Raw genomic sequence first — 57,671 nt, forward strand, 5'->3', positions numbered from 1 at the left:
GCTTACTTTCTTTGCGGCGGCAAAGAAAGTAAGTGCCGCCCCGCACAGGGGCAACACTAATAGACCACTAACAAAACAAGGAAAGGCACCAAAACCAGAACAAGGAAACCCCAACACCCCAATCAGACAAAAAACCAACCGCCGAGCAGGCAAAGAAACGTTACGTCACCCGCCGCCGCCCCAACCCCCGCACCGCGAGCAAACACAAAACCATAACCGTCAGCGACAAAACGGTAGTCATCGTCCCAAGCGCATAAATGACAGGCGTCGTCACCGACGTGGTAAGCCCTTGCAATTCGAGCGGCAAGGTATTCTGATCCCCAATCGCCTGCGAGGTACGCGCAATCTCATCCCATGAAAGCGTGAACCCAAACATCGCGACGCCGACAACCGAAGGTCCGATGATAGGCAAAACAACATGCCGGAAACTTTGCCACGGCGTGGCGCCGAGATCCCGCGAAGCCTCTTCATAAGCAGGATTAAAGCGGTTGAACACAGCAAACATCACGAGCAAGCCGAACGGCAGCGTCCACGTCAAATGCGCGCCCAGCGCCGACGTGAACAAGCCCATCGACGTCGTATAGGTATCGGCAAACGACTGATACCCCCACGCAGAAGCGAGAAACTTCACACCGTTATCGAGCAACCGGAACGTCAACCCGATCCCCAGCGAAACGATAATGGACGGCATGATGAGACTGGCGACCGACACGTAAAAGACCGCCGTATCCCCGCGAAATCGTCGGCGAAATGCCAATCCGGCCGCCACCGAGAACAGCACGGTCAACACCGTTACGGCCAACGCGAGCCGCACGGATCGCCCAAATGCACCCCAGATATCGACATCGCCCACACCGTCACGCAGCGCGGCAAACCAGTGCAACGACACGCCACGCATCGGAAACGTCAGTCCGCCCTCGGGTCCCTGAAACGAAAGAATGAAAATCGTAATGACCGGTCCATACAGGAACAGCACGAACAAACCAAACAGCAGCGCGAGCCAGTAAAAGCTGGCCGGCCGACGCTCCCGATGTTTGAGGCGAATGGCCTGCATCTTCACAGCTCCTTGCGGATGTCGACCACCCGCGTCAAACCCCACACGATCATCAACACGACAGCCAGCAGAATGATCGCGTTGGCCGCCGCGGCGGGAAATTGCAGGTAGCCGGTCTGCACCTGGATGATCTTGCCGACAGATGCGATCTGCTGGCCACCCATCACGCCGACGGTCAGGAAGTCGCCCATTACGATCGTGATCACGAAGATCGAGCCGATCACAATGCCGGTCTTCGACAGCGGCAACACCACGTCGCGAATCACTTGCCAGCCGCTTGCGCCGGCATCGCGCGCGGCCTCTAGCAACGAACGGTCGATCCGCATCATCGCGTTGAAAATCGGCACGATCATGAAGAACGTGTAGAGGTGCACGAACGCCAGCACGACCGAGAAATTCGAATACAGCAACCATTCGAGTGGCTGGTCGATCAGATGTGCGCCCAGCAGGGCCTGATTGACGAGCCCGTTACGGCCGAGCAATGGCATCCACGAAATCATGCGGATCACGTTCGACGTCCAGAAGGGAATCGTGCAGACGAGGAACAGGATTGTCTGCATGCTCGTCGTGCGTACGTGAAACGCCAGGAAGTAAGCAATCGAAAAACCCAGCAGCAAGGTCACGGTCCATACGATCGCGCAGAACTTGAGCGTCGACCAGTATGTTTTCAAGGTCACGCAGACGTCCGTCATCGACGAACAGCCATTAAAAATCGCCGCGTAGTTTTTGAGCGTGAAAGCCGGGATGATCTGATATTCGTTGAAGTCCCAGAAGCTGACGATCAACGTAATGACCAACGGCACGATGAAAAACAGCAGGAACGTGAGCGAAAGCGGTGTGGCCTGCAGCCATGCCGGCGCACGCCGGTGTTTGACGGGCTCATCCTGCGCGTGAGAGGGAAGGTCGATCGTTGCCATGGGCGGATATCAGTGGAAACACTGCGCTGCGGAATGAGCGCGTCGTCGAAGAACTGCCGGCATGTCATGCACCGGCAGTCCGGCATGCGATTCAGTCGCTCAAGTCACGCTCGAGCCACATTTAAGCCGCGATGAACTCGTTCCACTTCTGAACCATGTAGATGTTCTCGTCCATCACGGCATTCCAGCAGGCAATCGCCCCCATGCGCTGGTTGTACGAGCCGCCGTCACGCACGGTGCCGGCTTTTTCGAGCAACTGGCCATCGGGTGCCTTGATGTCCTGCGCGGCAGCCTTGCCTTCGATCCAGTAGTCCCATTCGTAAGGCTGCATGTGCGTCTTTGCCGTCTCGAGCACACCCGAGTAATAGCCCTGACGCATCAGGTAGGCGCCGGCCCACCCGTCCTGGAACCAGTTGACGAACTCATACGCAGCGTCGAGCTTCTTGCCTTGCAGCGAGCGCGGAAAGCCGAAACCTGACGCCCACGAGCGGTAGCCTTCCTTGAGCGGCTGGAACTTGCAGGCGACACCCATGGTGCGCACCTTGGTCACGGCCGGCGACCACATCGACTGGATCACCACCTCGCCCGAAGCCATCAGGTTCACGCTTTCGTTGAAGTCCTTCCAGAACGCGCGGAACTGGCCGGCGCGCTTGGCTTCAATCAGAATCTTGATGGTCTGGTCGATTTCGGCCTTGGTCATGTTGCCTTTGTCGCCGTACTTCACGTGACCCATCGCCTCGATCGCCATCGCCGAATCCATGATGCCGATCGCGGGAATGTTCAACAGCGCCGCCTTGCCTTTGAATTGCGGATTGAGCAATTCGGCCCAACTGTCGATTGGGCGCTTGATGAGGTCGGGACGGATGCCGAGCGTGTCCGCGTTGTATGTGGTTGGGATCAGCGTCATCCATTCGGTCGGCGTTGCAGAGAACTCGGTGGAGCGCGGGCCGGTCAGGAACATCACCTTCTTCGGCGCGGTGCCCTGATCGCCGATCTTCTTGCCGTTCACTTCACCGCGCGTCAGCACCGGCGTGATCTTGTCGGCGAGCTTGATACGTTTCGCGTCCATGCCCGCGAGCGTGCCGGCCGGAATCAGTTTCTTGAGCGCGAAATATTCGGTGTCGACAATGTCGAACGAGTTGGGCTGCGTGATGATGCGCTTGGCCACGTCGTCAGTCGTCACCGGCACATATTGAATGTCGATGCCCGTGTCTTCCTTGAATTTCTTCGCGATGTCGGCGCTCTGGTTCACCGCCGTGCCGAGGTAGCGCAACGTGATCTTCTCCTGCGCATGCACGTACGGAAAACCGGCAATGCCGGCCGCCGCCACAGCGCCCTTGATGAACGTGCGGCGCGACAGGCCCTTTTCCTTCAGATCGGATGCGGCCGCTGCCGGGCTCTCGTTCGCTTCACTCATTGCCTTCTCCTCAGTTGACGTTCGTTTGGTCTGCGCCTGATGTTCGGTCAGCGCCTGTTTGTCGTTCAGTTGAAACTCGGTTCACGTTTCTCGTTCAGAGACGTTCTTTGCGCCACCGTGTCGCGCAAGGCAGAACACAACCGCGCATCTGCTCAGGCCGCCAGCGGATGCGCATCCTGCTCGTTCCACCAGACCACCACGCGCGCGTCGGGGCCGAGCCGCGCCGGGTCATAATCGCCGTCGCTCACCAGCGAGATCAGTTCAGGTGAACCGTCGAGCGGATCGAGCGTCATGCGTAGATGCGTGCCTTGGTATTCCGCTTCGCGTACCTTGCAGGGCACGCCGCCGATCCGCGCCAAGCCACTGTCACCGGTTGCCGTCTGAACTGGCGTGACGCCGTGCGGCACCACTCGCAGATGATCGGCGCGCACGGTAAACGAGCGGCCATTCGTGTTGAATACGTTGTGACCACCGAGAAAACGCGCGACGAACTCGGTACGCGGACGGTTGAAGACTTCGTGCGGCGTGCCGCTTTGTTCGATGCGCCCGTGGCTCATCACGACCACCAGATCGGCAAGCGCCATCGCTTCTTCCTGCGAGTGCGTGACGTGCACGAACGTGATACCGAGTTCTTTCTGCCAGCGCTTGAGTTCCGCACGCATCTGCACGCGCAGGAAGGGGTCGAGCGCTGAAAGCGGTTCGTCGAGCAACAGGCAGCCCGGTTGATTCAACAACGCCCGAGCGAGCGCAACACGTTGCTGCTGGCCGCCCGAAAGTTGCGCCGGTTTGCGTTCGGCATACGCGGACATCGCGACCAACTCCAACAGCTCACCGGCACGCTTGCGGCGCACATCCTTCGCTATGCCGCGCATCTTCAGGCTGAACGCGACGTTATCGAGCGCGCTCAGATGCGGGAACAGCGCGTAGTTCTGAAAGACCATCGCCGTGCCGCGGGCAGCGGGTTCTTCCCGCGTGACATTGCGTCCCGCGATCAGAATGTCACCCTCGGTGACCGATTCATGCCCGGCGATCATGCGCAGGGTCGAGGTCTTACCGCATCCCGAGGGCCCGAGCAGGCAGCAATACTGGCCGCCGGCAATGCGCAGATCGATGGCGTCGACGGCAAGCGAGTCGCCGTATTGCTTCGACACGTGCACCAGTTCGATATCGGCGGCTGTGGTTTCGAGCACCGTTGAAGCAGGCTGAATCATGGAGTGGATGTCCTCGTGAACGGCGAAGTGCTGACGCACGCAAAACCACACGCGATGCCTCGGCGAAGCCATCCAAATGCAAGACATGTGCCATCTGTCGATTCGTGAGGTCCGGCGATTGCAAACGCGCCGGTGTGCTTAACGTCGACGAATTGGCTCACATATTGCAAACGATCTGCGGCGTCGATCGTCAGCGATCAAAGCGTTTCTTTTTGCGCAATCGCGGTGCGTCTTCGGTCCGTCCCGGGGCATGATCCGGCCAACTCGGTTCATGCGGGGCCCAGCGCGTCGCCTTTCGTCACTCACGGCTTCTTTACATGAACGACACACGGAACATGCCCGCAGCAGAGAATCGCGCCCGTCAACCGATCGCCACCCATGCCCGCTTTGCGTATCGCCCGATCACGGATAGCGACGCGTTCCGCTGGCCCGGCGATAGCGGGCTTGCGGTCTATCTCGGCTTCAATATCGAGCACTTTGCATTCGGCGAGGGACTAGGCGCCGCGCTCGGCCCGATTTCGCCGCAACCGGATGTGCTGAACCATAGCTGGCGCGAGTACGGCAACCGCGTCGGCGCGTGGCGCTGTATCGAACTGTTCGATCAGCTGGAAATGCCTGCGGGCACGCTCATCAATACCGCGCTCTACGACCATTGCCCGGAGTTGATCGCGGCGTGCGTGGCGCGTGGCGACGAACTGATCGGTCACGGGCACACCAACGCGCATCGGCAAAGCGACCTCGACGAAAATGGCGAACGCGAGCTGCTTCTGCATTGCCGCGAACGTATCGCCGAAGCGTCCGGCGCGCCGCCGCAGGGCTGGCTCTCACCGTGGATATCCGAATCGCACCTGACGCCCGACCTGCTGGCCGAGACTGGTTATCGCTATACGCTGAACTGGTGTCACGACGATCGTCCGGTACGCATGGCCACACGCAGCGGACCGTTATGGTCGATTCCGTACCCGCAGGAACTCAACGATCTGCCGATGATGGTGGGCCGCCATATGGACGGACGCGCGTTCGCCGACATGATCGTCGATCAGTTCGACGAGATGCTCGAACAGGCGAATCGCGGCACGCAGCCGCAGGCGCTCGTGATGGGCATCGCACTGCATCCTTATCTGGTGGGGCAGCCTTACAGGCTGCGGCATCTGCGCCGCGCGCTTGAACACATCGCCGCGGCACGAGCGAAAGGCGATGTGTGGATCACGACGCCGGGCGCAATCGCGCATCACATGGACGAACTGGAGCGGGACGGCGTGCTGCGCCCGGAGGCTGCATGAGCACGAGTACGAGCACCAAGCCGAAAACCGCTGCGGCCACCGCCAGAAAAACGCCAAAGGAAGAAGCGGACGTCGACGCCCGCATCTATCAGTCGATCTTCGACGGCGTGCTGAACCATCGTTTAACACCGGGCACGAAGCTGCCGGAGCCCGAGTTGTGTCAACTGTTCGGCGTGGGCCGCGCGGTCGTACGGCGGGTGTTGGAAAAGCTCGCCTACGACGGCATCGTCGTGCTGCGGCCGAACAAGGGCGCGGTAATCGCCGAGCCGACGCCGGAGGAAACGCGCGAGATCTTCGAGGCGCGGCGCTCCGTTGAACGCATGCTGGTCGAGCTGGCCGTACAGCGCGCGAGCGCCCAGGACATCAAGGCCTTGCGCCAGCAACTGGCGAGCGAACATGAGGCGATGCATCGCTTCGACCAGCCTTCGTGGGCCACGCTCGCGAGCGGTTTTCATATGCGCATCGCCGCGCTCGCGGGCAACTCGATCCTGCAAAACTATCTGAAGGAACTGGTTTCGCGCTGCTCGCTCATTGTCGGCGTATATGAGCCGCCGGGGCATGCGCCGTGCGAGCACGCGGAGCATGCGACGATTGTCGATTGCATCGAAGCGCGCGATGCCGCCGGTGCAATGGCCCATATGGAAGCGCACCTTCGCGATATCCAGGAACGAATCGAAACCTCGCGGATGCGCGGCGAGAAAAGCCTGGGCCAGTTGCTCGGCATCACTGGCTATGCCAATGCGTCAGCGCGGGAAACTACGTGAGTGGCGACACGCGGCCGCTTGACACTCAGCTGACTCAAACCCCGAGCGCACGGCCGTCGCTACGTGGATCGTGCGCGCCTGATGCTGCGCCGTCCGGCTCGATGCGGATCACGCCTGGATGGCCGGCCAAAGGACTCTGCGCTGGAATGGCGCTCACTTCATGCCCACGTGCAGCAAGTTCGGCAAACACGTCGGCGCCGACGTCCTCTTCGAGCTTCAACGCATCGCGCGTATCGGAGAATGTCTTGCCAAGCAGAAAGCGCGGACGGGCGAGGGCAGTGAGCGGGTCCATCCCGTAGTCGATCAACCGCGTGAGAATCGCGGCCAGCGTTTGTGGCTGACCGTCGGCGCCTTGCGTGCCGAACAGCAGATGTGGCCGGCCATCCTTCAGATACATGCCGGGGTTGAGCGTGTGGAACGGCCGCTTGCCCGGTTGCACCGCATTGTGATGCCGGGGATTCGTGCTGAATGAAGCGCCGCGGTTGTGCCACAGAATTCCCGTGTCGCCCGCCACTACGCCGCTACCCCAGTCGAAGTAAACCGTTTGCAGAACACTGGCGCTGCGGCCTTCGCTATCCGTCGCGCCGATAAACACCGTGTCGCCCGGGCGAAACACGTGGGGCCATGCGCGCGCTTCACGCAGATTGATCGAGCGTGCATGCGCATCGAGTGCGGTGGGCGACAGCATGTCATCGACGGGCACCCAGTTGAACTCAGGATCGGATACGAAGCGGTCGCGGTCCACGAACGCGCATTTCACCGCTTCCACCAGTAGGTGGTAGTAGTCGGCGCTGCCCTCGGCAATCTGCGCAATATCGAAACGATCGAGCATGCCCATGATCTGCAGGGTCGTCACTCCTTGAGTCGGCGGCCGCATGCTGACCAGTTCGCCGCCACGATAGGCCACACGCAATGGCGCCTCGTCGCGTGCTTGCGTTCGCGCCAGATCGCTCAACGTCAGCGGCGAGCCGGCTTCGCGCAAACCGAGTGCGATCCGCTCTGCAAGCTCGCCCTCATAGAACTCGCGCGCGCCGAAGCGGGCAATCCGCTCCAGGCTCTTCGCCAGCGCGGGTTGCACGAAAGGTTCGGCGATGGCAGGAATGTGGCCGTGTGGCGCGAAAGTTGCCGCAAAGCCGGGCAGGGAACGCAACTCATCCGCGCGTAGTGTTTGCCAGAAATGCTGCGAACGCGTGACGGGAAACCCATTCGCTGCATAGTCGAGCGCGTGATCGAACAGCGATGCCCATGATTGCTGCCCGCCCCATGAGGTCCGGCTGATCTGATAAGCCTGATTCCACGTGTCGACGGTCGCTGCCGTGGTGATCGCAGACGCAGCACCGCGCAAAGGAATCGCGCCGCTGTACGGTGGCAGTTGCTGCGCGGCCTGGCCGATGCCCGACACCGTGCGCAACGTCCCTTGCCGATCGCCGATCACCCAGAAAGCGTCGCCGCCGAGTCCCGTGAAATGCGGATACGTCACGCATAGCGCCGCGCCGATGGCGATCGCGGCTTCGATCGCGTTGCCGCCCGCACGCAGTATGTCGAGGCCCGCGGCGCTGGCAACGGCGTGCGGACTGGTGACCATGCCGCTGGTGCTGCTGGCGAGTTTCAGGTTGTGCATCTATGCTCCGCTACCGAAGGTTCGCCAAGATGTGCTGCGAGTATAGATCGCGCGCGAGGGCAAACAACGCACGATCGCTGCCGCGCGCGCCGACGAGCGACAGCGCAAGCGGACGATCGATTTCGTCAGTGAAGGGCAGCGTAATTTGCGGCAGGCCGCCAATCGCGGCGATCGAGTTCATCGTGAGCGCAGCTTCATAGAAGCGGCCGATTGCGGCGTCCGACGCGTCTTTCGCCAACAGCGCGACGGGCGTGGTCGGCATGAGCAGCACGCGATCGGGTTCGAACGTCGCATCGAGCACGCTGCGTAGTTCGCGCTGAGTGGCGCGCCATTGTGCGGCCTGGTTTCGATCGAGCGTCTGCAGCCGTGCAAAGCGGGTCGCAATGGATGGGCCGAAACGTGGCTGCGCCGAACGGATCCAGTCGCCGAGCGAGGCGTCGATTTCAAGGTCCTGCACGGCCTGATAACACGCAAGCCAGCGAGCTTCGTCCCCGGCGAACAGATCGAGCGACGTGTCCGCGCCTAACGATTCAGCTAGCGCCTCAAGGCGTAAAGCATCGTCGGACTCGTTGCGCGCGCGAGCGGCGAACGCTTCGGCGACACGAACCAGGCGCAACGGCTGACCGGATGAGGAAGCTGCCGAGGCTGCTTCCGGCAGCAGTACGTCGCCCACCGCGGCAAGCACATCGATCGAGCGCGCGAACCAGCCGACCGTGTCGAAGCACGGGGCGAAGGGCAACACGCCCTCGAGCGAGATCGCATCGTGACTCGGCCGCATACCCCACAACCCGCAGAACGCTGCGGGAACGCGCACCGAGCCACCGGTATCGGTGCCTAATGCAAAGTCCACCTCACCGCTGGCGACTGCCGACGCAGAGCCGCTAGACGATCCGCCTGGCAAGGCATGCGGCCAACGCGGATTGAGCGGCGTGCCGTCATGATGGTTGGCGCCTTCGAGGCTATAGGCGAGCTCGTCGGTGATCGTCTTGCCGTCGAGCGTCGCGCCTGCTGCCAGCAGCGCTCCGACACAGGGCGCGTGACGGAGCGCCGGCACATGGCCCGCCCGCCAGTCAGGATTGCCGCCACCGGTCGTCACGCCCGCGACGTCGATCAGATCCTTCACCGCAAAGCGCAGGCCATCGAGCGGCCCGCTCGCCGTCGCAGCGACACGTACGCGTGGGCCAGAGATAAACGCACTCATGCGGCATCCGCCAAGGCATCGACGATGCGCGCCGAATCCGTGACGAAGCCAAAGCACTTCTTCACGTTCCAGACGGCCGCCTCCGTGCAGAACGCCGGCGACGACGTCGCGCAGCAGTCTTCCACCAGCACGCAGCCATAGCCGAGAAAGTTGGCGTCGGTCAGCGAATGCAGCACGCACTGATCGGTGTTCACGCCCGCGAACATCACCGTACGAATGCCGAGGTTGCGCAGGATGCTGTCCAGCGGCGTGTCCCAGAAGCCGCTGATGCGGTACTTGTCCACGCAGATGTCCTCGGGCAGCGGCTTGAGTTCGTCGACCACGGCAGCTGCCCAGGAATCCTTCTCAAGCACATGCGAACCGTTGCTCGCGAGCGGTTCGCCGAGGCCTGTGCCGGTTCCGGTCGGCTTATATAGATGCAACTGGTTCGGCGGCATGTTGGCGAGGTCGGGCCGGTTTCCCCAATTGACCCAGATAACCGGCACGCCGCGGTGACGCAGAGTCGGCAGCAGGCGCTGCAATGGTGCAATCGGCGCGCGGTCCACCGCGAAATCGCCCCCAATCTGGGCAACCCATCCTCCGTTGGTGCAGAAATCATTCTGCATGTCGATGACGACGATCGCCGTGCTGCGCAGGTCGATGCGCACGTTTTGCGGTTCGCACGACAGCGTCGCGACGACCGGTTCGGGCGGGGCCAACGACATGTCGACCAGTTTCTCGCTGGCACTCCAGCGAGAGCGGCCGTCGCGGCCCAACTGGCCGGAAACGCTTGTGCCATATGCGTCGTGTTGTTTCATCGGAGGTTCTCCATCGTGTCTGAATCGCCATAAAAAGGGTGTTGCCCGGACCTCGACGCACAGTGCGTTTGCCGTGTGCAGTCCGTTGTTTCGAGCAGATCGGAACGAAGTCCGGCGCCTGTCAAAAGCACGGCATGGCATCGAAGTTGCATCTGTTTCGTTCATGAATAACCTACTTACCCAAACCAAACGCAAGAGGAATGCCAGAATGCCGATCGCCAAGTTCAAAACCCTCGCCACCTGCGTCGTGGCGCTCGCCGTATCCACCAGCGCGGTTCATGCCTTCGCTGCCGATCCGTTACGGGTCGGCGTGCTGATTCCCGGCTCGAAATCGGACAAGGGCTGGATGGAATCCGGCTACGACGGGCTCGTTGCCGCGCAGAAGGAACTGGGTCCGAAGCTCAAGACGCAGATGATCGAAAACATCAATTACGCCGACATGGAACAGGCGCTGTCCAACCTCGCGTCGAAGAACCAGTTGGTGATCGGTGTGGGCGGGCAGACCCAGGCGTCGGTGCTGAAGATCGCCAAGCGCTTTCCCAACGTGAAGTTCGCGATCGTCGGCGGTAACAAGGGGCAGGACATGCCGCCGAACGTGGCGGGATATGACGTCAAGCAGGCGGAGATCGCTTACGTCGCCGGCGCGGCCGCGGCGATGCTGTCGAAGAACGGCGCGGTCAGCTACGTGGGCGGCATGGAGATTCCGTCAATCGTCAACGCCGGCAAGGAGTTCGGCAACGGCGCGCGCTCCATCAATCCGAAGATCAAGTACTTCGAGAGCTTCACGGGCGATTTCGACAATGTCTCGAAGGCGAAGGAAGCCACGCTGGCGGCCATCTCCCAGGGCGCGGACGTCCACTATCACATTCTCAATCTCGGCTTGCGCGGCATGGAGCAGGCGGCCAACGAAAAGCACACGCATGTGATCGGCAGCTATACCGACCGGTGCGGCACGGACCCGCTGTATATCGCGTATTCGATTACCGGCGTCGGCTATCAGGTGCAGTACGCAATCGACCAGATGGCGGCTGGCACGTGGCAGCCGGGCTATAAGGCGTTCGGCCTGGCAATGGGACCGAAGGCGTCGGGCATGGTTGTCTGCAAGGCGACGCCGGAAATGTCGACGAAAATCAGGCAGATCGAGCAGGACATCGAGAGCGGCAAGATCAAGGTATCGGAAGGCTGATATGGACGCCACTCCAGCTTCTGCCGCTTGCACCACGGCGTTTGCCGGTGAGGGCGCCACGGCTCACGCAAGTCACGACACGCCGCGCACCGCGGTACTGCGCATGGCCGGCATCGGCAAGCGCTTCGGCTCGTTTCAGGCGTTGAGCGACGTGTCGCTCGAACTCTTCGCGGGAGAAGTGCATTGCCTGCTCGGTGAGAACGGCGCCGGCAAATCGACACTCTGCAACGTGGTGTTCGGCGTGCATCAGCCCGACGCGGGATCAATGTGGCTGGATGGCGAGCCGTATCAGCCCCACAGTCCGCGCGACGCTCTTGCGCACGGCATCGCGATGGTGCATCAGCATTTCAGTCTCGTCGAAGACGTGAGCGTGCTCGACAACCTGCTGCTCGGCCAGGTACGCGGCTGGCTCGATCGCAAGCGCGAGGCGCAACGGGTGCGCGCGCTGGTGGCTGATCTGGGGCTCGCGCTTGAACCGGATGCGCGGGTCGCGGATCTGTCGGTCGGCGAAAAACAGCGCGTCGAGATCGTCAAGTGTCTGATCCGTGAGCCTCGGCTTCTCGTGCTGGACGAGCCGACCGCCGTGTTGCTGCCGGCTGAAATCGATGCGTTGCTCGACACCTGTGCGCGGGTTGTCGCGCGCGGTTGCGCGGTTGTACTCGTGACGCACAAGCTGGCGGAGATCCGCCGGATCGCAAGCCGTGCGACGGTGCTGCAAAGCGGCCGCGTGGTCGCTCGTTCGAGCACGCCGTCGGCCGATGTCGATACGCTCGTGCGGGCCATGATTCAACGGCCGGGGAATGAGGGCCATGAAGCGAATCACAACGCAGATCCCGGCGCGAAGCCCGCGCCGCCGAAACCCCGCAGCGCGTCCCCTTACGGCCGGCCACTCGCCGACGAAGCCTTACAGATCGACGGCCTGACGGTGCGCGATGCCGACGGTGTCACGCGTCTCGAAGACTGCACGCTGGTGGTCAACCGCAGCGAGATCGTCGGCATCGCGGGCGTGGAGGGCAACGGTCAGAGCGAACTCGGTGCGGTGCTCGCTGGCTTGCAGCGCGCAAGTGCAGGGCGCTTTTTCGTGCAGGGCAAAGATTGCACACAGGCTGCGCCGCAGACATTGACGAAGGCGGGTGTCGGCGTGGTGCCGGAAGACCGGCACGCGGTCGGCTGCGTGCCCGACATGAGTCTGACCGAAAACCTCTTTCTCAACCGCCTCGACGATTATGCGCGGCACGGTTTCATGCGCCGGCGCGCGATGCGGCGCGACGCCCGCGCGCTGATGCAGCGTTTCGATGTGCGTGCCGCGAGTCCCGACGTCGCGTTTCGCGGCCTTTCGGGCGGCAACCAGCAAAAAGCGGTGCTGGCGCGCGAGCTCACGCTCGAGGGCCTCGCCGTGCTGGTCGCGGCGCAGCCTACGCGAGGTCTCGATGTCGGCGCGGTCGCGGCAGTGTATGAGCACATTCGCGCCGCGCGCGACCAGGGCGTCGGCGTATTGCTGATCTCGTCCGAACTTGACGAACTGATGGCGGTGGCCGACCGCGTCCTCGTCATGTATCGCGGCCGCATCATGGGCACCTGTGTGCCGGATGCGTCGCAAATCAATCTTCAACGCGAGCGCATTGGCGCATGGATGGCAGGCCAGACAGCATGACTCCCACGACCTCTTCGACTTCTTTGTCTCTTGTCTCATGGCACGGTTCGCGGCGCTTGCGAACCGCGGCCGTGCTGGGAGGCGCCGCGCTCTTCGCGGTTGCAGCGGCGCTGGCGCTGATTGCAATCGTTCATGTGCCGCTCGGCGACGCGCTTGCCGCCTTCGCCGACGGTGCGTGGGGCTCGCCTTACGCGATCGGCGCATCGATCAATCGCAGCCTCGTGTTCGCGCTGGTCGGCAGCGGCTTCGTGCTGGCGAACCGCGCGCAACTGACTAACGTCGGCGGTGAAGGGCAGATCGCGATGGGCGGCATCGCCGCCACCGCGGTCAGCCTCTATGGCCACGTCGCGCACTTGCCGTTCGGTCTTTCGTTCATCATGCCGATGCTGGCGGCCGCGCTGGCCGGCGCGGCATGGGGCGCGCTTCCCGGCTGGCTGAAAGCGCGCGCCGGCACCAACGAAGTGATCAGCACCTTGCTGCTGACGTTCATCGCGGTGTGGTTCCTCTACTGGTGCGTGCAATCCGAAACGCTGCTGCGCCAGCCGATGACCAACGCCGCCACGCTGCCCGAGTCGCTGGATATCCCCGATTCGACCAAACTTCCACTGCTGTCGAGTGCCAGCTCCACGGGGCTGCATATCGGTTTGCCGATCACGCTCGTGCTGTGCATCGTGGTGGCGCTGGTACTGGTGTATAGCCGCTTCGGCATGTATCTGCGCGCCGTCGGCCTGAACGCGCTGGCGGCGCGCCGCGCCGGCATGCCGATCACGTCGACAATCGTCGGTGCGCTGGCATTGGCCGGTGCGCTCGGCGGTCTCGCTGGCGCATTGATGCTGCAAGGCGATCAATATTCGCTGAAAGCCGGCTTCTCGTCGGGCTACGGCTTTGACGGTCTCGTGGTCGGTTTGCTCGCGCGTGGCTCGATAACCGGCGTGTGCGCGGCGGCGTTGCTGTTCGGCTTTCTGCGCTCGGGCGGCATCAATATGGAAATGGTCGCATCCGTGCCGTCGGCGCTGGTGCTGGTGGTGCAGGGCGTCGTGATCGTCGCGCTGGCTGGCGGATCGCTGTGGCTCGAGCCGAAAGGAGCACGTTGATGAACGCGGAATTCGTAGCGGTTTTCGTCGGCTCCTCGATCCGGTTTGCCGCCCCGCTGATGCTGGCTTCGACCGGTGAACTGATCAGCGAACGGGCCGGCGTGCTCAACATGAGCGTGGAGGGCATGATGCTGTCGGGCGCGTTTCTCGGCGCGGCGGGTGCATGGGCGACCGGCAATGCGGCGCTGGGTCTCGCGATCGGCATGCTCGGCGTGCTGCCGATCGCGTTGCTGCAAGCGTTCCTGAGCGTGACGTTGCGCGCCAATCAGATCGTGACAGGCATCGGCATCAACATCCTGGCGCTCGGCGCGACGACGCTCGCCTATCGCGAGCTGTTCGGCGAACGTTCGAGCGCGGTGATTCCCGGCCTCGCGCGCTGGTCGCCACCCGGTCTGGGTGCGATTCCGGTCATCGGCGAGCCCGTGTTTCATCAGGTGTGGCTCGTCTATCTCGGCCTCGCGATTCTGCTGGCAACCTCGCTCGTGATGCGGCGGACCGCGCTCGGTGTGGCGCTGCACGCGGTGGGCGCCGCGCCGAGGTCGGTCGATCAGTCGGGGCTCTCGGTGACGCGGCTGCGTTATGGCGCCGTGCTGTTTTCAGGCGTCATGTCGGGCGCTGCGGGTTGTTTCATTTCGATCGGCGACATTCACACCTTTACCGAAGGGATGACTGGTGGCGCCGGCTACCTCGCAATCGCGGCGATCATCTTCGGCAACTGGAAGATCGGCCGCACAGTCGGCGCGTGTTTGCTGTTCGGCGCCGCGAGCGCGTTGCAGTTCCAATTGCCCTTGATCGGTGTGCATGTGCCGACCGCGCTACTGGTGATGCTGCCTTATCTGCTTGCGCTGATCGCGGTGGCGGGGTTGATTGGCCGGCAAACCGCGCCGCTTGCGCTGACCCAGCCGTTCCGGCGTTGAGGCCGCGCTTACAATCCTGTGAAGTCACGCAACCCCTGACGCATCCTTTTGACGCAATCCCGCCACCGCCAAGCTTTCCATCGATATGAAACGTGCTTCCGCCCGATCGACCTCCGCTGCATCGACCGCGCCCACAACCCAGCGTCAGAAGCTCGCTGCGGCGACCCGCCAGCGCATCTTCAAGATTGCGATCGCCGAGTTTTCCGACAAGGGGCTAAGCGGCGCGCGCGTGGAGACGATTGCGAGCCGCTCGAAGGTCAACATCCGGATGATTTACCACTACTTCGGCGGCAAGGAGGCGCTTTATCTGGAGGTGCTCGAGTTCGTGCTGGGACGCCTGCGGGAAGCCGAACTCAAACTCAAGCTCGATGTCGACCAGATCGAGCCGGTCACGGCCATCGTGCAGCTTTACGATTTCATCGAGGGGCACTTCGCGGCCCATCCTGAACTGTCGAAGCTCCTGTCGTTCGAAAATCTGAACCGCGCCCGGGTGATGAAGCGCTCGAGCGCGATTCCGGAAATGTCATCGCCGGTGTTGAGCCTGCTGCGCACGGTGATCGCGCGTGGCGAAGACGACGGCTCGTTGCGCAAGGACATGGACCCGCTTCATCTGTATGTCGCTCTGGTGAGTCTGTGTTCGTTTCACAAGTCGAACGCTTTTACGTTGTCGCGGATTTTCAACACCGACATGCTCGCCACGCAATGGCAGGAAGATCACAAGGCGCAGGCACATGAGATGGTGCGAGCGTTTGTCTCCGCCGGCGCGTCGTAAGCGCCAGGCTCGAATGCAGGGCGCAGGAGCCCCGAGTTGGGGAGCGCTGCACCATGACGCATTGATCGAAAGGCGGCAACGCGGACCGTCTTCGCCGCCGGGAAATCGGCGCGAAACCAAACCTGGTAAGGCTGACAGCATGTTCGGGTGAACCTGAAAGTCACCTGGCATAGCTTCTGCTAATTTGAGTTCAAACTTGTATTCAAGATTGAACTCAAGGAAAAGCCAGTGCCAATTTCGTCTCCCCTGAAGGTCCGTAGTCTCCTCTCGGCTTATGCCGCCAAACGTCTTACGCCGTCTGAAGTCGTGGCGTCGGCGCTTGCTCGTATCGCTGAAATCGACCGGCCGGAAGTCTGGATCCTGCGTGTGCCCGCTGCAGACCTGGAGGCCCGTGCCCACGCGCTCGAAGCGCTCTACGAAGAACAGGGCAGCGCCGTGCTCGAACGGATGCCACTCTTTGGCGTGCCGTTTGCAGTCAAAGACAATATCGACGTTGCTGGCTTGCCGACCACCGCCGCGTGCGAGCCTTTCAGCTATACGCCGGACACCTCGGCATTCGCCGTGCAGCGCCTCATCGACGCCGGCGCGATTCTGATCGGCAAGACCAATCTCGACCAGTTCGCAACCGGCCTCGTCGGCGCGCGTTCGCCTTACGGCGCGGTGCGGAACACCGAGTTTCCCGAGCGCGTCTCGGGCGGCTCGAGTTCAGGCTCGGCGGTTGCGGTGGCCGCGGGTTGCGTGGCCTTTTCGCTCGGTACCGACACGGCCGGCTCAGGGCGCGTGCCGGCTGGATTCAACGGGTTGGTCGGCCTGAAGCCGTCGCTTGGACTCGTCAGCAAGCGCGGTGTCGTGCCGGCGTGCCGCAGCCTCGACACGATCTCGGTGTTCGCGCACGACGTCGACGATGCGTGGCGCGTGTTCAATGAAATCGCGTGTTTCGATCCGCTCGACGGCTACTCGCGCAAGGTCCCAGGGCTCGGTCTCCTGCGTGGCGCGCCGCGGATCGGCGTGCCGGATCATCTCGAGTTCTATGGTGACGCAGCGGCGAATCAGGCCTTCTCGGCCGCACTCGATACGCTCTCTACCCATCTGCATCTCGCGCCCACGCCGATCGACTTCAAGCCGCTCAAACAGGTCTCCGCGCTGCTCTACGACGGCCCCTGGGTGGCGGAAAGGCGCGCCGCGCTCGGTTCATTCTTCGAGACGCATCACAAAGCGGTCCATCCGGTCGTCGCTACGGTGATCGGCAAAGCGGATCGCTACAGTGCCGCTGACGCCTTCAACGGCCAGTACGCGCTCGCCGATCTGAAGCGGCACGCCGAGCAGCTCTTCGAGACGATCGACATCCTGATCGTCCCGACCACGCCGACGCATCCGTTGATCACCGACGTCCAGTCCAATCCTGTGGAGTTGAACAGCCAGCTTGGCTACTACACGAACTTCGTCAACCTGCTCGACCTGTGCGCGTTGGCCGTGCCATGTCAGCGTCGCCACGACGGCTTGCCAGCGGGCGTCACACTGATCGCGCCGAGCGGCGCGGACCGGCGTCTCGCCGAGTTGGGCGCGCGGATCCAGGGGCTGTTCGCTACCGAGGCTGCGGACGTGGCCGGGACGGTGACTGAAAAGAAACCCGCGGCCGCGGCAAACACGATCGCGCCATTGCCGTTTCAGGAGCCGACGGTCGCGCTTGCCGTGGTCGGTGCGCATCTGCGTGGCCAGCCGCTGAACTGGCAGCTTCAGGAAGCCGGCGCGCGTTTTGTCACGGCGACGCAAACCGCCACCGGCTACACGCTATACGCGCTTGCGAACACGCAGCCGCCGAAACCAGGCCTCGTGCGCGTTACCGACCAGCAAGGCGCACCGATCGCCGTGGAAGTCTGGGACATGCCGCTGCGCAGCTTCGGCAAATTTGTCGCCGACGTGCCCGCACCGCTCGGTATCGGCTCCGTGCAACTCGCCAACGGCCTCACGGTGAAGGGCTTCATCTGCGAGCCGTCGGCAGTCAGTAACGGCAGCGGTGCACTAGACATCACCTCGTTTGGCGGCTGGCTCGCTTATCTCGACAGCCTGAATGTCAACTGAGGGCCAACGCTCTTCACCCCCAACCAGGAATTGGACACCATGACCAGTCGCCGCAATTTCATCAAGAGCGCCAGCCTGTTGACGCTCGGCAATATCCTGCCGATTCCATCGGTGTTTGCCGCGCCGAAGACGACGGTCGGCGTGATCTACGTCGGTGCACGCAGCGACTACGGTTACAACCAGGCTCAGGCAACCGCTGCTGCCGTCATCAAGAAGATGCCTGACGTGAAGGTGGTTGAAGAGGAGAACGTGCCTGAAACCATCGCCGTGCAGAAAACCATGGAAGCGATGATCGAACAGGACGGCGCGACGCTGATTTTCGCGACCTCGTTCGGTTACTTCGATCCGCATGTGCTGAAGATGGCGGCCAAATATCCGAAGGTGCGTTTCGCGCATTGCGGCGGTTTGTGGAAGCAGGGCAACCCGTCGAACATCACCAGCTACTTCGGTTATATCGACGAATGTCAGTACCTGAACGGCGTGGTCGCGGGCCACATGACGAAGAGCAAGAAGCTCGGCTTCGTCGCCGCCAAACCGATTCCGCAGGTGCTGCGCAACATCAACTCGTTCACGCTCGGCGCGCAGTCCGTCGATCCTTCGATCACCACGCAGGTGATTTTCACGGGCGACTGGTCGATGCCGGTGAAGGAGGCGGAAGCCACCAACAGTCTCATCGATCAGGGTTGCGATGTGCTGACCTGTCACGTCGACGGTCCGAAGGTCGTCGTCGAAACGGCGGAAAAGCGCGGCGCGATGAGTTGCGGCTACCACGCGAGCCAGGCGGCGCTCGCGCCGAAAGGCTATCTGACCGGCGCGGAATGGGACTGGGCGACGCCGTACAAGCAACTTGTCACGGGTGCACAGGCCGGCACGCCGCAACCGAATGTGTTGCGCGGCGGTTTGAAAGAGGGCTTCGTGAAGATGTCGCCGTACGGCGCGAAAGTCACCGCGCAGGCGAAGCAGAACGCCGACTCGATCAAAGGCAGCATGGTGGCCGGCAATTTCGTGATCTTCAAGGGGCCGATGAAGGACAACAAAGGCGGCACGGCGATCGCCTCCGGTGCGAGCCACATACAGACCGATTACACGCTCGAAAGCATGAACTATCTGGTGGCAGGCGTCGTCGGCCAGATCTGAACCTGGCCTGCGTGATTGTGTGAGTTTGCATGAGCGAAGGAGCCGTGATGCGCCCCAATGCCCCTACCGCGAGAGTGATGCTGTCGCTCTTGCCCGCGCTGCCGACCGCGTTGGCGGTGCTCGGCACGCTGCTGCTGTTCTCGTTGTTCCTGCTGGTGCAGGGGCAGCCGGCGCTCGATGCGATCGGGCTGATTTTTGAGGGCGCTTTCGGCTCGTCGTTCGCGTGGCAGAGCACTTTGCTGCGCGCGTCGCCGTTGATGTTGACCGCGTTGTGCGTCGCGCTACCTGCCCAGGTTGGACTGATCGTGATCGGCGGCGAGGGCGCGCTCGCACTCGGCGGCATGTGCGCGGCGATCGTCCCGCAGATGCTGCCACACGGCACGCCATGGCTGATCGCCACGCCGTTGATGGCGGCGGTCGGCATGCTGGCCGGCGGGTTCTGGATCGGGGCCGTCGGTGCATTGCGGCAGTGGCGTGGCGTCAACGAGACGATCAGCAGCCTGTTGATGTCGTATATCGCGATCGCGCTTTTCAAACATCTGGTGGAAGGGCCGTTGCGAGACCCCGCAAGCCTGAACAAGCCGTCCACCTATCCGGTGCCCGACGCGATGATGGTCGGCTCGATCCCCGGACTCGACACGCACTGGGGACTGTTCTGGGGCGTCGTCGCGTGCATCGCGGCATGGGTGTTCGTGAAGTTCAGCACCAAGGGCTTTGCGATGCGCGTGGTGGGCGGCAGTCATCGCGCGGCGCGTCTGGTCGGCTTGCCGGTCAATCTGCTGGCTCTTGCCGCGTGCGTACTAGGCGGTGCTGCGGCGGGACTCGGCGGCATGTTCGAAGTGGCGGCGGTGCAGGGCAGCGCAAATGCATCTTTGCTCGCGGGTTATGGCTACGCGGGCATCCTCGTCGCGTTCGCCGCACGGCAGAATCCGCTCGCGATCATCGCCTGCGCGCTGATGATCGGCGGCATCGAGGCGAGCGGTTCGCTGCTGCAACGTCGGCTCGATCTCCCCGATGCCACCACGCTCGTCCTGCAAGGTCTGCTGTTCGCCAACCTGCTCGCGTGGGAAGCGCTTGGCGGGCGTCTCGCCGCATGGCGCGTCAAATTGCAGGCCGCCGCGCAGGCCGACCTTCCCGTGCAACTGGAGCAGACCCATGCCTGATATGCACTCGCCCATCGTGATCCTGTTGCTGTCGCTGTTCGCCGGTGCGATCCGCGTCAGCACGCCTTATCTGTTCGTCAGTCTCGGCGAGTGTCTGACCGAGAAGGGTGGACGCGTAAATCTCGGCCTCGAAGGCATCCTCGTGTCAGGCGCGATGAGCGGCTATGCCGGTGCTTTTCTGACCGGATCGCCTTGGGCCGGTGTGCTTGCGGCCGGTTTTGTCGGCTTGCTGCTCGGCTGCCTGCATGGCCTCGTGTGCTCGTTGCCGCGCGTGTCGGACATTGCGTTCGGCATCGCGTTGATGCTGCTCGGCACGGGGCTCGCGTTCTATCTCGGCAAGCCCTTCATCGAACCGCAGGCGCCGATGCTGCCGTTCATCGATCTTGGCACGTGGACCTCGTCGCCCCAATTGCATAACGCGCTGCATATCAACCTGCTGTTCGTGATCGGCGTGGTGTTGTCCTTCGTTCTGCAATGGGGCTTGCGCAATACCCGTTGGGGGATGGTGCTGCGGCTCGTCGGCGATCATGCCGAGACGGCGCGCGCCATGGGCTATCCGCTCACGCGCGTGCGCATCGCCGCGACGGCGGTGGGCGGCGTGTTCGCGGGTATCGGCGGTGCGTATCTTTCGCTGGTTTATCCGGGGAGCTGGAACGAAGGGCTCTCCAGCGGACAAGGACTGATGGCGGTCGCGCTGGTGATCTTCGCGCGCTGGCAGCCTTTGCGTTGCCTGTGGGCCGCGTTGCTGTTCGGTGCGGCCGGCGCGCTCGGGCCGGCGTTGCAGGCGATCGGCGTGACGAGCGGCTACTACCTCTACAACGCGGCGCCGTATGTGCTGACGCTTGCGATCATGATCGTCAATTGCCGTCCGGATCGCACGCTGGCTGGCGCGCCGGGCGAGTTGAGCCTGACTCGCTGAGCTTGCTCCACTGATTTTGCCCTGCCATGCGTGCCTTCAACGACCCCGTCAGGACCTAACAAGGATCTCACCGCCATGAACCGATTCATCGAAGCGAAACCCTACCCGTGGCCCTACGATGGCGACCTGCGCCCGGACAACACGGCACTCGTGATCATCGACATGCAGACGGATTTCTGCGGCCACGGCGGCTATGTCGACAAAATGGGCTACGACCTGTCGCTGACGCGCGCGCCGATCGAGCCGATCAAAAGCGTGCTAAAGCCGATGCGCGAACTGGGCTTCACGATCATTCACACGCGTGAAGGGCATCGCCCGGACCTCTCCGATCTGCCCGCGAACAAACGCTGGCGCAGCCGCCGCGCGGGCACCGACGGCGTAGGCATCGGCGACGACGGCCCCTGCGGCAAGATTCTCGTACGCGGCGAACCGGGCTGGGAAATCATCGACGAACTGAAGCCGCTGCCAGGTGAAATCATCATCGACAAACCCGGCAAGGGCTCCTTCTGCGCGACGGATCTCGAACTGATCCTGCGAACGCGCGGCATCATCAATCTGGTGTTGACCGGTATCACCACCGACGTCTGCGTCCACACGACGATGCGCGAAGCCAACGATCGCGGCTTCGAATGCACGGTGCTGGCCGATTGTTGCGGCGCGACCGACAAGGGCAATCACGACGCCGCGTTGCACATGATCACCATGCAAGGCGGCGTGTTCGGCACGGTGTCGGATTCGCACGCGCTGCTGGCTACGCTACTGGCCACGACGGCTGCGCCAGCAGCGGCGCTCGCCACTCCAGGCAGATAAATCATGACCACGGCGCCGAAGGCATTGGGTGTGGAAGTGCTGAACGCAAGCAAATCGTTCGGCGCGTTTCGCGCATTGGATAGCGTCTCGATCAAGGTCAAAGCCGGCACGATTCACGCGCTGCTCGGCGAGAACGGCGCGGGCAAGAGCACGCTCGTGAAGGGACTGGTCGGCTACGGCGTGCTCGACGGCGGGCAGATCGTCGCCGACGACCGTGAGGTCCACATCGCATCGCCGCGTGATGCACAAGCACTCGGCATCGGCATGGTGTATCAGCATTTCACATTAGCGTCCGGCCTTTCGGTCGAAGAAAACCTGTTGCTCGCACGCGGGCGGATGCCGTGGAAAATCGACTGGAAGAGCGAGCGCGCCGCGCTGGCTGCGTTCATGCAGCGCATGCCGTTCCGCTTGCCGCTCGACGCGCCGGTGGCCATGCTCGCCGCCGGTGAAAAGCAGAAACTCGAGATCCTGAAACAGCTTTATTTGCAGCAACGCTTCCTGATTCTCGACGAACCCACCTCGGTCTTGACACCGCAGGAAGCGGACGAAGTGCTAGGTCTGATGCGCGACCTGACCTCACGAGGCGAGCTGACGGTGCTGATGATCACGCACAAGTTCCGCGAAGTGATGGCCTATGCGGACGACGTCACCGTGTTGCGTAAGGGCAGACAAGTCGGCACGAGCGCGGTTGCCAACACCAGCCGCGATGAACTCGCAGCGTGGATGATGGGCACCGTCGCTACGCATGCGCCGAACGAGGTCTCTTTGAAGGACGAAGCGCCGGTGATGGCCGCGGTGACCGTGGAGCGCCTGCCACGCAAACCCGTCGACGACACGGCACAGGTGCGTCTCGCGTTGCACGACGTTTCAGTCGAAGACGATCGCGGCCACACCGCAGTCAAGCACGCGACGCTGTCCGTGCGCGCGGGCGAAATCCTCGGGCTTGCGGGCGTTTCTGGCAATGGACAAAAGGAGTTGGTGGAAGCGCTGGTCGGTCAACGTCGCGTGAAAGCCGGCGACATGGAGGTGGCGGGCAAGGCCTACCATGCAACGCGCGAAGAAATGACCCAAAGGCGCGTGTTCGCGATTCCCGAGGAGCCGCTAAAGAACGCCTGCGTCGCTGCGATGAGCGTGGCGCAGAACCTCGCGCTGCGCGACTTCGATCGCGAGCCGTTGCGGCGCGGCGGCTGGTGGCTCGACCGGCGCGCGGTGCGTGAGCGCGCCACGCAACTGATCGCCGAGTTCAACGTGCGTCCACCGCTACCCGAACGAACCATCGGCACGCTGTCGGGTGGCAATGTGCAGCGCGCGGTGCTGGCGCGCGAACTCGGACAGCCGGTGGATGTGCTGATCGTCGCGAATCCTGTGTTCGGTCTGGATTTCGCGTCGGTTGCCGATATCCATGCCCGTCTGATGGCTGCACGCGATGCTGGCGCGGCGGTGTTGCTGGTCAGCGAAGACCTCGACGAACTGCTCGAACTGGCCGACCGCATCGTGGTGATCGCGGAGGGCAAACTGGTGTTCGAGACGCCTGCGGCGCGCGCGGACCGGACCGTGCTCGGTCAGCATATGGCAGGGCACGGTGATACCCCGGCACATCCCGCCGTACCCGCAGAAAGAATGAAGGAAGCCATCGGATGACACAGCAAACCCTGTTGACGATCGACGCCCAGCCGGGTCCCTTCACCTTGGCCCCCACGAAAACCGCGTTGGTCGTGATCGACATGCAGCGCGATTTCATCGAACCGGGCGGCTTCGGCGAATCGCTTGGTAACGACGTGTCGCTGCTGGCCGAGATCGTGCCGACCGTCGCGGCATTGCTGGCCTTCGCGCGCGGGCATCAATGGCTCGTGGTGCACACGCGTGAATCGCATGCGGCGGATCTGTCCGACTGCCCGCCGGCAAAACGGCTGAGGGGTGCACCCAACGCCCGCATCGGCGATGCAGGACCGATGGGGCGCATCCTGATTCGCGGCGAACCCGGCAATGCGATCATCGAGCCGCTCGCGCCGCTTGCCGGTGAACTCGTGATCGACAAACCCGGCAAGGGTGCGTTCTACGCCACCCGGCTCGGCGAAGAGCTCGCGATGCGCGGCATCACGCATCTCGTGTTCGCGGGCGTGACCACCGAAGTGTGCGTGCAGACCTCGATGCGTGAAGCCAACGACCGCGGTTACGACAGTCTGCTGATCGAAGACGCAACCGCCAGCTATTTCCCCGCGTTCAAACAGGCGACGCTCGATATGGTGCGCTCGCAAGGCGGTATTGTCGGCTGGACCGCGCCGCTTTCTTCATTGACGAAACTCGACGAGACGATCCCTTCATGGAGATAAATCAACCCGAAGTGGTAGCTCAAGTGCAGGCAGCCTTTATTGAATACGAGCGGGCGCTGGTCGACAACGACGTCGCGGCGATGAACGCGCTTTTCTGGCACACGCCGGAGACGGTCCGTTATGGCATTGCCGAAATTCAGCATGGCGGCGAAGCGATCCGCGCGTGGCGCGAGACCTGCGAGCCAGTGCCGAAGTCGCGCAAACTGCATCGCACGGTGGTAACGACCTTCGGCGCCGACTTCGCCACCGTCAGCACGGAATTCACCAGCGACGCGACACCTTTGATCGGCCGCCAGATGCAGACGTGGGCGCGGTTTGGTTCCGCCGACGGCTGGAAAATCGTCGCGGCGCACGTCAGCCTTATCGCCATGCCATGAAACGCCGATAATAAGAAAAAAGGGGATGTGGCATCAATGAACGACGATACGACGAATCTGCTCGAGACTCCCACGGCGCCTGACACGCCTGCCGTGCCGGCCGCCGCCAATCCGCTCGCCGAGCAGGTGTACCAGCAACTGAAGAACGATATCTTCAGCTTCCGCCTGTTTCCCGGCGACCGGTTTTCCGAAAACGGCATCGCGCAACACTACGGCGTATCGCGCACGCCGATGCGCGACGGCCTGTTTCGTTTGCAACGCGAGGGCTATCTGGAAGTCGGCTTCAGGCGTGGCTGGAAGGTCTCGCCGATCAACTTCGACCAGCTCGATCAGCTCTACGATTTGCGCATCGTGCTGGAAGTGGCGGCCGTCGAACGTGTGGGGGCGGGCGGCGACGTCGCGCATGCGGCCGTGGAAGCGTTAAAAGCGATATGGTGTGTCGAGCCCGAATCGCGTGAGAGCGATCCGGTGAAGATGTTCGGCATGGATGAGAACTTTCACCGTCAACTGGTCGCGGCAACGGGCAACGCGGAGATGCTGCGCGTGCATAACGAGGTGACCGAGCGCATTCGCATCGTGCGTCGGCTGGACTTCCTCAAACCGCACCGCACGAGCGCCACCTACGACGAGCACGCCACCATGCTGAACCTGATCGAACGCAACCGGGTGACGGAAGCGATCATCCTGCTGCGCGCGCATATCACGCAGAGCAAGCTGGAAGTGCGCAAGATCACGCTGTCTATGTTGGCCGCGGCGCGCGATAGCAAGTTGCCGTTTGTGTCCTGAGTGATCTCAGCAAATCGCAATCAGCGCGACGATCAGGCCGAGCGCCTGTTTTCCTCGTCCTGGTAGCATGGGAAGTCGGTGTAACCGACGTGCGTGCCGCCCCAGAACGCCGCGCGATCATACGGGGTGAGTGGGAGCCTCTGTTGCAAACGGCGCGGCAGATCAGGATTCGACGTGAAGTGCCGGCCAAATGCGACCAGGTCGGCATCGCCCTTATGCAGAATTTCTTCCGCGCTATCGCCATTGAAGCCACCGGCGGCAATGATCGGGCCATCGAAAGCGCGGCGCAGCAGAGCGGACGCCACGGGCTTCTGATGCTCGTCGAGCGTTTCGACGCCTTTGACGCGCGGCTCGATAACGTGCAGATAGGCGAGGCCAAACCGGTTCAATTGCTCGGCCGCGTAGGTAAACGTCGCTTCGGGATTCGAGTCTGATATTGAACCCCACTGTCCGCTTGGCGATAAGCGCACGCCTACACGGTTCGCCCCCCACACAGATACGAGCGCGGTAACGACTTCGATCAGGAAGCGCGCGCGTTTTTCGATGGAGCCGCCGTACGCATCCGTACGCTTGTTGGTGCCGTCCTGCAGGAATGTATCGGCCAGGTAGCCATTCGCCGAGTGCAGTTCAACGCCGTCGAGGCCGGCAGCCAATGCGCGCTCGGCGCTCTTCCGGTAATACTCGATCACGGTCTGGATTTCGGCGACATCGATCGCGCGGTGCATCGAGACCGGCACCCAGCCGTTCTGCGTCAACGCTTCGCCTTCGAACGGCACCTCTGACGGCGCGATCGGCGCCACGCCGCCAGTCAGGTCGACGTGCGACTGGCGTCCGTCGTGTCCCAACTGCATGAAGATGCGGCCGCCCTTCGCATGAACGGCGTCGGCGATTCTTCGCCAGCCCGCGATGTGTGAGTCTTCATAGATGCCGGGTGCGCCGAGGTAGCCGCGGCTGTCGTAGGACACGTGCGTCGATTCGGTGATGATCAGGCCACCGTCGGAAGCGCGTTGGTTGTAGTACTCCAGCATCAATTCGCTGGGGCTGTCGTCGCTGTTCGCGCGAAGGCGCGTGGTCGGTGCATGCACCACGCGGTGATTCAACGTGTAAGGGCCGACTTGAAGTGGCGAAAAGAGTCTGGTCATCGTCAATCCTTGGTGAATATCGAATGCAATCGGCGCAGCGCTGGATTAGCGCTGCTGCCGTTGTGAGGTGGCGCGATCCAGCTCGCAGAATTCGCGGTCGGATAAGGTGATCGCGCCAGCCGCCACGTTCTCTTCCAGATGCGCGACGCGGGAGGTCCCCGGTATCGGCAGGATCACTGGACTGCGTTGCAATAGCCACGCGAGTGCGATCTGCGCGACGCTTGCCTGATGGTTGCGCGCAATGGTGTCGAGTAGCGAGCCGGGGCGGGTCAACTCGCCGGCAGCCAGCGGAAACCACGGGATAAAGCCAATGCCGTGAGCCGTGCAGTAATCCAGCACGTCTTCACTACCGCGGTCACCGAGGTTGAAGCGGTTTTGCACGGTCGCCACCTTGAAATGTTTCGAAGCAGCCTTGATGTCGGCCACCGAAACTTCACTCAGGCCGGCGTGACGGATCACGCCGCTGTCGATCAGGTGACGCACGGCGCCAAACTGCTCATCGCGCGCCACCGTGGGGTCGATGCGATGCAACTGCCACAGGCCGATCTGCTCGATACCAAGGCGCTGCAGGCTGCCGTGCGCTTGCTGAATCAGGTACTCAGGCCTGCCGTGCGGAGTCCACTGGTTGGGACCTGTGCGTGCGAATCCCGCCTTGGTTGCGACCAGCATCTCGGCACCATACGGATGCAGCGCTTCGCGGATCAATTCCTCCGAAACGTTCGGCCCATACGAGTCCGCCGTGTCGATGAAATTCACATCGAGTTCGGGCAGACGACGCAGCACGCGAATGGCTTCGGCACGATCGGTGGGCGCGCCCCAGATGCCCGGGCCGGTGATTCGCATTGCGCCAAAGCCGAGCCGGCGGACTTCAGCGTCGCCGCCAATTTTGAAAGTAGGGCGAGGGATAGTCATGTTTCACCTCATGCGGCAGTGACCGCACCGTTTTGCGCCCGAACCAGGTGTTTGCCGATGCTGGCGCTCAGGATCAGCGCCGCGACTTCGCAGAGAGCGGCGGTCCAACCGAGGTTGTTCACCGAGGTGAAACTCAAGGTCAGGGAGCCGAGTGCGGCGCCGAGCGAAAAGCCGAGATACATGAACGAAGCGTTCAGTGACAGGGCAATCGGCGTGCCGCGCAACCCGGCGAGATTGATCAGTCCTGCTTGCTGGGCAGGGTAGAAGGACCAGTGAGCAACGCCCCAGGCTACGACACCGATCAGCACGGGGACCAGCGCCAACGTCACTGGCAGCCAGTGCGCGCTCGCCGACATGAGGGAGAACGCAAGGATCGACACGCTCAGGCACGGGATGATCACGCGGCTCGGACCGAGGCGATCTACTGCCTTGCCGCCAATGAACACGCCGATCGCTGCCGCAACGCCCCAGGTGAACAGCACGTAGCCGATTTGCGCGCCGTGCAACGGCGTGGTCTTCGCAACGAACAGCGCCAGGTACGTATAGACGGTGTACGCGCCCATCGCCCACAGCGTGGTGACGAGCAAGGTCATCAGGATCACCGGCTGACGCGCAACTTGAATACGCTCGCGCAGCGTGGCAACCGGCAATCCTGCGCCGATGCTGCGCGGCAGGCCGAGCAGCAAACCTGCCGTAGCCGCGGCGGACAGGGCGGCGACGCCCGCAAAGGTCATGCGCCAGCCGAGCCGGTCACCGACGAACGCGCCCATTGGCACACCAAAAGCAACCGCGATCGTGATCCCGCCGTTGACGATGGCGAGCGCCGTACCACGCCTCTCCGGGCCGGCAATGGCGCCGGCCAGCGCGTTGGCGCCGGGCACATACAGACCGGCGGCCGCGGCGAGCAGGATGCGCGCCGCCATCAATTCCCAATAGTTCTGGGCGGCCCAGGCGATGACGTTCGCCACGGTGAAGGCAGAGAGCGACAGGATCAGCGTGCGCCGATGGAACGCGCCTGTCAGTGCCGTCAGGACCGGCGAGCTGAGTGCGTAGGCCAAGGCAAACACCGTGACGAGCTGGCCCGTGGCGACAATGCTGGTATGCAGGTCGGTGGCAATGTCGGGCAACAGGCCGGCAATCATGAAGCTTTCGGTGCCGACCGCGAATGTCCCTAACGCGAGCCAGTAAAGCGGCGTCAGGGAAGTTGGCTGGGTGGTGCTGTTCATCGTGTGCTCCGCTTACGCTGTGACAGCGTCCGTGGTTTCGGTGCTGTAGAACGGGTAGTCGGTATAGCCGACGTCGGTGCCGCCGAAGAAGGTGGGGCGGTCATACGGGTTCAGCGGCAACTGAAGCCGCAGGCGTTCGGGCAGATCCGGGTTGGCGATGAAGTCGCGACCAAAGGCGACCAGGTCGGCGTCGCCTGCCTGCAGGACGGCTTCGGCGCTTGCGGCCTTGAAGCCGCCGGCGGCGATGATGACGCCCTTGTAGTGCTTGCGGATCAGTTGTGCGGCGACCGGGTTCGGGTCCTTGCTGTCGTCGTCGACGTTGCCCAGCACGCGCGGCTCGATCAGGTGCAGATAGGCCAGGTTCAGTTTCGCCAGTTCCTGCGCGACGTAGCTGAAGAGTCCTTCCGGATTGCTGTCCGACATATCACCCCACGTGCCGCTCGGGCCAAGGCGCACGGCCACACGGTCGCTGCCCCACACCGAGATGACGGCCCGGGTGGCTTCGATCAGGAAGCGGGCGCGGTTTTCGAACGAGCCGCCGTAGATGTCGGTGCGCTTGTTGCTGCCGTCCTGCAGGAACTGATCGAACAGGTAGCCATTGGCAGCGTGCAGTTCGACACCGTCGAAGCCGGCTTCCTTGCCGCGAATCGCGGCGGTGCGGAAGCTCTCCACCAGTCCGGCGATCTCGGGGATGGTCAGCGCGCGGCTCGGCGTGTTCGGAATCCAGCCCGCTTCGGTGTAGGCAACGCCACCATGCGGCACGGCAGAAGGCGCCACCGGCTCCACGCCGCCTGGTTGCAATTGGCTGTTGGACTGGCGTCCCGCGTGATAGAGCTGCAGGAAGATGCGGCCGCCTTTGGCGTGCACGGCGTCCGTCACCTGCTTCCAGCCGGCGATCTGGCTATCGTCGTAGAGACCCGGCGCGCCAAGGTAGCCGTTGCCATTGGGAGCGGCGATGGTGGCTTCACCGATCAGGAAACCGCCTTCCGACGCGCGCTGCGCATAGTATTCGGCCATCAACGGGCCGGGCTTCGCGCCTTCGTCGGCACGCATGCGGGTGAGCGGTGCCAGCACGACACGATGGGACAACTGGTAGGGACCGACTTTGACTGCGGAATGGAGCTTCGACATGATTTCCTCGAGATTGAGTGGCTGGTGACTTTCAATCGCCAGCGGGCTTTCGACCTTGAGGAGCAGTGTATGGACGGACAGAGATAAGAAAAATAGGCTAAGGTTCCGAATATATCGGACGTAGAAGTCCGCAATTGAGTCGTCACCGGGTTTCGACCGCTCGCCTGCGTCGCCCGGCCGGCGCCAATCGGCCTTGGGCCTCGGGACGCTGCAATGGACAGCCTCAGCGGCATTTCGGTGTTTGTGCAGGTGGCGGAAACGCGCAGTTTTACCGAGGCGGCCCGGCTGCTTGGCGTATCGTCTTCGGCGGTCGGCAAAAGCGTTGCGCGCACCGAGCAGCGCCTCGGCGTGCGGCTCTTTCATCGCAGCACGCGCAGCATCACGCTAACGGCCGAAGGGGCGCTGTTCCTCGAACGATGCCGGCGTATCCTCGGCGAGCTCGAAGCGGCGGAAGCCGAACTGTCCGACGCCGCCGGCAGCCCGCGCGGCAGACTGCGGATCAGCACGCCGCAACTGTCCGAGCTGATCATGCCGGCGCTAGACGGCTTCATGCTGCAATACCCGGACATCGAACTCGACGTCGATCTCTCCGATCGCATGGTGGACATCATCGAAGAAGGCTTCGATGCGGTGATACGCACGGGTGAGCAGCACGATTCGAGGCTGGTGTCGCGGCGCCTCGGTTCCTGCGGCCAGGTGCTGGTCGCTTCGCCTGGTTATCTGGAGAAGCACGGCGTACCCAGGCATCCGTCCGAACTCGTGCAGCATGCCTGTCTGCTACATAAATTCCCCGCCAGCGGCAAACTGGAACGCTGGCCGTTTCAGCTCGCCGCGTCGGAAGCGGAGCCGGAGTTGCCGCAAACCTTTGTCGCCAACACGATTGAAGTGCTGGGCTTTCTGGCGCTTCAGAACAAGGGGCTTGCCTTCCTGCCGACCTTCCTCGTGCGCGATGCGCTGGCGAGCGGCGCGTTACAGATCGTGCTCGACGATTTCATCGACCAGACCGTCACCTTCTGGATTTTGTGGCCGGCGAGCCGCTACGCGTCGCCGAAGCTGCGCGTCTTTATCGACTATGTCAGCCAGAATCTGCGGATCTGATAGCAACGGCAAAGAAACGTCTAAAAGCTGAGCTTTACTCGTACGAGAAAGCCCCGCCGAACTTGTCCATCCGCTCCAGCGCCATGCCCGAACCACGCACCACACAGGTCAACGGCGCTTCAGCGACGAACACCGGCAAGCCCGTTTCTTCCGCGAGCAGGCGGTCGAGATCGCGCAGCAACGCACCGCCGCCCGCGAGCATGATGCCGCGCTCGGCGATGTCGGCGCCCAGTTCCGGCGGTGTCTGTTCCAGCGCGATCTTCACCGCCGAAACGATCTGGTTCAGCGGATCGGTGAGCGCTTCGAGTATCTCGTTGCTGGACACCGTGAAGCTGCGCGGAATGCCTTCGGACATATTGCGGCCCTTGACCTCCATCTCCTTGACTTCGGAGCCCGGAAACGCGGAGCCGATTTCTTTCTTGATCGCCTCGGCGGTCTGCTCGCCGATCAGCATCCCGTAGTTGCGGCGAATGTAGTTGACGATCGCATCGTCGAACTTGTCGCCGCCTACGCGCACCGAACCTTTATAGACGACACCGCCGAGGGAGATCACGCCCACTTCGGTCGTGCCGCCGCCAATATCGACCACCATCGAGCCGGTCGCTTCCGACACAGGCAGGCCGGCGCCGGTCGCCGCCGCCATCGGTTCTTCGATCAGATAGACCTGCGAGGCGCCCGCGCTATGTGCAGCTTCCTTGATCGCACGGCGCTCGACCTGAGTCGACCCGCACGGCACACAGATGATGATGCGCGGCGACGGCGCGAACATCCGCGACTCGTGCGCCATCTGGATGAAGCGCTTGATCATCTGCTGGGTGATGTTGAAGTCGGCGATCACGCCGTCCTTCATCGGGCGGATCGCCTCGATATTGCCCGGCACCTTGCCGAGCATCTGTTTCGCTTCCTTGCCGACGGCCAGAATGATCTTCTTACCGTTCGGGCCGCCTTCCTGACGAATCGAGACCACCGAGGGTTCGTCCAGCACGATGCCCTTGCCACGCATATAGATCAGCGTGTTCGACGTGCCGAGGTCGATTGCCAGGTCGTTGGAAAAATAGCCACGCAAAAAACCGAACATGCAAATTCCTGTCTCGCTGATGCCGGGCGCGTGAGCGCGCCGCTTGGGATGCCGCCCGGAGGCGGCAGGCGACCAGGTGATGGCCGGAGAGAGGGAAGAATAACAGCTTCGGGCGCCGGGCTACTTCGGCGGGCGTGCGCGCAGCAAGTTGTCGGCCTGCCATTTGATGCGGTCGCAGTTGCTTTTGACGCGCACTGCGAATTCCGACGGGGAGTTGAGCTGCAGCGAGCGCATCTGCATCGCATCGCTATCCCCGCGCGCCCAACCGGCCTGCCAGCGCGTATCGAACTGGCTGGCTTCGGTGAGGACCTTTCTGAGTTTCTGCTTGTACTCGACCACGTCCTGCTCGGAACCTCCGCAGAATTCCTTAGCAAAGCGGGCGCGCTGACCCGCGGCTTCCGCGCTGCCGTTGTCGCTCTCTTCGCTCGCTAACGCGGATCGCGGCTGGGCCAGCAGCAGAAGCGACAAAAGCAGCGCCAGTACGGGTGCCAGCGCGAGCAGGGCGTGATAGCGAGATTGGTTTTTATACACGATGCCTCCTTGTGGCCGTCCTCCGGCGCCGCAATGAAGCGCATGTGTGCAGCGATGGAGCGTGCTGCCCCCATATTACCGTGTATAGCTATAGACGCCCGCCCAGTATTACTTACGGCGCATTGGTCAACGCCGGATCCAGATAGGCGCTCACGTTCTGCGACTGCTTGTAGACGGCGTTGCGTACGTTGAACTTGTCCGCGTTCACGCTCGACCCGTACACCGAGTCCAGCCCGTCACCCTTGACGAAGGCCTTCCTCGCCGCCGCCGCGTCGAGCAGGTGCGTGCCTTTCAGCAACGGCAGATACTGGGCCGGCGTCAGGCCGACGCGCGCGGACATGATCTTGACGGCATCCGGTTGCGTCTTCGGATCGTTGATGTAGGCCACGCAGCGATACCAGACCTTGATCACCTTGGCCCAGTCGGCCTTGCGCGACTGCAGACTGACCGGATTGACCGTGATCGCGTCGTAGATCAGGCCCGGCGCGTCGGCTGAGGTAAAGATCGGACGTGAGCCCGGCACGCGCTTGAGTGCTTCGCCCGCGTTCGGTTGCCATGCACCGACCGCGGCGACATCGCCGGACGACGCCAGCACTTGCGGCAACTCGTTCGTCTTGGCGTTGACGAGCGTGATGTCCGATTCCTTGAGCGCATGCTTTTCGAGCGCGGTGTCCAGCAGCAGGTGATCGACCAGACCCATTTCCACACCGACCTTCTTGCCCTTAAGTCCGGCCACCGTGCGAATGGGCGGCTTGGCCACGATCATGTCGTTGCCGCTCGAATAGTCGGTCAGAAGGATCATCACGTTTTTGGCGCCGCTTGCGCCGGTGACGAGCGCATCGCCATTGGTCGCGCCGACCGCGTCGAGTTTGCCGGCGGAGAACGCATCGAGCGAGGCCGAGTAGTCGAACCATTGGAAATTGACATCCACGCCGGCTTCCTTGAACCAGCCTTTGTCGATGGCAACCTGGAACGCGACGAAGCCGGGCCAGTCGCTATAGCCGATGGCAAGGGGCGTGGCTGCTTGTGCAGGCGCGGCGGCAAAGCCGATGGCGACCGCAGCGGCAGCGCCGGCGATCGCGCCACGCACGCGGCGCGACGAGGCAAGGCTGCTCAGTAAAGTGAGGGACGTACGGGCGGATTCGAAGCGTTTCATCGTTTTCTCCAGGAGACCGGTCAATTGCGATTGTTGAGTTGGATCGCGCGGCGACTGCGCGATAAAACAACATGACCGGTTCCCGCGAGAATCCGAATGGTGCGGACACTGCGCGAAAACTGCGGGAGACAAACGCCGGCCACGGAGAGGCACGATAGGCATCGCTATCGCCAATCTCCCGGGCTTTTGTCCCGCCGTGTAGTGCGGCCAGCTCGTTCCCGGATCAAGTCCGAATCGAACGAACGGGTGCACCGGGCTGCTCTCGGACCAGACATTCTCGCGAACCGGAACCCTAGCATCCCTAAGATGCGACGCTGCCGCACCTCTCAGGGGTTAATCTAGCGAGAAATATGCCAGCCGGATTGCGCGATGCGTCGAGATGTTCGTTATGCGAATGCTTCAACGCAGACATGGCGTCAAAAGCTCAATCCAGGGTGGCAAAACGCTGATGCACATAGGCGAGAAACTGTTCGAGGCGTTCCTCGATCGAGGCCGCGAGACTGACCCGTTTGATGCGGCGATCCGCGTCGGAACTCGTCTCCAACAACCAGCCGGCATCGATCAGCTCCTGCACGTAGCGCACCGCAGTGCGGCGGCTCACGCCCGGCATGAACTCGTAGAGGGCCGTCTTGGCGAAGTCATCTTCCGGCTCCACCCACATCCGGCAAAACAGATCGCTGTAGTTGAGGTCGTTCAGCCCCAGGTCGCCGAAATGCGCCGACCACTGCCAGTCCATGTCGAGAATGGCGCGCGCGACGGCTTGCCCCTTGTGACGCGCAAGTTTCTTCTTCATCGATTCACCACGAGGAGGAGGGGTGCACAGTTTAAGTGCTAATCGCGCCGGAAATCGGGCGCGCCAGAATTATGCATGGCGAGGCTGAGATATTTTATTGGCGAAGGAAATTCGTGTGTACCATTGCATGCAATTTTGCATGTAATTGGAGAGGCGATGAAATTCGAACTGTTCAAGACGTTCTGGGGATTCGATGGCGGTCCGCACGATGCGGCGCCACTGGTACGTGCCGCCGGGTTCGACGGTATCGAAGCGCCCGTTCCGGCGGGTGGGGTTGAGCGTGAAGCGTTTGCGCAGGCAATCGCGGATGAGCGTCTCGAGTTCATCGCGGAAATTACGACGGCGGGCAGTTATGTACCGGAACGGTCCGCCACGCCGGCGGACCATCTGCGCGACTTCGAAGAAAAAATCGTATGGGGCAAGCCGCTCAAGCCACGCTTTTTCAATGTGATGGCGGGCTGCGACGCATGGCCGGCCGCCACCCAGGTGGATTTCTTCGCACGCGCAGTGGAGATTGCCGCGAAGCACGAGGTGACCTGCAGCTTCGAGACGCATCGAGGCCGCTCGTTCTACAACCCGTGGATTACCCGCGACGTCGCGCGTGCCGTGCCGGACCTCAAGCTGACTTGCGATTTCAGCCATTGGGTGTCGGTGTGTGAGCGTCTGCTCGACGGTGAATGGGACACGATCCTTGAGCTTGCGCCGCATGCGCATCATCTGCACGGGCGTGTTGGCTATCCGCAAGGTCCGCAGGTGCCGCATCCGGCTGCGCCCGAGTACGCCGACTGCCTCGCCTCGCATCAGCGGATCTGGGAGGCGTTGTGGAGCGCGCAGATCGACAGGGGCTATACGACAACGACCATGACGCCCGAGTTCGGCCCCGATGGCTATCTGCACACCTTGCCGTTTACGAACGCGCCCGTGGCCGATCTGTGGGAGATCAACACGTGGATGGGGCGCGAAGAGCGACGCCACATCGCGGCGTTTCTTGCTGGACGTGAGGCGCGTGGCGGCCTACAAACCGAATCGCAAACGCATTCGCCGACTCAATTTTCCGCCGAACCTCAGCACGCGTAGGCCACGCTCATGAGCCAATCCCACACCCATTTCGACCGCTTGCCCGTTGTCGACGTAAGCGGTCTCTTTAGTGATGACCCGGACCAGCGTCTTGCAACCGCACGCGAACTCGACCGCGCGGCGCGTGACGCGGGCTTTTTCTACGTCACCGGCCATCAGGTCTCGCGCGCACAGCAAGCTGCGCTAATAGATCAGGCCAAGCAGTTCTTCGCCGCTCCCGACGACTGGAAAATGCGCTACTACATCGGCAAATCAACCGCGCATCGTGGCTATGTACCCGAGGGCGAAGAGGTTTTCGCAGGCGGCAAGCGCGACAGGAAGGAGGGCTTCGACACGGGCCGGGAGTTGCCACCCGACGACCCGGATGTCCAGGCCGGCACGCCGATGCTCGGGCCGAATATGTGGCCCGAGCAGCCGGGCTTTCGTGACGCCGTCGGCGGCTATTACGAGGCGGCGTTCGCGCTCGGCCGCGCGTTGTTCCGTGGCTTCTCGCTTGCACTCGGTTTGCCGGAAACGCATTTCGACAGCTATCTGCAGAAGCCCCCGAGTCAACTGCGCCTGCTTCACTATCCCTTCGACCCGTCCGCGGAAGACCGGCCGGGCATCGGCGCGCATACGGACTACGAGTGCTTCACGATCCTGCTGCCGACGGCGCCGGGTCTGGAAGTGATGAACGGCGAAGGCGAGTGGATCGACGCGCCGCCGGTCGACAACGCGTTTGTCGTGAACATCGGCGACATGCTGGAGGCGTGGACGGGCGGCACGTATGTGGCGACGTCACATCGCGTGCGCAAGGTGAGGGAAGAACGCTACTCGTTTCCGCTCTTCTTTGCCTGCGACTATCACACCGTGGTCACGCCACTGCCGCAGTTCGCGACACCCGAGGCGCTGGCGAAATACCAGCCGGTTTCGGCAGGCGATCATCTGTTTGCGCAGACGGCGCAGAGCTTTACCTATTTGAAGCAGCGTCTCGAACGCGGTGAACTGGTATTGCCGGAGGGATCGAAGGGGTTGGCGAGCTTTGGGCAGCAGGCTCGTTATGCGGGCACCGAGCAGGATGTTGTTTAGCGGGAACCCGCATCAGGACTACGGCGCCGCCTCGTCTACGAGCGGCGCCGTTGCTTTTGCAGTTCGATGAAACGCGCCGACATCAGCGTGTAGAGCATGCGGCGAAGCGTGGCAAGCGTGAGCATGGTCGGATGAGGGCCGTGAATAGTGTGACGCTTTATCACGCACACACCGTGCCATCGTGTAAAGCGCCTACCCACCGTCAGACACGTGATCACGCAGCCCAATCATGGTGCCTCACGCATTCAACTGGTGCCGATTCACCCTCGGCCGTGGTGCGTGCGCCATCAGACCAATGAACCTCTGCTTGCCGCATTGCGCCGCCGATACCATTCAATCCCTTGCCACAATGCGCTTTCGGCTTCAGCAATATCACGCTGGCACGCAACTCGCTTAGCTACACATCGAGAGGTGCGAAGTAATTTGCATCATCTTCAGGATCGCTAGGGTTCCGGTCGTACCGCTTTAAAGGCTTCCAGAAGGCTTCAAAGCGCGCACACGATGTCTGGTCCGAGAGCAATCCGGTCTTGCCGTTCACCTTCTTTCAAGGCGTCGGCGAGGCTCCACGGAGGGATAAAAGCCCGGGAGGTCGCGATGTCGGTCAATCGCCCTCTCATGCTTTTTCCCAACCGATACCTGGAGCCTCCATGTCGACGCAAACCTCAGTCGATCTCGCACCGATCCCGCAAGTGTTGTGGGAAACGGTGATTCCTGCCGGCACGCATTGGTCCGGCCTGCTGCGCCGTGGCATGGCGCTGCGCATCGTCGATTCCGAGGGCGGCGCCAATCTGGCCGCCGTGTTCTACCGGCACGACGAGCCGCTCGAACGCTACAACATGGCCGATACCTTGAAGGCGCAGCACACCGCGCATCTGACGCGCGGCCACGTGCTCTATTCGGATATGGGCCGCGTGATGGCGTCGATCACCGCTGATACGCTCGGCTGGCACGATCCGCTAGGCGGTCTCGGCGACGCCGAACTGTTCGCCGACAAATACGGCACAGCCCGCTATCAGCAACATCGCAATGCGATGGTCCGCAACGGCCGCGACTGCCTGTTGCTCGAACTGGCCAAACACGGTCTGGGCACGCGCGATCTCGTCGCCAATATCAATTTTTTCAGCAAGCTCGCAATCGGTGAAGATGGTTCGCTCGACTTCGTAGCGGGACATTCTCCTGCCGGCGCCGCCTTCGATCTACGTTTCGAAATGGACACGCTCGCTGCGTTTTCGAGCGCACCGCATCCGTTGAACCCTTCCTCCGAATACGAACCGAGACCCGTCAAGCTGATCGCGTACCGCGCGTATGCCGCCGACGCCTCCGTACCGGCCGACGATCCTTGCCGCGCCGCGTGCCCTGAGAACGGGCGCGGCTTCGTCAATACCGATCGTCTGTTCGTTTAAGGAGACCCGCGATGCCTATCATCGAAAGCAAACTCGACATCCGTCACGCGGTCTACGACCTCACGCTGCCGTCCGGCGAGCCGTGGCTGCACGAAATCAAACGTGGCCAGTTGTTCCGCATTCTCGACCTGGAAGGCAATCAGGCCGTCGACACGCTGTTCTACAACAGCGCCGATCCGCTCGAACGCTACAGCGCGCAGGACACGATTCGCGCGCAACGCAATCTCTATCTGTCCGCTGGCAGCGTGCTGATGTCGAACCTGGGCAAGCCGATGTTGACCATCGTCGCGGACACCTGCGGGCGTCACGATACGCTCGGCGGAGCCTGCGCCGCCGAAAGCAATACGGTGCGTTACGCGCTCGACAAACGCTATATGCACAGCTGCCGCGACAGTTTCCTGCATGCCATTACGCATTGCACCTGTGGCGTCGGCACGCAGCTGACCAAGCGCGACATCGTTAGCAATATCAACTTTTTCATGAATGTACCGGTGACACCGCTCGGCAAATTGACTTTCGAAGACGGCATTTCCGCGCCGGGCAAATACGTCGAGATGCGCGCCGAGATGGACGTGACCGTACTGATCTCGAACTGTCCGCAGTTGAACAATCCGTGCAACGGCTACAACCCGACGCCCGTGCGGCTGACCATCTGGGACGCCCAATGACATTCGACAAAGTCCTGATTGCCAATCGCGGCGAAATTGCCTGCCGCGTGATTCGCACGCTCAAACGCCTCGGCATTGCGTCGGTTGCGGTCTATTCAGAGGCCGATCGCCACGCCATGCATGCGATGCTCGCCGACGAAGCGGTCTGCATCGGTCCGGCGGTAGCTGCCGCCAGCTATCTGAATAGCACGGCGATTCTCGAGGCGGCGCGTGCGACCGGCGCGAATGCCGTGCATCCCGGCTACGGTTTTCTCTCGGAGAATGCGGTTTTCGCGCAGGCCTGCGAAGACGCAGGCATCCGCTTCATTGGGCCGCGCCCCGCGCAGATGCGTGAATTCGGCCTGAAGCACACGGCACGCGAGCTGGCACGCGCGAACGACGTAGCGCTACTACCCGGCACCGGCTTACTGCCTGATGTAACTACCGCGTTAAACGAGGCCGAATCGGTCGGCTATCCCGTGATGCTGAAAAGCACCGCGGGTGGCGGGGGCATCGGCATGTCGCTGTGCCGCGACGCGGCGCAGTTGGAGAATATGTTCGCGTCGGTCGCTCGGCTTGGCGAGGCCAACTTCGCGAACGCGGGCGTCTACATCGAAAAATTCGTCGAGAACGCGCGCCATATCGAAGTGCAGATTTTCGGCGACGGCCAAGGCGGCGTGATCGCGCTCGGCGAACGCGACTGCTCGGTGCAGCGGCGCAATCAGAAGGTGATCGAGGAGACGCCCGCGCCGGGTTTGACCCAAGCCGAACGCACGGCATTGCACGCAAGCGCCGTGCGCCTCGCGCAGGCTGTGAAGTATGAATCCGCCGGCACAGTCGAGTTCGTATTCGACGCTGACACGCGGCGCTTCTATTTCCTCGAGGTGAACACGCGGCTTCAGGTCGAACATTGCGTCACGGAGGAGGTGACGGGTGTCGACCTGGTCGAGTGGATGATCCGTCAGGCAGAGGGCGCGCTTGCGCCGCTCGACACGCTGGTTCCGACATCCAGCGGTGCGAGCATCCAGGTCCGCCTGTACGCTGAAGATCCGCACAAGCAGTTTCAACCGAGCGCGGGCGTGCTGACCCACGTCGCTTTCGCCGCCGATGCGCGCGTCGATACCTGGGTCGATGCAGGCACAGAGGTCAGCGCGTTCTACGACCCGCTGCTCGCGAAGATCATCGTCAAGGGCGCAACACGCGATGCGGCGCTCGCCGCCATGCGCGCCGCGCTGGCGCAAACGCAGCTTTACGGCATCGAGACGAACCTCGACTATCTGCGCGCGATCGCCGGTTCGGCGACCTTTGCGCGCGGCGAGCAAACCACCGCCTTCCTCACTCGTTTCATGTTCGCACCGCACACCATCGACGTGCTCGACGGCGGCGTGCAGACCACCGTGCAGCAGACGCCGGGACGGGTCGGCTACTGGGACATCGGCGTGCCGCCGTCAGGCCCCATGGACGATCTGTCGTTCCGGCTCGCTAACGAACTGCTCGGCAATCCGACCGATGCGGCCGGACTCGAATGCGCGATGGTCGGTGCGACGCTGCGCTTCAATACCGCGACGCTGTTCGTGCTGGGCGGCGCGCCGCTCGCCGCCACACTCGACGGTCAGCCGGTCACGCTCTGGCAGGTCACGCGGGCGCCGGCGGGTTCGGTGCTCAAGCTCGGCGGCGTGACCGGCGCGGGCATGCGTGCCTGCCTCGCACTTAAGGGTGGCTTGCAGGTGCCGGACTATCTCGGCAGCAAGGCCACCTTCACGCTGGGCCAGTTCGGCGGCCACGCGGGGCGCGCCCTGCGCAAGGGCGACGTGTTGCATCTTGCCGCCGACGCAGGCCGCGGCGAATCGGGCGCGCAACTCGATCCGGAGCGCGTGCCGGTGCTCACGCACGACTGGACTCTCGGTGTGCTCAACGGTCCCCACGGTGCGCCGGACTTCTTCACGCCCGATGACATCGCGATGCTGTACGGCACGCGCTGGACGGTTCACTACAACTCCAGCCGCACAGGGGTCCGCCTGATCGGTCCGAAGCCGCAATGGGCGCGCACGGACGGCGGCGAGGCCGGGCTGCATCCGTCGAATATTCACGACAACGCGTATGCGGTCGGCGCGGTCGATTTCACGGGCGACATGCCGGTGATCCTCGGTCCGGATGGTCCGAGTCTTGGAGGGTTTGTCTGTCCGGTGACCGTGGTGGGCGATGAACTGTGGAAGCTCGGGCAACTGCGGCCGGGGGATACGGTGCGGTTCGAACCGGTGCGTGCGCAAGCATCGCTTACGACGTCGGCAGCACCTGCAGCAACCGCAACAACGATAAACCTCGGCACTCACGACTGCATTCTCTACAGCGATCCATCGGCCGGTGAGGGCACAGGCGTGGTCTACCGCCGCTCCGGCGATCAGAACGTGCTGGTCGAATACGGCCCGCTCATGCTGGACCTGAACCTGCGCTTTCGCGTGCATGCGCTGATGAACTGGCTCGATGCACACCGGCTGCCCGGCATCGTCGATCTCACGCCGGGCATCCGTTCACTGCAAGTGCATTTCGACCCGCGCACGCTATCGCACGACACCTTGCTCGCGCATCTTCAGCAGGCCGAGCGCGAACTGCCCGCCGTCGACGAGATGCGCGTGCCGAACCGCATCGTGCATCTGCCGCTGTCATGGGACGACCCGTCGACGCGGATCGCGATCGAACGCTACATGCAATCGGTACGGCCCGATGCGCCGTGGTGTCCGAGCAATATCGAGTTCATTCGCCGCATCAACGGTCTGGAAAGCATCGACGACGTGAAGCGCATCGTGTTCGACGCGCGTTACCTGGTCATGGGTCTCGGCGACGTCTATCTCGGCGCGCCGGTGGCGACGCCGCTCGATCCGCGTCACCGGCTCGTCACCACCAAATACAACCCGGCGCGCACGTGGACGCCGGAGAATGCCGTGGGAATCGGCGGCGCCTATCTGTGCGTGTATGGCATGGAAGGGCCGGGCGGGTATCAGTTTGTCGGCCGCACCGTGCAGATGTGGAACCGCTACCGCACCACGCGCGAATTCGAAGCCGGCAAGCCGTGGCTCCTGCGGTTTTTCGACGAGATCCGCTTCTATGAAGTCAGCGAAGCCGAGCTGGCCGAGTTGCGCGCCGACTTCATCGCGGGCCGCGCGAGTCTGAAGATCGAGGAATCGGTATTCGATCTCGGCGCGTATAACCGCTTCCTGAAAGACGAAGCCGAATCGATCTCCGCCTTCAAGCGTTTGCAACAGGCGGCGTTCGACGAAGAGCGCGAACGCTGGAATGCCGCGGGGCACGCGGAGTATGTCGGCGAGCCGGGCAGCGACGCGGGTTCGGCCACCGGCTACGGGGCGGACGACGCGCTGGCGGCAGGCCAGCAGAGCGTCGTCGCCGACGTCTCGGGCAGCGTCTGGAAACTGCTCGTCAGCGAAGGCGAACGCGTGAGCGAAGGGCAGGTAGTGGCAATCGTCGAATCGATGAAGATGGAAGTGTCCGTTGCCGTCACCGAAGACGGTGTGATCGAAGCGATCGATTGTGCAGCCGGCGCAGCGGTTGTCGCCGGTCAGCGCCTGATGGTGCTGCGTGCCGACGTGGCGGCCGGGACCACCGAGGAGGCGACGTGCAAATGAAGCAAGCCGACGAACTTTTCGAATCGATGTCGATTGTGGCGCTGCAGTCGCGCCGCAAGTCAGGTGGATCGAGTTCCGATACCGAACGCTGCCCCGGAGAATCCCATGACCGTCATTAACAGAAGCGACTGGTTCGCGGTACGCCGCGAACTCTCCTCACGCGGCAAGTGGCTATTGGGTTTCGGTTCTTTTTTGTTGCCGGTTCTCGTCTGGTGCATCGTCAGCTATGTGCCGTTCGTCTGGCATCCACAGGTACTGGTCGAGAATCCGGGCAGCGTCGACTATTTCCAGCCCGGCATGCGGGTCGACAAGGACGTGTTCGCCGATGAACTGAGCCATGCCCAAGCCGGCCACACGGCGCTGCCGACGGGCGAACCGGTCAACCCGGTGTACCTGCCCGCGCCCCACGAAGTGCTGCGTGCGTTCTACACCGCATTCACGACGCCCCCTGCGTCGCGCGACGGCGTGTGGCTGCATCAAAGCCTGTGGCACAGCATTCAGGTGATCTTCTGGGGCTTTCTGCTGTCGTCGGTGATCGGCGTGCCGATCGGCATCGTCTGCGGGACTTACAGCGCGATTGCGCGGCTGCAGGAGCCGTTTTTCGAGTTCTTCCGCTACTTGCCGGCGCCCGCGTTCGGCGCGTTGATGGTGGCGATCCTCGGCATTTATGACGGTCCGAAGATTGCCATCATCGTGATCGGCACGCTGTTCCAGCAGGTGTTGATTGTGGCGAACACCACGCGCAAGCTGGAGTATGGCCTGTTCGAAGCGGCCATGACGCTCGGCACGAAGAAACTCAAGCTGCTCACGCACGTGGTGATTCCCGGCATCCTGCCCGACCTGTACCGCGACCAGCGCATCCTGCTCGGCTGGGCATGGACGTATCTGATCGTGGCGGAACTGGTCGGCACCAGCTCCGGTATCACCTGGTACATCACGCAACAGGCGCGCTATGAGCATTTCGACAACGTCTACGCGGCGATCATGATGATCGGGATTATCGGACTCGGCACCGATCTCGTGCTGGCCTATGTCGGCCGCAAGCTGTTTCCGTGGGACCGCACGCTCAAGGCGTAGCGGGACCGTTTGCGCCACGGCCCGATGTCAAACATCGCAGCGCACAGCACCTCATTGCACCGCATTCAAGGATTCAATCATGTTAAATCCGCAGCCGATTCCGTCATACCTTATCCAGTCCGACGCGGTGCGTGAGCGTTTCGACCGTCTGAAGTCGCGCGAGGTGATTCTCGAAGTTCGCGATCTCGACAAGCGCTTCGAGAGCGCGCAGGGCGAGTGCACCGCATTGAACGGCATCAACTTCAAAACGCACCGGCGCGAGTTCGTCTGCGTGATCGGACCGTCGGGCTGTGGCAAGTCGACTTTGATCCGCATTCTTGCCGGCCTTGAGCGGCAGACCAGCGGCAGCGTGCTGCTCGACGGCAAGCCGGTAGAGGGGCCCGGCGCCGATCGCGGCATGGTGTTTCAGGGCTACACGCTGTTTCCGTGGCTGACGGTCAAGAAAAACGTCATGTTCGGTTTGAAGATGAACGGCCACAGCACCATGCACGCGGAGCGCGACGCGCTGCAATGGCTCGATCTGGTCGGTTTGACGAAGTTCGCCAACGCGTATCCGCATCAATTGTCTGGCGGGATGAAGCAGCGCGTGGCGATTGCACGTGCGCTCGCGAACCGGCCGCGGATTCTGTTGATGGATGAACCGTTCGGCGCGCTCGACGCACAAACCCGCGCGAAGATGCAGACGCACTTGCTCGATATCTGGCGCAACATCGACGTGACCGTGCTGTTTATTACGCACGATCTGGACGAAGCGATTTTTCTCGCCGACCGCATCCTGGTGCTGAAGGCAAATCCCGGTGAGGTGCAGGAATTGATCGAGGTGCCGGTGCCACGTCCGCGTGACTATTCACAGGCCACGTCGCCAGAATTTCTTGCCACCAAGGCGCGGCTCGAAGCACTGATTCATCCGCCCACGGCCGTCGATGAGGAAGACGATGTCGTCAAGCCGCATATGGTCCGGATGACGGACGTGACGGATAACGTCGAGTAGGAACGAAGCGCGCTTGAGCCGGGAGGGGCTATTCGCCGTTCTGCGGGCAGGTATGGCCGGCCACCGTCCACCGTCCACCGTCCACCGTCCACCGCCAACATTACCAAATCGTAATCATCAGACGCTCCGCTTGCCGGTATGATTTAAGGGTCAAGCACAGCGGAGCACTCTCATGCGAATCCTGGTGATCGAGGATGAGCTTAAAACAGCGGCTTATCTGAAGAAAGGCCTGGAAGAATCCGGCTACGCGGTCGATGTCGCGAACGACGGCCCACAAGGGCTGCTCCTCGCGCAGGAAGAAGAATACGACGTGATCGTGCTCGATGTGATGCTGCCCGGCATGGACGGCTGGACCATCGTCAAGACCTTGCGTAGCACGCGTACCACGCCGGTGCTGTTTCTCACCGCTCGTGACGACGTCGACGACCGCGTGCGCGGCCTCGAACTCGGCGCGGATGACTACCTCGTCAAGCCCTTCGCCTTCGTCGAATTGCTGGCCCGGGTGCGCACGCTGGCGCGTCGGGGGCCGCCGCGCGAAAGCGAACTGATCAAGGTGGGCGATCTGGAAATGGACGTCAATCGCCGGCGCGTGAAACGCGGCGGCGTGCGTATCGATCTCACGCCGCGCGAGTTTTCGCTGCTGCAACTGCTCGCGCGCCGCCAGGGCGAAGTGCTGAGTCGCACGCAGATTGCGTCGTATGTGTGGGATATGAATTTCGACAGCGACACCAATGTCGTCGAAGTCGCGATCCGCCGGTTGCGCACGAAGATCGACGATAACTTTCCGGTCAAGCTGATTCATACGGTGCGCGGCGTCGGCTATGTGCTCGAAGTGAAGGACGCCGCGTGATGCGCGGCCGCTCGCTGGCCGCGACGCTCGCGCTGGCCTTCGGGGTCACCACGCTCGCGGTTTTCGTGCTGGTCGGCAGTTTTCTGTACCTTGCGCTGGACAAGCAGATCAAGGCGCAGGATGACCTCGACATCGTGCTTGCTGCGCGCCATGCAAGGCGGCTCGTCGAAGAGCTCGATGCATCGAACGGCATTCGAGAGCATGGCGACCGGTTGACCAGCATCGTGCTGGGCAATGAAGCGATGTCGATGGAAGTGTTCGGTCCCGATGGGCATATGGCGATCGAGCACAATGCGGGAGAGACGTTTGCGACGCAGGGTGGCGCGGCGAACGGGGCTACCTCGGCAGCGTCAAATGCGCCTGATGATTCCGTTGCGCTCAATTCGGCAAGCGAAACGGGCACGGCGAATGATCTCCATGATCCCGGCGAGACCGCTGAAGCGGGCGGCGTCGAGATGATCGCGGCGCTGCCACCGCTAACGCGCATTGCCGCTACTGCGCGCATCACCGACGTGGATATCGGCAACTGGACCGGCCGCAACGGCGCACCGATCCGCGGCATCCTCGCGGACGCGCGGCTGCACAACGGCGACACGGCGACTGTGCTGATCGCGCGCAATATGAGCGACCGCTGGCGGCTGCTCGACCGCTATCGCGACAAACTCAACCTGGCCGGCGCAGCCGGCGTGATTCTGGCGATGCTGTTGAGCTATCTGTTGATTCGCGCCGCCTTGCGGCCCTTGCGCGATATCGCGGCGAGTGCGGGCCTCGTCACGGTCAATCGCCTGAATACGCGGATCACGGTGGCGCGCGTGCCGAGCGAACTCGAAGCGCTGGTAAACGCGCTCAATGCGATGCTCGAACGCGTCGAGCACGGCTTTCAGCGTCTTTCGCGTTTCACCGCCGACCTCGCGCACGATATGCGCACGCCGATTAGCAACATGCGCGGCGCCGCCGAAGTCGCACTTGCCCGGCCACGCTCCACCGACGAATATGAGGCGCTGCTCGCATCGAGTCTGGAAGAGTGCGACCGGCTCTCGCGAATGATCGAAAACGTGCTGTTTCTTGCGCGTGCTGAGCATCCGCAGTTCGTCAAACATATGCGCGCGTTCGAGGCGGGGCAGGAACTGACGCGGATCGCGGAATACTTCGAGGGCATCGCAGACGATGCGCATGTCAGGGTGCAGGTCACCGGTGCGGCGACGCTGACGGCGGATCTCGAACTGTTTCGTCGCGCCGTCAGCAATCTGCTGGCTAACGCGATCCGCTATACGCCGAGCGGCGGCGAGATCGGGCTCGATGTTCGCGCATCGGCCGACGCCGTGCGCGTCACGGTGTCGAACCAGGGACAACCGATTGCTGCCGAGCACCTCGATCGGATCTTCGACCGTTTCTATCGCGTCGACCCTTCGCGCAGTTCCTTGCCTTCGTCTGGCATGTCGCAAGGGTCCACGGGTTCGACGGGGCTCGGGCTTGCCATCGTCCGCACGATCATGGAGTTGCACGGCGGCACGGTGCATGCGGAGAGCGATGCGCGGAGCACGCGGTTTGTGCTTACGTTCCGGCGGGTTTAGGGGGGCGAAGTGCGAGCTATGACTTGATCTCCACTGCACCACAAAGCACGGCCATTTCAGCACCGCATGACGGCTCCAGAACAAAGAGCGCTTGTTGACCGGCCTGCAATTGCTGAAAGCATTGCTCAACCTTTTCGTTGGTAATCGCTGCGGGCCTGGAATCAACGCGGCCGCCAAGCCACTCCAGCCAATTGCGCACTTCACCAAGCGAGAAGTTGTACCGCGGCGAAATCAGTAACCGTGACACGACATTCTGAGCGGCGAAATCAACCGTGCGCAAGGTGACGACGCCGAGAAACCTTATCGATTCGCGCTCGCCTCCAACACGCCTGAAGCAGAGTTCCAGTTCATGTTCGTCGGGACGGTGTTCGATACAGACGAGTTCTGAGTCGTGGAAGCCTGGAAACTGCTCAACGCGCCTGATATCAGTGTAGGTAGTTTGATTCATAGTCGTTCCTTGAAATCAGGGCATGGGCATTGCCAGGCCCGGCCCGCGTTTGAGGTTCCCCGAAAATGGGTCAATGGTCCAATGATGGGCATGAGGGAGCCCTTGGCCGTGGTCATGATCGTAGTCGATATCGACGACCGGTCTTCCATCGCCGCTGAAGTCATCCATCGCGTTCAGCATGGCGTTGCCGGTGATTGCCTTGCGCGCCGCTTCGATTTCGTTCACGCGGTCCACCATCGCGTTGTACTGGTCGATGTAGTCCCATGCTGCATTCGCGGACAAACCCATCCCTTCCATCACCAACTGGTGGAAGCTCTTTTTGACAACGGGGGGCGGCGCACCGACACCGGCACTACCGACGCTGACCGGGCGTTCGGCAATCACAACCACGCTGCCCCCACGTACCATGTCGTGAAGCACCTGTACAACTTCCAGATCGGAGCCTTTTGCCACTAGCCGGTCATGCCAATGGAAGTTGGCACCGAGAAATTGACGCACGCGTGCGACTAAGCCGACATCGTTCGCCCATATGTCAGGGTATGCCGCAAGCGTGTACTTTCGGCCCGCATCGGCGGCCTCTTGACGTCTCGCCTGCGGCTCGAACCGCAAGTAACGCTCATCTCCTCGATACAACATGTACCGTTGCCTCGAGTCTGTCTTCAATTCCATTGCCATACCAATGTCTCCGCTGGTTGAGCGGAGAACATCGTAAAGATGGGTAACCACGCAAACGTAAAGGTATGTGAACGAGCGCGCCAGTAAGTGTTGCTCGACGCATTACAGGCATTCGGCGGCAGAGAGCCTCATCAGGCCGGAGTTCGCTCGCTACCGCCTACGGTCGCCAAATCATGCGTCGCCGCAGCATCCCCCTCGTTATGCCACGTTCCACCCAGCGCCTTCAACAACAACACACTCGATTCCAACTGCCGTGCCGCAATCTGATCCGCGGTGCGCTCGTTCGTCAGCGCGATCGTCTGCGCGGTCACCACGTCGAGATAACTGACCGCGCCCGCGTTGAAGCGGTTTGTCGTCAGCCGTAGCGACAGATCGGCGGCCGTGGTCGCGCGCTGTTGGCTGGCGGCTTCGTCGGCGAGCGAATGCAAGGCGGACAGATTGTCTTCGACCTGCTGCAAGGCCACCAGCACCGTTTGCCGGTAGTCGGCGACCGTGCCGTCGTATTGCGCCGTCGCGCCATGCAGAGTGGCCGTGCGCCGGCCGCCGTCGAACAGCGTGCCGGCGAGTTGCGATCCGAGCGACCAGAACAGACTCGGTGCGCTCAGCCATGGCGCAAAGAAGGTGCTTTCCAACCCAGCGCTTGCCGACAGCACCAGATCGGGGAAGAAGGCCGCGTGCGCCTCGCCGATCTGTGCATTCGCTGACGCCACGCGCCGTTCGGCGGCGGCAATGTCGGGACGCCGTTCGAGCAGTTGCGAGGGCACGCCGACAGGAATTGCCGGCGGCGTCGCAGCCGAGCCGTTCGGCGGCAGCGTGAAGGTGGAGGCCGGCTCGCCGATCAGCGTGGCAATCGCATGCTGCATCTGCGCGCGCGTCACGTCGATGTCCGTGTCCTGCGTGCGTGTCGCTTCGAGTTGGGTAGTGGCCTGAGCGACCGCCGAGGCATCGATCGCGCCGTCTTTCAGTTGCTGCTGCAGCAGGTTCAAGGCGGCGGCATAGGCGGTCACGCTGTCGTCCAGCAGCTTCTTTTGCGTGTCGAGCGAGCGCAGCGAAAAATAGTCGACGGCGAGGTCGGCGCTCATTGACAGGCGCACGGCTTCGAGATCCGCTTCGCTCGCCTGGGCATCGGCCTTCGCGCCGGTCACGCTATCGCGCACGCGGCCGAACAGATCCGGCTCCCAACTCGCAGACACACCGGCCGAATAGTCGGGAATGGTCTTGCCCGCCAGCGCACGGTCCACGAGATTCTGCGAGGTTCTCGAACGATTCTGGGCGGCACCGGCGGTGATGGTCGGGAAGAAACCGGCACGCTGATAGTCCACCATCGAGCGAGCTTGCTGCACCTGCGCAACCGCCTTGCGCACGGTCTGATTCGAGACGTCGACGCGCGCTTCGAGTTGATTCAGGACCGGATCGTTGAAGATGGTCCACCACGGGCCACGCGGTGCGGCGTCGGCGGGTGCGGCCTGGGCCCAGCCGGGCGCCGCGCCTGCGTATTGCGCGGGGATCTCGGCGGTGGGGCGCTGGTACGGCGGCAAAGTCGAACAGGCGCTCAGCAGTGCGCCGACCAGCGTGACCACAATCGAACGCCGCAACAACGGGCGCGGAAGAGATATCGGAGACATTCGGCTCATCCTTTCGATGACTGGCGCTCAGCTATGCGTGGCCGGCGCGATCTGCACGAGCTGGCCTGTGCTCAGCGAATCGCCGGGGTTATCGATCACGCGGTCGGTCGCCGCGAGGCCCGTGGTGATTTCCACATGCGTGCCGAAATCGCGGCCGATGTGCACCGTCTTGAGCGCCGCACGGCCATTGCCGTCGACCACGGCGACCGTCACGCCGTCGGGGCGGAAGAGCAGGGCGCTCACAGGCAGATCGAGCGCCGGTGTGGTCGACCGCAACTGCAGATGCACCTGCACGTACGCACCTGGCATCAACGCACCATTCTTGTTATCGACGTCGACCTCGACGCGCAGCGTGCGGCTCGACGGATCGATCGAACCGGTTGTGCGCGCCACTTTTGCGGCGATGCGCCTCCCGGGATATTGCTGGGCGGTCAGATATACGCCGGTGTCGGGCGTAACGTAGGGCGCGTCGTTCTGCGGCACGTCGACGAACACACGCAGCACGCCGGTCTGCTGGATATGAAACAGCTCGCCCGACATGCCCGCCGTACCGGGCGTCCCGCCGGCCGTCACGAGTGCACCGACATCGACGTTGCGCGCGGTGATCGTGCCGTCGAACGGAGCCGTGATCTTCTCGTACGACACCAGCTCGGCAAGATGCGCGACATTGGCCTGAGCCGACGCCAGCATCGCGCGGCGCGCTTCCATGTCGCTGACCTTCGTATCGGCGTCCTGCTGCGCGACCGATTGCGTTTTCAGCATCTCCTGCCAGCGCTGCGCGGTGGTCTTCGCGAAGTCGAAGTTGGCCTGCGCGGTGGCTTCGTCGGCACGGGCCTGGCGCAGTTGTGCGTCGAGATCGGGCGCATCGATCGTGGCGAGCGTCTGGCCGCTTTTCACCTGAGCGCCGATGTCGGTGTTCCAGTGCGCGAGGTAGCCGCTCGTGCGCGCATAGATCGACGCTTCGGCGAACGGTGTTACCGCGCCGGGCAGCAGCAGCTCGTTGACGGCCGGCGCCGGGCGTGGCGTGACCACGGATACGCTGAGCACGCTTTGCGCTTGCGTCTGTTGTGTCAGCGCGGCGCTTGCGTGCAGACGCGGCACGATGCCCACGATCAGTAACGCTGCGGCGAGGCCAGCCAATAGGAACGGCCACACGCGGCGGCGCGAATTAGGGCTTGGGGTCATGTCAGCGGAGCGTGCGGTTCCGGCGGCGTTGGGATGCGAGTATTCGTTGCCGCTCGTGGCCTGAGCGGACGGAGCCGCTTGAGCGGTCTCAGTGGCATGCACGGTATCTGCGGCGCGGGCAGCTTCTGCGGCTCGATCAGACTCAACAGCCGGTTCAGACCTGTCGCCGAGGTCCGGCGGAAGTGATGGATTGTTCATGAGCTAGTTCTCGTCGGAGTCAAAGTGTGCGGGCGGGAACACGGGATTCTTCTGCGGCGGTGCGAGCCGCGCGGCGTTTGTCGAGCCACGCATGCACCATCCCGTAGACGACCGGAACAAACAGCAAGGTGGACACCGTGCCAAGCGCAAGGCCGCCGATCACCGCGCGGCCGAGCGGCGCGTTCTGTTCGCCGCCGTCGCCGAGTCCGAGCGCCATCGGCAGCATGCCGATCAGCATGGCGAGCGCGGTCATCAGCACCGGACGGAAGCGGCTGAAGCCTGCCTCGAGCGCGGCCTGCAGCGGCGGCTTGCCACCGTGGTGGAATTCACGCGCGGTGTTGATCACGAGAATGCTGTTGGCCGTGGCAATGCCGATACACAGAATGGTGCCGGTCAGCGCCGGCACACTCAGGCTCGTGCCGGTGCTGAACAACATCCACGCAATCCCCGCGAGCGAGCCCGGCAAACCGCTGATGGTGATGAACGGATCGATCCACGACTGAAAATTGACGACCATCAGCAGATAGACGAGGGCAATCGCGAACACGAGACCGCTTGCGAGGCCGCTGAACGAATCGTGCATCGCCTGCACCTGGCCGCGCACCACGATCGACGCGCCCGGCGGCAATTGCGGCCGGATCTGATCGACGAGCCGATTCACGTCGGTCGCCACGCCGCCGAGGTCGCGCCCTTGGGCAGACGCGAAAATATCGAGCACCGGCTGCACGTTGTAGTGCGAGACGACGGCTTGCTGGGTGACGCGTGTCAGCGTGCTCATCGCGCCGAGCAGGTTCTGCGGAGCGGGGCCGTTGCCGGTTGCCGCAGCGGACGCCGTCGCCACGCCCGCACTTGCGCCACCGTTCTGCGCGACCGGAATATTGGCCAGCGCCTGCAGTGAGTTGATGTCGTACTGCGGCATCATCGCCATCAGCGGATAGCTGACACCGTTGTGCGGATCGAGCCAGAAATTCGGCGTGGTCTGCGAACTGCCTGAGAGCGCGATCAGCAGGTTCTGCGATACGTCGCGTTGCAACAGGCCGGCCTGAATCGCTCGCGTACGGTCGACATTCACATTGATCGCGGGTTCGTCGCCCGGTTGCTGGATGCGTGCATCGACGAGACCGCGCACACCGCGCAGTTGAGCGAGCAAGCGGTTCGCCACGACGCGATTGGCGTCGAGCTTGTTGCCGACGATCTGGATATCGATCGGCGCAGGCAAGCCGAAGTTGAGAATCTGACTGACGATATCGGCGGGCAGGAAGGCAAACGCGACGCCGGGGAAATCTTTGGATAGCGTGGTGCGCAGCGTCGCCACATAGGCGGCGGTGGGCTTGTGTCCGGCTGCGAGCGTGATCATCACGTCGGCGTCTTCCGGGCCGATCGGGTCGGATGAATCGTAGGTCAGGTTGATACCGCTCACCGGCACGCCGATGTTGTCGAGCATGGCCGCGAGTTCCTGCTTCGGAATCACGCTGCGCACACGGGCTTCGACTTCATCGGTGATGCGCGCCGTGTCTTCGATACGCGTGCCGGTCGGTGCGCGCAGATGCAGGCGGATCTCGCCGGTATCGACCGCGGGGAAGAAATCGCGGCCGGCAAATGGCACCAGCACGAGCGAACCGATACACAGCAGCAGGAAGACCGCAATGAAACGGCGCGGGCTCGCGATTGCCGAACCGAGCACGCCGCGATAGCGTTCGCGCAACCTTTCGAAGCGATGTTCGAAGGCGACCTGGAAGCGGACCAGGCGCGCAATCGGGCCGTTGCCCGTGGCCGGCGCGTTACTGCGCGCACGCATCAGGTACATCGCGAGGGTCGGCACCAGCGTGCGCGAGAAGAAATACGACGCGATCATCGCGAACACCACCGCTTCGGCGAGCGGCACGAAGAGATAGCGGGCAACGCCGGAGAGCAGAAACATCGGCACGAACACGATACAGATCGACAGTGTCGAGACGAAAGTCGGCACGGCAATTTCGCCGGAGCCGTTCAGAATCGCTTCGTGCAACGGCTCGCCGTTTTCCAGATGGTGCGTGATGTTTTCGATCGCGACGGTGGCGTCGTCGACGAGAATACCCACCGCGAGCGCGAGACCACCGAGCGTCATGATGTTGATGGTCTGGCCGAGCGCGGACAGTGCGATCAGTGAGGTCAGCACCGCGAGCGGAATCGACACCGCGATGATCAATGTGGCGCGCCAGCTGCCGAGAAATAGCAGGATCATCAAAGCTGTCAACGCCGCGGCGATCACGGCCTCACGCGCCACACCCATTACCGCCGACTTCACGAAAACCGATTGATCGGACAGCGCGGTGATATGCAGCGCACTCGGCAAACCCGCCGCGATATGCGGCAGCATCGCCTTGACCTGCTGGATGATGGTCAACGTGGACGTGCTGCCGGATTTTTCGACGGTGAGCAATGCGGCGCGTTTGCCGTTGCTGCGCACGATATTGGTTTGCGGCGCATAGCCGTCGCGCACATGGGCGACGTCGCGCACGTACACCACGCCGCCGGCTACCGTTTTGATGGGCAGGTCGTTCAGCGCGGCCACCGTGTCGGTGCTGCCGTTCATCTGCACGTTGTATTCCTTCGTGCCGATCTTGGCGGTGCCGCCCGGCAGAATCAGGTTCTGTGCGTTGACGGCGTTGACCACATCGAGCGGGGCAAGCCCTTTAGCCTGCAGCGCGCGCGGATCGATATCGACCATGATCTGCCGTACCTTGCCACCGAACGGCAGCGGCACCGCCGCGCCTTGCACCGTCGCGAGTTGCGTGCGGATCTGGCTGTTGCCGAGGTCGTAGAGCTGCTGTTCGGACAGCGTGTCGCTGGAGAGTCCGAGCTGCAGGATCGGCACCGTCGACGCGTTGTACGTGATGATGTTCGGTGGCAGCGTGCCAGGCGGCAGCACGCGCAGGATCGACGCGGAATTGGAGGCCGCTTCGGCGATCGCGCGATTGATGTCCGCGCCGGGGTGGAAAAAGATCTTCACCACCGAGACGCCGTTCAGCGATTGCGACTCGATATGCTCGATATCGTCGACGTCGGAGGTCAGCGCGCGCTCGTAGTTCGAGGTGATGCGGTTGGCCATATCCTGGGCGGAAAAGCCGTTAAACGTCCAGACGATGCTGACCACCGGGATGTCGATGTTCGGAAAGATATCGGTCGGCGTGCGCAGTATCGCAAGAGGGCCGACGATAAAGATCAACACCGCGAGGACCACGAATGTATATGGGCGGCGCAGCGCGAGCTTGACGATCCACATGACGGTTTCCTGAAAAGAGGCAGAGGGAGGCGCGCGGGGGTTGATGCGCCTGGTGGCGCGGGGCGCGGGCTTCTTCGTTGGTCAGGAGTGTGGCGTTTGCGCACTTACCGGGTGTGGTCCGGTTGATTACCGTTCTGTTATCTGGTTTTTTTTGATTTGTGCTTAGGCCAGGTGTGTAGATAACAAAACAGTAATCTTCGGGTCAGTGCTCCGACAGGTGAAATGACAAGAATGGGAAGCGTGGTTCAAGCCACTCATTTCTTGCACTTCATCGGAGAGACATCATGAAATTGCTTACCGCTATTGCTGTTGCTGCTCTTAGCCTGCCGTTTGGGGCTACTGCGTTTGCTCAATCAAATCCGTCAGGGTTGACCCGTGCTGAGGTCATTGCTCAGTTGAAGCAGGCTCAGGCTGAAGGGGTCGTGCCTACGTCTAATAATGACTATCCGCCTACGGCCAGGGAGATTGCTCGGAATCGGCAGATTTATGCTATTCAGCATGGGGGGGATGGCGCTGTGAAGACTGCTGCGGATCAGGCTGCGGCGGCTTCTAATTGATGCTGCATCCGGACTCACGCGGTGTTGGCCTTTCCTTGATTTGCTTTTCGTCTATTAGCGTTGCCCCTGTGCGGGGCGGCACCTACTTCTCTTTGCCGGCTGCAAAGAGAAGTAGGCAAGAGAAAGCAGCTCAAACCGCTAATGCTAACTGGGCACCGTAGCTTGCAACAGGTAGTGGTGCATCTGGAATCTGGGTTCGTGCACGTTCGAGCGTCAGTGACAAGGGCGTCATACTTCCGGCGACGCTGCGCGCGCCGAAGAGCGGTTCATAAAACCGATCACTTTGTTTTCGCGCTCGGTTTTATCCTCCGCTGTGATCGTGTTCTTCAACTTAAGCCCAGCGCCCAGTCCACCGCTGCGTCGAACAAGCTGTTTCCCGCCGGCGACAAGTTGGCGAAGGTGTCGTTGTTCAGGAAAAACATCACGCGACGTGCGGGGGCCAGCGATTCGTAGTCCATCGTCGCACCTTTCTCGTACGCGAAGATCGCCGCCTTTTCCGGTTGGCCATACAGCGTTGCAATCGTCGTCGCGCCCAAGCCCGGTTTGCCCCAGCTCATCGCGGCCTGTTTGATATATACGTTCGTTACGCCTGCCGGTAAACCGGCTGCGATCGGGTGCGGTGCGTTGACCAGCCACAGGTAACGCTCCTTCTCCGCGTCGCCGAAATCGACGTCGTGACGCTTGCCCGTCATCGCGAAGTCGTCAAGTAAATCGTTCTCCCATGTCAACAACGGTTTGGCCAGGTAGCGCCAGCCACCTACTACCTGTTTCGATGAGACCGTCGATGAAATAACAACGAGATCCGCATCGCCGACGGCCTCCGGCGGTTGCGCCTGGTCCTGCATGCGCACGCTGTAGCCGCGCGCTTCAAGGTGTGTCGCGATCTTCTGGTCGACAACCAGGCTCGGCCCGTTGAGTTGCACGACCATCACGATCTTCTTGCCAGTGCGTGGCCCGCTCGTTGCCGCGCTTGCTGCAGGTGTCGTGACCGCCAGCAGGGCGCCAAGGCCCGCTGCTGCGGTGAGAAATGTTCGGCGCTTACGTGTGGGCGCTGAGCTCTGTTCAGCGCGGCGATTCTGAAGTTTCATGACGATTCCGGTCTCGTGTTGATCAAGGGAATGGGTGTATTGAGTGCGAGGTGCGATCGCGGTACGGCCTAGAACTCGAGCGTCGACAGCAAAGAGACCTGACGTGCGTCGCCAACCGACACGAAATACTTGTTCACGCTCGACGGGTAATAAGTCTTGTTGAACAGATTTTTCACGTTGAGCTGGAACGACAGATGCCGATTGCCAAGTTTCGTCTCGTACGTGGCGAAGGCGTCGGCGACGGTGTAGGCCGGTAGCGTAAAGCTGTTGGCCGAATCGCCCGGCCGTGGGCCGACGTAATGCGCGCCGGCGCCGACTCGCAACTGATCGCCACCGAAGATCGTGCCGAAGTCGTACACCGCCGCAAGCGATGCAGTATTCTGCGGGGCGTTCCACAAACGCTTGCCGGCGTAAAGCGGGTCCTCGGTGGTCTTCGCGTCGATGTACGCGTAGCTCGCAATCACGCTCCAGTGCTGGCCGATCTGGCCGGCTACGTCGAGCTCCACGCCGCGCGAACGCGCTTTGCCGGCCGTGCGCCAGTCGGTCTGTTTGGTCGTGTCGTTGTACTGCTGCACCAGCACGTTCTTCTTGTCGATATTGAACAACGCCAGCGCGCCGCTCAGGCCGTTGGGCATCGCCACCTTGGCGCCGAGCTCCCACGAGGTGGCTTCCTCAGGCAGCACCGATGAATCGATTACCACGCCCGAAGACAGCGGCGCGATCGTCGAAGTCGGTTTGAGCGACTGCGTGTAGCTCCCGTATAGCGATACCGTGTCGGTCCATTTGTAAACCACGCCCGCGCGCGGCAGCCATTTGGTGCCGTTAATGTCGGTATTGACGACAAATGGCCGGCCCTTTCCCGCGATCTGGTTGTAGCTCAGAAAGCGCGCGCCGCCGATCAGGATCCATTTGTCGGTGAGGTGCAAACTGTCCTGCAAGAAGAGCGAGCGGTCGTGCAGCGTGTCCGTCTGATCGCTGTCGCTGGCCGACACCGTGGTCGACGGACTCTCCAGACCGTAGACCGGACGGAAATAGTTGAACGGATATTTCGTGGCCTGGCGCAGCAAGTCCTTGCGATAGATGCGGCGGTATTCGTCGTCGATACCGACCTGCAAATCGTTGCGCAAGCCGGCAATGTCGAAATGGCCGTCCACATAGGCGATCGCGTAGCTGTCCGTGCTGAGCGCGCCATGCGTCGCATCGTTGCTGCGCGACACGGCGCCCGTCGTACTGTTGATGCCTTGCACGCGTAACTGACCCGCGTCGTAGGTCTCGCGGTTGTAGCTGTAGCCGAAGTGCGCCTTCCAGTTGGCGTTGATCTGATGGTCGACGCTGATCTGCGCGAGGTTCGATTCGCCGTCCATTTCGTTGAACGGTTCGTCGAGACGTTCGCGGCTCGAGATCGCGAGCGGTTTGTTGGTCTTCGGGTCGAGCGCTGTGCCGCGGTCGAACGGATAGAGAAACTTTCTATATTCGTACGACACCACCACCTGCGTATCGCGTCCATACCATGCGAGCGACGGCGCCACGAGCGTCTCGCGATGTTCGCCGAAGTTGCGCCAGTATTGTTCGTCGGTCTGGTCGACGACCAGCCGGTAGGCGAGGCCGGAGTCGCCGATCGGCCCGGTCGTATCGAACGTCGCGCCGGCTCCATTGCGACCGTGTCCGTAGGTCGAGCCGAGCACGGAGATCGCGTGATACGGTTTGAGCAAAGGTTGCTTGCTCACCACGTTGACAACG

The 57,671-nt window shown here is 62.6% G+C and carries 50 protein-coding genes and 2 riboswitches (1 of these 52 running past the window's edge); of the genes, 27 read left to right on the forward strand and 23 right to left on the reverse strand.

The window, feature by feature from the left end:
* Positions 1-160 precede the first annotated feature (160 nt).
* From M0D68_RS25120 to M0D68_RS25135, 4 genes are all read right to left on the reverse strand, one after another.
* A complete protein-coding gene (locus M0D68_RS25120; protein ID WP_256458141.1) occupies positions 161-1,054 on the reverse strand; it encodes an ABC transporter permease in 894 nt (297 codons plus the stop codon).
* 2 nt (positions 1,055-1,056) lie between these two features.
* A complete protein-coding gene (locus tag M0D68_RS25125) occupies positions 1,057-1,971 on the reverse strand; it encodes an ABC transporter permease (protein ID WP_054042305.1) in 915 nt (304 codons plus the stop codon).
* Positions 1,972-2,092: 121 nt separating this feature from the next.
* Positions 2,093-3,388: a PotD/PotF family extracellular solute-binding protein gene (locus M0D68_RS25130; RefSeq protein ID WP_054042307.1), complete on the reverse strand. Its 1,296-nt coding sequence runs from the start codon at positions 3,386-3,388 to the stop codon at positions 2,093-2,095.
* A gap of 152 nt (positions 3,389-3,540) precedes the next feature.
* The gene (locus M0D68_RS25135; RefSeq protein ID WP_266225646.1) at positions 3,541-4,599 is read right to left on the reverse strand and encodes an ABC transporter ATP-binding protein; all 1,059 of its coding nucleotides are present in this window, start codon (positions 4,597-4,599) and stop codon (positions 3,541-3,543) included.
* Between the two features lie 317 nt (positions 4,600-4,916).
* Here M0D68_RS25135 and M0D68_RS25140 point away from each other — a divergent pair, with 317 nt between their 5' ends.
* On the forward strand, positions 4,917-5,882 hold the full coding sequence (locus M0D68_RS25140) for a polysaccharide deacetylase family protein (protein ID WP_266225647.1): 966 nt from the start codon (positions 4,917-4,919) through the stop codon (positions 5,880-5,882).
* Positions 5,879-6,646: a GntR family transcriptional regulator gene (locus M0D68_RS25145; protein WP_266225648.1), complete on the forward strand. Its 768-nt coding sequence runs from the start codon at positions 5,879-5,881 to the stop codon at positions 6,644-6,646. Before M0D68_RS25140 ends, M0D68_RS25145 begins: the two co-directional genes overlap by 4 nt.
* A gap of 34 nt (positions 6,647-6,680) precedes the next feature.
* On the opposite strand, the gene ggt is transcribed toward M0D68_RS25145, so the two are convergent.
* From ggt to M0D68_RS25160, 3 genes are read right to left on the reverse strand one after another with little or no spacing between them, the layout of a single operon-like run.
* Positions 6,681-8,267 carry a gamma-glutamyltransferase gene (gene ggt / locus M0D68_RS25150; RefSeq protein ID WP_266225649.1) on the reverse strand — a complete coding sequence of 529 codons (1,587 nt, stop codon included), beginning with the start codon at positions 8,265-8,267 and terminating at the stop codon, positions 6,681-6,683.
* Positions 8,268-8,277: 10 nt separating this feature from the next.
* Complete coding sequence (locus tag M0D68_RS25155) at positions 8,278-9,468, reverse strand: amidase (protein ID WP_266225650.1); 1,191 nt, start codon at positions 9,466-9,468, stop codon at positions 8,278-8,280.
* Positions 9,465-10,265 (reverse strand): cysteine hydrolase, encoded by an 801-nt coding sequence (locus M0D68_RS25160; RefSeq protein ID WP_200620308.1) that lies wholly within the window; start codon positions 10,263-10,265, stop codon positions 9,465-9,467. The genes M0D68_RS25155 and M0D68_RS25160 overlap by 4 nt, the downstream gene beginning before the upstream one ends.
* Positions 10,266-10,473: 208 nt before the next feature.
* Between M0D68_RS25160 and M0D68_RS25165 the strand changes: the two genes are divergently transcribed.
* The 14 genes from M0D68_RS25165 to M0D68_RS25230 all read left to right on the forward strand — a co-directional run bounded on the left by M0D68_RS25165 (position 10,474) and on the right by M0D68_RS25230 (position 25,495).
* Positions 10,474-11,451 (forward strand): BMP family protein, encoded by a 978-nt coding sequence (locus M0D68_RS25165; RefSeq protein WP_266225653.1) that lies wholly within the window; start codon positions 10,474-10,476, stop codon positions 11,449-11,451.
* 1 nt (position 11,452) lies between these two features.
* On the forward strand, positions 11,453-13,105 hold the full coding sequence (locus M0D68_RS25170; RefSeq protein WP_266225655.1) for an ABC transporter ATP-binding protein: 1,653 nt from the start codon (positions 11,453-11,455) through the stop codon (positions 13,103-13,105).
* On the forward strand, positions 13,102-14,199 hold the full coding sequence (locus tag M0D68_RS25175) for an ABC transporter permease (protein ID WP_093645953.1): 1,098 nt from the start codon (positions 13,102-13,104) through the stop codon (positions 14,197-14,199). The genes M0D68_RS25170 and M0D68_RS25175 overlap by 4 nt, the downstream gene beginning before the upstream one ends.
* Positions 14,199-15,116, forward strand: a complete 918-nt coding sequence (locus M0D68_RS25180; RefSeq protein ID WP_093645951.1) for an ABC transporter permease — start codon at positions 14,199-14,201, stop codon at positions 15,114-15,116. The genes M0D68_RS25175 and M0D68_RS25180 overlap by 1 nt, the downstream gene beginning before the upstream one ends.
* Before the next feature lie 85 nt (positions 15,117-15,201).
* A complete protein-coding gene (locus M0D68_RS25185; RefSeq protein ID WP_093645948.1) occupies positions 15,202-15,888 on the forward strand; it encodes a TetR family transcriptional regulator in 687 nt (228 codons plus the stop codon).
* Positions 15,889-16,116: 228 nt separating this feature from the next.
* The gene (atzF, locus tag M0D68_RS25190; protein ID WP_266225658.1) at positions 16,117-17,970 is read left to right on the forward strand and encodes an allophanate hydrolase; all 1,854 of its coding nucleotides are present in this window, start codon (positions 16,117-16,119) and stop codon (positions 17,968-17,970) included.
* 39 nt (positions 17,971-18,009) lie between these two features.
* Positions 18,010-19,107: a BMP family ABC transporter substrate-binding protein gene (locus M0D68_RS25195; protein WP_266225660.1), complete on the forward strand. Its 1,098-nt coding sequence runs from the start codon at positions 18,010-18,012 to the stop codon at positions 19,105-19,107.
* A 47-nt stretch (positions 19,108-19,154) separates the two neighbouring features.
* Positions 19,155-20,270, forward strand: coding sequence for an ABC transporter permease (locus M0D68_RS25200; RefSeq protein ID WP_266225763.1), 1,116 nt, complete (start codon positions 19,155-19,157; stop codon positions 20,268-20,270).
* Positions 20,263-21,189 carry an ABC transporter permease gene (locus tag M0D68_RS25205; protein WP_171928398.1) on the forward strand — a complete coding sequence of 309 codons (927 nt, stop codon included), beginning with the start codon at positions 20,263-20,265 and terminating at the stop codon, positions 21,187-21,189. Before M0D68_RS25200 ends, M0D68_RS25205 begins: the two co-directional genes overlap by 8 nt.
* 75 nt (positions 21,190-21,264) lie before the next feature.
* On the forward strand, positions 21,265-21,999 hold the full coding sequence (locus tag M0D68_RS25210) for a cysteine hydrolase family protein (protein WP_266225662.1): 735 nt from the start codon (positions 21,265-21,267) through the stop codon (positions 21,997-21,999).
* Positions 22,000-22,002: 3 nt separating this feature from the next.
* Positions 22,003-23,640, forward strand: a complete 1,638-nt coding sequence (locus M0D68_RS25215; protein ID WP_266225663.1) for an ABC transporter ATP-binding protein — start codon at positions 22,003-22,005, stop codon at positions 23,638-23,640.
* On the forward strand, positions 23,637-24,332 hold the full coding sequence (locus tag M0D68_RS25220) for a cysteine hydrolase family protein (RefSeq protein WP_266225665.1): 696 nt from the start codon (positions 23,637-23,639) through the stop codon (positions 24,330-24,332). Before M0D68_RS25215 ends, M0D68_RS25220 begins: the two co-directional genes overlap by 4 nt.
* Positions 24,323-24,709, forward strand: coding sequence for an oxalurate catabolism protein HpxZ (gene hpxZ / locus M0D68_RS25225; protein ID WP_266225666.1), 387 nt, complete (start codon positions 24,323-24,325; stop codon positions 24,707-24,709). The genes M0D68_RS25220 and hpxZ overlap by 10 nt, the downstream gene beginning before the upstream one ends.
* A gap of 36 nt (positions 24,710-24,745) precedes the next feature.
* On the forward strand, positions 24,746-25,495 hold the full coding sequence (locus M0D68_RS25230) for a GntR family transcriptional regulator (RefSeq protein WP_093645932.1): 750 nt from the start codon (positions 24,746-24,748) through the stop codon (positions 25,493-25,495).
* Between the two features lie 32 nt (positions 25,496-25,527).
* Here the strand turns inward: M0D68_RS25230 and M0D68_RS25235 are convergent, their stop codons facing one another.
* Genes M0D68_RS25235 through M0D68_RS25250 form a run of 4 tightly spaced genes read right to left on the reverse strand, consistent with a single transcriptional unit; the run spans position 25,528 to position 29,906 of the window.
* Positions 25,528-26,637 carry an alkene reductase gene (locus M0D68_RS25235; RefSeq protein WP_266225667.1) on the reverse strand — a complete coding sequence of 370 codons (1,110 nt, stop codon included), beginning with the start codon at positions 26,635-26,637 and terminating at the stop codon, positions 25,528-25,530.
* A gap of 45 nt (positions 26,638-26,682) precedes the next feature.
* Positions 26,683-27,549 carry an aldo/keto reductase gene (locus tag M0D68_RS25240; RefSeq protein WP_266225669.1) on the reverse strand — a complete coding sequence of 289 codons (867 nt, stop codon included), beginning with the start codon at positions 27,547-27,549 and terminating at the stop codon, positions 26,683-26,685.
* 8 nt (positions 27,550-27,557) lie between these two features.
* A complete protein-coding gene (locus M0D68_RS25245; RefSeq protein ID WP_266225670.1) occupies positions 27,558-28,775 on the reverse strand; it encodes an MFS transporter in 1,218 nt (405 codons plus the stop codon).
* 12 nt (positions 28,776-28,787) lie between these two features.
* Entirely contained in the window at positions 28,788-29,906 is a 1,119-nt protein-coding gene (locus tag M0D68_RS25250; RefSeq protein WP_093645923.1) for an alkene reductase, read from the reverse strand.
* Positions 29,907-30,119: 213 nt separating this feature from the next.
* On the opposite strand from M0D68_RS25250, the gene M0D68_RS25255 reads away from it, so the two are divergent.
* A complete protein-coding gene (locus M0D68_RS25255) occupies positions 30,120-31,004 on the forward strand; it encodes a LysR substrate-binding domain-containing protein (RefSeq protein WP_266225671.1) in 885 nt (294 codons plus the stop codon).
* Between the two features lie 34 nt (positions 31,005-31,038).
* Here M0D68_RS25255 and M0D68_RS25260 read toward each other — a convergent pair whose 3' ends face one another.
* The 4 genes from M0D68_RS25260 to M0D68_RS25275 form a co-directional block, all read right to left on the reverse strand.
* Entirely contained in the window at positions 31,039-32,082 is a 1,044-nt protein-coding gene (locus M0D68_RS25260) for a rod shape-determining protein (RefSeq protein WP_028194510.1), read from the reverse strand.
* A 120-nt stretch (positions 32,083-32,202) separates the two neighbouring features.
* Positions 32,203-32,613 (reverse strand): hypothetical protein, encoded by a 411-nt coding sequence (locus tag M0D68_RS25265; protein ID WP_244864191.1) that lies wholly within the window; start codon positions 32,611-32,613, stop codon positions 32,203-32,205.
* Between the two features lie 112 nt (positions 32,614-32,725).
* Positions 32,726-33,769: an ABC transporter substrate-binding protein gene (locus tag M0D68_RS25270; protein WP_093645918.1), complete on the reverse strand. Its 1,044-nt coding sequence runs from the start codon at positions 33,767-33,769 to the stop codon at positions 32,726-32,728.
* Between the two features lie 173 nt (positions 33,770-33,942).
* A riboswitch (guanidine-I (ykkC/yxkD leader) is annotated at positions 33,943-34,076 on the reverse strand.
* Positions 34,077-34,193: 117 nt separating this feature from the next.
* Positions 34,194-34,562, reverse strand: a complete 369-nt coding sequence (locus M0D68_RS25275; protein WP_093645915.1) for a MarR family transcriptional regulator — start codon at positions 34,560-34,562, stop codon at positions 34,194-34,196.
* 156 nt (positions 34,563-34,718) lie between these two features.
* On the opposite strand from M0D68_RS25275, the gene M0D68_RS25280 reads away from it, so the two are divergent.
* Positions 34,719-35,639 (forward strand): sugar phosphate isomerase/epimerase, encoded by a 921-nt coding sequence (locus M0D68_RS25280; protein WP_266225674.1) that lies wholly within the window; start codon positions 34,719-34,721, stop codon positions 35,637-35,639.
* A gap of 9 nt (positions 35,640-35,648) precedes the next feature.
* Complete coding sequence (locus tag M0D68_RS25285) at positions 35,649-36,707, forward strand: isopenicillin N synthase family oxygenase (RefSeq protein WP_266225676.1); 1,059 nt, start codon at positions 35,649-35,651, stop codon at positions 36,705-36,707.
* A gap of 35 nt (positions 36,708-36,742) precedes the next feature.
* Here M0D68_RS25285 and M0D68_RS25290 read toward each other — a convergent pair whose 3' ends face one another.
* The gene (locus M0D68_RS25290; protein WP_266225678.1) at positions 36,743-36,871 is read right to left on the reverse strand and encodes a hypothetical protein; all 129 of its coding nucleotides are present in this window, start codon (positions 36,869-36,871) and stop codon (positions 36,743-36,745) included.
* 268 nt (positions 36,872-37,139) lie between these two features.
* A riboswitch (guanidine-I (ykkC/yxkD leader) is annotated at positions 37,140-37,297 on the forward strand.
* Positions 37,298-37,354: 57 nt separating this feature from the next.
* Between M0D68_RS25290 and M0D68_RS25295 the strand changes: the two genes are divergently transcribed.
* The 7 genes from M0D68_RS25295 to M0D68_RS25325 all read left to right on the forward strand — a co-directional run bounded on the left by M0D68_RS25295 (position 37,355) and on the right by M0D68_RS25325 (position 46,890).
* Entirely contained in the window at positions 37,355-38,110 is a 756-nt protein-coding gene (locus tag M0D68_RS25295; protein WP_266225679.1) for an urea amidolyase associated protein UAAP1, read from the forward strand.
* Between the two features lie 11 nt (positions 38,111-38,121).
* Complete coding sequence (locus tag M0D68_RS25300) at positions 38,122-38,778, forward strand: urea amidolyase associated protein UAAP2 (protein ID WP_054042339.1); 657 nt, start codon at positions 38,122-38,124, stop codon at positions 38,776-38,778.
* Positions 38,775-42,398, forward strand: a complete 3,624-nt coding sequence (gene uca / locus M0D68_RS25305; RefSeq protein ID WP_266225680.1) for an urea carboxylase — start codon at positions 38,775-38,777, stop codon at positions 42,396-42,398. The genes M0D68_RS25300 and uca overlap by 4 nt, the downstream gene beginning before the upstream one ends.
* Before the next feature lie 105 nt (positions 42,399-42,503).
* Positions 42,504-43,475 carry an ABC transporter permease gene (locus M0D68_RS25310; RefSeq protein WP_266225682.1) on the forward strand — a complete coding sequence of 324 codons (972 nt, stop codon included), beginning with the start codon at positions 42,504-42,506 and terminating at the stop codon, positions 43,473-43,475.
* Between the two features lie 79 nt (positions 43,476-43,554).
* A complete protein-coding gene (locus M0D68_RS25315; RefSeq protein ID WP_200620327.1) occupies positions 43,555-44,466 on the forward strand; it encodes an ABC transporter ATP-binding protein in 912 nt (303 codons plus the stop codon).
* A 172-nt stretch (positions 44,467-44,638) separates the two neighbouring features.
* Positions 44,639-45,316 (forward strand): heavy metal response regulator transcription factor, encoded by a 678-nt coding sequence (locus M0D68_RS25320; protein ID WP_097396675.1) that lies wholly within the window; start codon positions 44,639-44,641, stop codon positions 45,314-45,316.
* The gene (locus M0D68_RS25325) at positions 45,316-46,890 is read left to right on the forward strand and encodes a heavy metal sensor histidine kinase (RefSeq protein WP_211706364.1); all 1,575 of its coding nucleotides are present in this window, start codon (positions 45,316-45,318) and stop codon (positions 46,888-46,890) included. The genes M0D68_RS25320 and M0D68_RS25325 overlap by 1 nt, the downstream gene beginning before the upstream one ends.
* Before the next feature lie 16 nt (positions 46,891-46,906).
* Here the strand turns inward: M0D68_RS25325 and M0D68_RS25330 are convergent, their stop codons facing one another.
* From M0D68_RS25330 to M0D68_RS25350, 5 genes are all read right to left on the reverse strand, one after another.
* Positions 46,907-47,338: a hypothetical protein gene (locus M0D68_RS25330; RefSeq protein ID WP_200620328.1), complete on the reverse strand. Its 432-nt coding sequence runs from the start codon at positions 47,336-47,338 to the stop codon at positions 46,907-46,909.
* Positions 47,339-47,353: 15 nt separating this feature from the next.
* The gene (locus M0D68_RS25335; protein ID WP_266225683.1) at positions 47,354-48,013 is read right to left on the reverse strand and encodes a hypothetical protein; all 660 of its coding nucleotides are present in this window, start codon (positions 48,011-48,013) and stop codon (positions 47,354-47,356) included.
* A gap of 131 nt (positions 48,014-48,144) precedes the next feature.
* The gene (locus M0D68_RS25340; protein WP_266225685.1) at positions 48,145-49,638 is read right to left on the reverse strand and encodes an efflux transporter outer membrane subunit; all 1,494 of its coding nucleotides are present in this window, start codon (positions 49,636-49,638) and stop codon (positions 48,145-48,147) included.
* A gap of 27 nt (positions 49,639-49,665) precedes the next feature.
* A complete protein-coding gene (locus tag M0D68_RS25345; protein WP_266225687.1) occupies positions 49,666-50,823 on the reverse strand; it encodes an efflux RND transporter periplasmic adaptor subunit in 1,158 nt (385 codons plus the stop codon).
* 217 nt (positions 50,824-51,040) lie between these two features.
* Positions 51,041-54,286, reverse strand: coding sequence for an efflux RND transporter permease subunit (locus M0D68_RS25350; protein WP_266225688.1), 3,246 nt, complete (start codon positions 54,284-54,286; stop codon positions 51,041-51,043).
* Between the two features lie 284 nt (positions 54,287-54,570).
* On the opposite strand from M0D68_RS25350, the gene M0D68_RS25355 reads away from it, so the two are divergent.
* A complete protein-coding gene (locus tag M0D68_RS25355) occupies positions 54,571-54,843 on the forward strand; it encodes a DUF4148 domain-containing protein (protein ID WP_093645887.1) in 273 nt (90 codons plus the stop codon).
* 326 nt (positions 54,844-55,169) lie between these two features.
* Here the strand turns inward: M0D68_RS25355 and M0D68_RS25360 are convergent, their stop codons facing one another.
* Together M0D68_RS25360 and M0D68_RS25365 are read right to left on the reverse strand one after the other, a co-directional pair.
* Entirely contained in the window at positions 55,170-55,931 is a 762-nt protein-coding gene (locus M0D68_RS25360; RefSeq protein ID WP_266225690.1) for a hypothetical protein, read from the reverse strand.
* 68 nt (positions 55,932-55,999) lie between these two features.
* On the reverse strand, positions 56,000-57,671 hold the 3' portion of the coding sequence (locus M0D68_RS25365) for a TonB-dependent receptor (RefSeq protein WP_266225692.1). The gene runs 830 nt beyond the window's last position; only the last 1,672 of its 2,502 coding nucleotides appear in the window; its start codon lies beyond the right edge, outside the window; it ends in the stop codon at positions 56,000-56,002.

Origin of the sequence: Paraburkholderia sp. SEWSISQ10-3 4 (assembly GCF_030464785.1) — a bacterium.
Classification (GTDB): domain Bacteria; phylum Pseudomonadota; class Gammaproteobacteria; order Burkholderiales; family Burkholderiaceae; genus Paraburkholderia; species Paraburkholderia aspalathi.

Bases quoted from the DNA above. Each gene is read 5' to 3' on its own strand.
- M0D68_RS25230 (WP_093645932.1), top strand. From the start codon at position 24,746: ATGAACGACGATACGACGAATCTGCTCGAGACTCCCACGGCGCCTGAC.
- M0D68_RS25310 (WP_266225682.1), top strand. From the start codon at position 42,504: ATGACCGTCATTAACAGAAGCGACTGGTTCGCGGTACGCCGCGAACTC.
- M0D68_RS25245 (WP_266225670.1), bottom strand. From the start codon at position 28,775: ATGAACAGCACCACCCAGCCAACTTCCCTGACGCCGCTTTACTGGCTC.
- M0D68_RS25345 (WP_266225687.1), bottom strand. From the start codon at position 50,823: ATGACCCCAAGCCCTAATTCGCGCCGCCGCGTGTGGCCGTTCCTATTG.
- M0D68_RS25200 (WP_266225763.1), top strand. From the start codon at position 19,155: ATGCGCCCCAATGCCCCTACCGCGAGAGTGATGCTGTCGCTCTTGCCC.
- M0D68_RS25240 (WP_266225669.1), bottom strand. From the start codon at position 27,549: ATGACTATCCCTCGCCCTACTTTCAAAATTGGCGGCGACGCTGAAGTC.
- M0D68_RS25330 (WP_200620328.1), bottom strand. From the start codon at position 47,338: ATGAATCAAACTACCTACACTGATATCAGGCGCGTTGAGCAGTTTCCA.
- M0D68_RS25155 (WP_266225650.1), bottom strand. From the start codon at position 9,468: ATGAGTGCGTTTATCTCTGGCCCACGCGTACGTGTCGCTGCGACGGCG.
- M0D68_RS25180 (WP_093645951.1), top strand. From the start codon at position 14,199: ATGAACGCGGAATTCGTAGCGGTTTTCGTCGGCTCCTCGATCCGGTTT.
- M0D68_RS25205 (WP_171928398.1), top strand. From the start codon at position 20,263: ATGCCTGATATGCACTCGCCCATCGTGATCCTGTTGCTGTCGCTGTTC.
- M0D68_RS25215 (WP_266225663.1), top strand. From the start codon at position 22,003: ATGACCACGGCGCCGAAGGCATTGGGTGTGGAAGTGCTGAACGCAAGC.
- M0D68_RS25120 (WP_256458141.1), bottom strand. From the start codon at position 1,054: ATGCAGGCCATTCGCCTCAAACATCGGGAGCGTCGGCCGGCCAGCTTT.
- M0D68_RS25280 (WP_266225674.1), top strand. From the start codon at position 34,719: ATGAAATTCGAACTGTTCAAGACGTTCTGGGGATTCGATGGCGGTCCG.
- M0D68_RS25355 (WP_093645887.1), top strand. From the start codon at position 54,571: ATGAAATTGCTTACCGCTATTGCTGTTGCTGCTCTTAGCCTGCCGTTT.
- M0D68_RS25270 (WP_093645918.1), bottom strand. From the start codon at position 33,769: ATGAAACGCTTCGAATCCGCCCGTACGTCCCTCACTTTACTGAGCAGC.
- uca (WP_266225680.1), top strand. From the start codon at position 38,775: ATGACATTCGACAAAGTCCTGATTGCCAATCGCGGCGAAATTGCCTGC.
- ggt (WP_266225649.1), bottom strand. From the start codon at position 8,267: ATGCACAACCTGAAACTCGCCAGCAGCACCAGCGGCATGGTCACCAGT.
- M0D68_RS25255 (WP_266225671.1), top strand. From the start codon at position 30,120: ATGGACAGCCTCAGCGGCATTTCGGTGTTTGTGCAGGTGGCGGAAACG.
- M0D68_RS25295 (WP_266225679.1), top strand. From the start codon at position 37,355: ATGTCGACGCAAACCTCAGTCGATCTCGCACCGATCCCGCAAGTGTTG.
- M0D68_RS25340 (WP_266225685.1), bottom strand. From the start codon at position 49,638: ATGTCTCCGATATCTCTTCCGCGCCCGTTGTTGCGGCGTTCGATTGTG.
- M0D68_RS25125 (WP_054042305.1), bottom strand. From the start codon at position 1,971: ATGGCAACGATCGACCTTCCCTCTCACGCGCAGGATGAGCCCGTCAAA.
- M0D68_RS25195 (WP_266225660.1), top strand. From the start codon at position 18,010: ATGACCAGTCGCCGCAATTTCATCAAGAGCGCCAGCCTGTTGACGCTC.
- M0D68_RS25325 (WP_211706364.1), top strand. From the start codon at position 45,316: ATGCGCGGCCGCTCGCTGGCCGCGACGCTCGCGCTGGCCTTCGGGGTC.
- M0D68_RS25185 (WP_093645948.1), top strand. From the start codon at position 15,202: ATGAAACGTGCTTCCGCCCGATCGACCTCCGCTGCATCGACCGCGCCC.
- M0D68_RS25160 (WP_200620308.1), bottom strand. From the start codon at position 10,265: ATGAAACAACACGACGCATATGGCACAAGCGTTTCCGGCCAGTTGGGC.
- M0D68_RS25275 (WP_093645915.1), bottom strand. From the start codon at position 34,562: ATGAAGAAGAAACTTGCGCGTCACAAGGGGCAAGCCGTCGCGCGCGCC.
- hpxZ (WP_266225666.1), top strand. From the start codon at position 24,323: ATGGAGATAAATCAACCCGAAGTGGTAGCTCAAGTGCAGGCAGCCTTT.
- M0D68_RS25165 (WP_266225653.1), top strand. From the start codon at position 10,474: ATGCCGATCGCCAAGTTCAAAACCCTCGCCACCTGCGTCGTGGCGCTC.
- M0D68_RS25320 (WP_097396675.1), top strand. From the start codon at position 44,639: ATGCGAATCCTGGTGATCGAGGATGAGCTTAAAACAGCGGCTTATCTG.
- M0D68_RS25175 (WP_093645953.1), top strand. From the start codon at position 13,102: ATGACTCCCACGACCTCTTCGACTTCTTTGTCTCTTGTCTCATGGCAC.
- M0D68_RS25135 (WP_266225646.1), bottom strand. From the start codon at position 4,599: ATGATTCAGCCTGCTTCAACGGTGCTCGAAACCACAGCCGCCGATATC.
- M0D68_RS25220 (WP_266225665.1), top strand. From the start codon at position 23,637: ATGACACAGCAAACCCTGTTGACGATCGACGCCCAGCCGGGTCCCTTC.
- M0D68_RS25130 (WP_054042307.1), bottom strand. From the start codon at position 3,388: ATGAGTGAAGCGAACGAGAGCCCGGCAGCGGCCGCATCCGATCTGAAG.
- M0D68_RS25335 (WP_266225683.1), bottom strand. From the start codon at position 48,013: ATGGCAATGGAATTGAAGACAGACTCGAGGCAACGGTACATGTTGTAT.
- M0D68_RS25360 (WP_266225690.1), bottom strand. From the start codon at position 55,931: ATGAAACTTCAGAATCGCCGCGCTGAACAGAGCTCAGCGCCCACACGT.
- M0D68_RS25285 (WP_266225676.1), top strand. From the start codon at position 35,649: ATGAGCCAATCCCACACCCATTTCGACCGCTTGCCCGTTGTCGACGTA.
- M0D68_RS25235 (WP_266225667.1), bottom strand. From the start codon at position 26,637: ATGACCAGACTCTTTTCGCCACTTCAAGTCGGCCCTTACACGTTGAAT.
- M0D68_RS25210 (WP_266225662.1), top strand. From the start codon at position 21,265: ATGAACCGATTCATCGAAGCGAAACCCTACCCGTGGCCCTACGATGGC.
- M0D68_RS25315 (WP_200620327.1), top strand. From the start codon at position 43,555: ATGTTAAATCCGCAGCCGATTCCGTCATACCTTATCCAGTCCGACGCG.
- M0D68_RS25140 (WP_266225647.1), top strand. From the start codon at position 4,917: ATGAACGACACACGGAACATGCCCGCAGCAGAGAATCGCGCCCGTCAA.
- M0D68_RS25170 (WP_266225655.1), top strand. From the start codon at position 11,453: ATGGACGCCACTCCAGCTTCTGCCGCTTGCACCACGGCGTTTGCCGGT.
- M0D68_RS25260 (WP_028194510.1), bottom strand. From the start codon at position 32,082: ATGTTCGGTTTTTTGCGTGGCTATTTTTCCAACGACCTGGCAATCGAC.
- M0D68_RS25350 (WP_266225688.1), bottom strand. From the start codon at position 54,286: ATGTGGATCGTCAAGCTCGCGCTGCGCCGCCCATATACATTCGTGGTC.
- M0D68_RS25145 (WP_266225648.1), top strand. From the start codon at position 5,879: ATGAGCACGAGTACGAGCACCAAGCCGAAAACCGCTGCGGCCACCGCC.
- M0D68_RS25300 (WP_054042339.1), top strand. From the start codon at position 38,122: ATGCCTATCATCGAAAGCAAACTCGACATCCGTCACGCGGTCTACGAC.
- M0D68_RS25250 (WP_093645923.1), bottom strand. From the start codon at position 29,906: ATGTCGAAGCTCCATTCCGCAGTCAAAGTCGGTCCCTACCAGTTGTCC.